The sequence below is a fragment of the Janthinobacterium foliorum genome (assembly GCF_978021625.1).
Genome location: NZ_CDXDQE010000006.1, coordinates 1 through 57671, shown reverse-complemented (window position 1 = coordinate 57671; position 57671 = coordinate 1). Strand labels below are relative to the sequence as shown.

Sequence of the window (57671 nt, the reverse complement as noted above, 5' to 3'; positions counted from 1 at the left end):
ATGGCGATACGCCGCGGCGAATACGACTACCTGCTGCCGACCAGGGCGGGCGAGGCGCTGACCCTGGCCACGTGGCTGTGCGCCAGCGATGGCCGCTCCAGCATGGAACGGCGCTTCCAGCTGGTCCGCGACAGCGACGGCGCCACCGTCGTGCGCGGCCGCTGGGAATTGATCTGCATCGAGTTGAGCAGCGGCCGCGCGCGCCGCTTGCCGCCGGAATTCCTCGCCGTGTACGAGCCGGCCATCGTCGCGGCCGCAAAGTAGCGGCTTCCTTTCAATGCGCCGGCAGCGCCAGCACGAAATCGGGCAAGGCCGGAGTCTGGCATGCGGGACGGCGTCGACGGCGCCGGAACCGGTGCTGCACGCGCTGCGGGAGCGGCGGGAAGCGACAGCGCCAGCCTAACTAGCCGTGGCACCACCGCGCTCGGGCTCCAGCGCGATCAGCACCAGCAGGATGGCCAGCGGCGCGGCCAGCGCCGCGAAGCCCGCGGCCAGGTAGGCAAAGGCGGCCAGCACGGCGCCCACGGCAAAGCCCAGCAGCGGCCAGAAAAACTTCACGCAGCGCTCGCGCGTGGCGCCATCGGCCGCGCCGCGCAGCACGTCGACCGTGTCGATCACCACTTGCGTGACATTGCCCGTCATCATGGAGGTAGGCGCCAGGTGCGCCAGCAGCAGACGGCTGATGGCGCTGTGCGCGCCCATGGCGGCCGCGCCAAACAGGCCGGCCGCCATGGCCAGTGCGCCCGGTTCGGCCGTGAGCGGTTCGGCCAGCATGCCGCACGCCATGAAGCCGAGCAGCAGCACCAGCTCCAGCAGCAGCGTCAGGCGCAGGGCCGGCCCGCCGCGCCGTTCCGCCGCCACGCTCAGCAGCCGGGCCGCCGCGACGCCCAGGATAAAGGCGGGAAACGCCAGCAATTTCAAGGCGATCGAGGCATGCGACGCCTTTGCCAGCGCCGCGCCTATCAGCACGAAGTTGCCCGTCACGTGGGCGGTAAACAGGCCAAACAGGGCGATGAAGCCCAGGGTATCGACATAGCCGGCCAAAAAGCCCAGGCTGATGCCTTGCATGCGGCTGCGTTGCGCCAGGTTCATACCATCTCCTCGAAGAATGCCGTCATCATACCGCGCCGCAGCAGCACGCCACAGCGCCTTTCTGCGCCGCCCGATGCTCTGGCGCGCCCGCCGCGACCAGGGAGAAAGCGCGCCGCAGGCTTGCGCCCCCGCAGTGCAACATGCATTTAGCTCCTGCTTTGCTCAGCCATGCATTAGAATCAGCGACTTTATCCCCGCACATCAGGATCACACACTATGACGGCAGTCGGCACTACCGAGCCACAAGAGCTCAAGCGCGGCCTGAAGAGCCGCCACATCCAGCTCATCGCCCTGGGCGGCGCCATCGGCACCGGCCTGTTTCTGGGCATCGCACAAACCATCAAGATGGCCGGCCCTTCCGTGCTGCTGGGCTACGGCATCGCCGGCGTCATCGCCTTCCTGATCATGCGCCAGCTGGGCGAGATGGTGGTCGACGAACCCGTCTCCGGCTCCTTCAGCTATTTTGCCGACAAATACTGCGGCCATTTGCCCGGGTTCCTGTCGGGCTGGAATTATTGGGTGCTGTACGTGCTCGTCAGCATGGTCGAACTGACGGCCGTCGGCCTCTACGTGCAGTACTGGTGGCCCGACGTGCCCACGTGGGTCTCGGCGCTTATCTTCTTTGGCGTCATCAATGCCATCAGCTTGTTGAACGTCAAGGTGTTTGGCGAAATGGAATTCTGGTTCGCCATCATCAAGGTGGTGGCCATCATCGGCATGATCGTCTTCGGCGCCTACCTGCTCGCCTCCGGCGACGCGGGCCCGCAGGCGTCCGTGGCCAACCTGTGGCAGCACGGCGGCTTCTTCCCGAATGGCTGGCAGGGACTGGTGATGGCCATGGCCGTCATCATGTTTTCCTTTGGCGGCCTGGAACTGGTGGGCATCACGGCAGCCGAGGCGGATGACCCGAGCACGACGATTCCGCGCGCCACCAACCAGGCCATCTACCGCATCCTGATCTTTTACATCGGCGCGCTGGGCATCCTGCTGTCGCTGTACCCGTGGCAGAACGTCGTCACGGGCGGCAGCCCCTTCGTGCTGATCTTCCATGCGCTCGACAGCAACCTGGTGGCCACGGCCCTGAACGTGGTGGTGCTGACGGCCGCCCTGTCCGTGTATAACAGCGGCGTGTACTGCAACACGCGCATGCTGTTCGGCCTGGCCAAGCAGGGCAATGCGCCGCGCGCGCTGCTGCACCTGAACCGCCGCGGCGTGCCGCTCGCGGCCCTGGGCGTGTCCGCGCTGGCCACGGGCGCCTGCGTGGTGGTGAATTACTTCATGCCGGGCGAAGCGTTCAAGGTGCTGATGGGCCTGGTGGTCTCGGCGCTGATCATCAACTGGGCCATGATCAGCTGGATCCACCTGCGCTTCCGCGCGCAAAAGAAACGGGAAGGCAAGACGACGCTGTTCCAGAGCCTGGGCTACCCATTCACCAACTACCTGTGCCTGGTCTTCCTGGCCGGCATCCTGGTAATCATGTACCTGACGCCGGGCCTGCGCATCTCCGTCTACCTGATTCCCGTGTGGCTCGCTGCCCTGGGCATCGGCTACGCGATCAAGCAGAGCAAGGCCAAGGCATAAGCGGCTTCGCGCCGCCGCAGCAAAAAAACCCGTCAAAAAAAGCCCGCCTTCGCAGGAAGACGGGCTTTTTTTATGCTCAGGCCGCCGTAGTCGCCTGGCTGGCGCCAGCTTCCGGCGGCACATCGGCCTGCCACAGGCTGATCGTCTGGCCTGGATAGGACTGCAGCAGCACGTCATCGCGCAAGGCCGACAGGGCCTGCTTACGCTGTTCGATGCGCGCCTCGGGCGTCGTGTCTTTCTCGCCCGTCCTGTACGGCCCCAGCGCGGGAAGCAGGTCGCGCAGCACGGCATAGTTGCCGGGCGTCGTCTTGTCCGATTCAAGCTTGCCCAGGAAATATTTTGTCACGTGCTCGGACTGGCTGGCCTCCTGCCGCAAGCTTGCCTTCACCAGCTTGCCATCCTTGTACGCCACCTGCGCGTCGCTGCTGGCCGTATCCTCGATCTGGTGGTAGGTATAGTTCTGCGACTGGGTGTTGGTCGTCAGGCGCAGCGGCACGCCGGCCACCAGCGACTCATGGTAGCTGGCGCTCAGCTTTGATTGCTGCTGTTGCCTGAGCGACCGCGCATCCTGGCTGACGCCGGCCTGCGTGGTCTTCTGCGACACTTCATAGTCAAAGCCGTCCTTTTCCGTACTGCGCATGGGATTGCTGAAGTTCACGGCCTGCGACACGCTGGCGCTGAAATCCGCCAGCCCCGTGAGGATGGCCGTATCCTCGGCCTTCAGGCGCCACTTGCCCGTCTCGGGCAGGGCCGTGGCGGCTTCCGGCGCGGCGGTATTGCTGTGCAAGGCGGTAAAGCTGTCCTTCAGCATGGCCACCAGGCCCGCGTCGCCATGGCCGCGCGAGGCGGCCTGGTCGAACTGCTTCATGTAGCTGTTCAGCGCCTTGGCTTGCCGCTCCTTGCTGCCCAGGGTATCGAGCTGACTGGCGTCGACCTTCAGGTCCACGCTGCCGGCCACGCCGCTGAAGCTGACGGAGCGCTGCGCGCCGTCGGCCTGGAAATCGAGGGTTTGCACGCTTTCCGGTTCGCCGCGCACCTTCACTTCCGCATGCAGCTTGACCGACGCCAGCACCTGCGGGTCAAACTGCATCAGGCCCGCCAGCGCGATTTTCGGCGTGCTCTGCCCCATGCCGTCGATGGCTTCCTGGAAGCCTTTCGCCAGGTCGCCCAATGCCCTGCTCTCCTCGTCGCTGAGGTCACCGCTGGTGCTCATCTTCACGGCCAGGCCATCGCCCTGGCTATCGAGCGACAACTTCACTTCCACTCCGCTGCGGGTGGTGATGGTAAGCGAGACATTATCTTCGCCATTGCCATGCAGGTCGCCCGGTGCGATGGCGGCTGCCGCATAGACGTTCGGCGTCGTGCTCGGCGGCGGCTGGCGCAGCGCCTGCGACATATTGTAGGTGCCCAGCTTGAGCTGGCCCAGCATGGCTTCGCCCAGGCCGCTGAAACGGCCGCCGAACGCATACGAGGAAAAACTTTTCGTCATCGCCTCGCTGACCTTGTCGCGCGTGCCGCTCTCCCACACCAGCGGCGATGGCTGCAGTGCCGCCGCGCCGCTTCCGCTCTCGGCACTGAGAGCAACGATGGACGATGGCGTGGGCGTGCGCGACGCCGCCGGCGCCTCGACCCGGCCAGGAGTGGCGGAGGTGCGCGCCGCAGGGCTATTCCAGGTGTTGATGGGAGAAATGGACGTCATGGCGCTGTCGCCTTGCAGGAGTAGGTAGGGTGCATGGATGACATATCGATACCGTTAAATATTTTACAATTAAATGATAGCAATCAGGCAAGCCCTCATCCCCTTGTACGGCATGGCGGCCTGCATTGCATGGCAATACTGCATTAACGGCAACAAACTGTAAAACCTGAGCGTCGGGGAAATGAAACATTTTCATGCCGGCGTCCGCAGCGGCCCCGAACAAGTTGCGCCACAGCTGGGAATGTCTCAAAATGAAAGTCTATGGAACACAAGATTCTGCGCGCGCCGCTGGCCAGCTTTACCGACTTGTTGCTCGACGCCGTGTGCATGGTCGACGTGGACGGCCGCTTTGTGTTCGTCAGCGCTGCCTGCGAGCGCATCTTCGGCTACACGCAACAGGAAATGGTGGGACTGCAGATGATCGACCTGGTCGCCCCCGCCGACCGCGCGCGCACCCTCGCAGCCGCCCGGGCCATCATGGATGGCCATGCTCAGACACACTTCGAAAACCGCTACCTGCGCAAGGATGGCCGGCTCGTGCATATCATGTGGTCAGCCCGCTGGTCCGCCGCCGACCAGCTGCGCGTGGCCGTGGCCCGCGATGTCAGCGCGCTGAAGCAGGCGCAGGCAAAGCAGGCTGCGCTGTATGCCATCTCGGAGGCGGTACATGCCGCGCAAGCGCTGCCCGAGCTGCTCTGCAGCGTCCAGCAGATCATCGGCGAGCATTTGCCTGCGGGGACGCTGACCCTGGTTTTGCAGGATACACACGGGGGGCCAGTCCGGCTGGCCAGCCACGCCGACGCCAGTGCGGCGCTGCCGCCCACACCACTGGCCGGCTTGCTGTGCGAGGAAGTCCTGCATAGCGGCAATATGCTGCAGTTGCCAGCGGAGCGGATGGCGCACCTGCCGCCGGCTTTGCAGGCCGCCGCCGGTCCCCTGGCGCCCAGCTGCCTTGCCGTGCCGCTGCAGGCATCGCACGGCTGCATAGGCGCGCTGGCCTTGCAATGCACGCAGGATGGCGCCGCATGCACGGCGCAAGACCAGGATCTGCTGCAGTTCGTGGCCAAGCAACTGGCCACCGCCATCGAACGCCAGCAATTGCAGCAGCAGATGCACTTCATGGCCATGCACGATGAACTGACGCGGCTGCCAAACCGCCGCCTGTTCCACGACCGCCTGCACACCGCGTTCGCGCGCGCGCACCGCCAGCAAAGCCGCTTGTCACTGCTGTTTCTCGACCTCGACAACTTCAAGCTCGTCAACGACCAGCATGGCCATGCCTGTGGCGATTTGCTGCTGCAAGCGGTGGCGGGCAAGATCAAGGATTGCTTGCGCGAAAGCGACACCCTGGCCCGCCTTGGCGGGGACGAGTTCGTCATTCTCGTCGAGTACCAGGCGCTGGGCGCCGACGTCGCCTACATCGAGCAGAAAATCCACCTCGCGCTGGCGGCGCCCGTCCACCTGGGCGACGGGCTGCGGCTGCCGATCACCGTCAGTGTCGGCGTCGCGCACTATCCCGAGCACGGCGAAACCATGCAGCAACTGCTGCGCCACGCCGACCGCGCCATGTATGACGCGAAGTCCCTGCACGCAGCCGGCTGAAACGCTCGCGGCCGGCAGGCAAAACGCACTGATGCCCATGGTATACTGCGCGCCGATGCTCAGACTCTTCAAAACCTGGTTGATCCTGCTCCTGATGACGGCGGTCCCGCTGCATGCGGCCACGGCCGGCCTCGGGTTCGCTTGCGCATCCGCCCTGGTTCCGGCCAGCCCCGCGCCTGAGGCCATGTCGATGGCCCCGTGCCACCGCCATGCCGCCATGCCGGCCGCGACAGTAGAAGCCGCAAAGCAGACTGGCGACAGTGACGCGCAAGGCGGGCATGCCACCTGCAGCGCCTGCTCTACGCTGTGCATGGGCGCCTTCATGCCGCCGCCCAGGCCTGGCACGCTGCCCGTCCTGCCTGGCGCGGAAAGCGTCAGCAGCGCCGCCATGCCCCTGCTCGACGGCATCATCCCCGACGGCTTGCGCCGCCCTCCCCGGCACGTGCACGCATAAGGCCTGCGCCAGCGCAGCCTGCACGCCACGCCCGCTGCCGACAGCGTCTGCCGTGGCACGCTTAATCTCCTTGCATCGACAAACAGCACCTGACAAAACCGTAGCGAGCGGAAAGGAAAGGCGGCCAAGCAGCGCAACCGCATGAAGGTACGGGGCGCCGGGCCGGCAAGCACGGCTGGCCGCCCATGCCGACGCACAGCAGGTTTTGACAGGCATTCTCAGCTTTTCTTCTTACTGGACCTAATAACACCATGATCAAACCTCTGTTACTGCGCGCCGCCTTCGCCGGCCTGCTGGGCTTGCCCCTCATTGCCATGGCGGCCGCGCCCGTCATCGACGTCTTCAAGAGCGCCTCCTGCGGCTGCTGTTCCGAATGGATCAAGCACCTGGAAGCGAACGGCTTCACGGTGCGGGCGAAAAACGTGGAGATGCCGGCGCAATACCGCAAGCTGGCCGGCATTCCCGATGCGCTCGGCTCCTGCCATACGGGCATGGTCAACGGCTATGCCATCGAAGGCCACGTGCCGGCCAGCGACATCAAGCAGCTGCTGCGTGAAAAGCCCAAGGCGAAAGGCCTGGCCGTGCCCGCCATGCCCATGGGTTCGCCCGGCATGGAAGGGCCCCGCAAGGATGCCTACGATGTGCTGCTGGTGAAAAACAACGGCAGCACCAGCGTCTACAAGCAGTACAAATAAACACGCTGCAAACACGCTGCGAGAATGAAAAACGCCGCCGGAATCGCTTCCGGCGGCGTTTTTTTTATCAGGCAGCGGTATAAAACTTACTGCCGATCAAGGTTGCATCAGATGCTGTCCAGCACGGCGTTCAGGCTGGCGCTAGGACGCATGACGGCTTCCGTCTTCGCTGGATCCGGCAGGTAGTAGCCGCCGATATCCGTTTCCTTGCCTTGCACTGCTTTCAGCTCGGCAACGATCTTTTCTTCGTTGTCCGCCAGGGCCTTGGCCACTGGCGCGAAGTGCGCCGCCAGTTCCGCGTCGTCCTTCTGTGCTGCCAGGGCTTGTGCCCAGTACATGGCCAGGTAGAAATGGCTGCCGCGGTTGTCCAGCTCGCCGGTGCGTGGCGATGGCGACTTGTTGTTATCCAACAGTTTACCGGTGGCTTCGTCCAGGGTTTTCGCCAGGATTTTTGCCTTGGCGTTGCCCGTCTTGATGCCCATGTCTTCCAGCGACACGGCCAGTGCCAGGAACTCGCCCAGCGAATCCCAGCGCAGATGGTTTTCTTCCACCAGCTGCTTGACGTGTTTCGGCGCCGAACCGCCCGCACCCGTTTCGTACATGCCGCCACCGGCCATCAGCGGCACGATCGACAGCATCTTGGCGGAAGTGCCCAGTTCCAGGATCGGGAACAGGTCGGTCAGGTAATCGCGCAGGATGTTGCCGGTCACGGAGATGGTGTCCAGGCCGCGGAAGGCGCGTTCCAGCGTGTAGCGCATGGCGCGCGTCTGCGACATGATCTGGATGTCCAGGCCGCTGGTGTCGTGATCCTTCAGGTAAACCTGGACCTTCTTGATGACTTCATTTTCATGCGGACGATAGGTGTCGAGCCAGAACACGGCAGGCATGCCCGAGTTGCGCGCGCGCGTGACGGCCAGCTTGACCCAGTCGCGGATCGGCGCGTCCTTGACCTGGCACATGCGCCAGATGTCTCCCTCTTCCACCGTTTGCGTCAGCAGCACTTCGCCCGTTTCCAGGTCGGTGATGTTGGCGATGCCGCCTTCCGGCACTTCAAACGTCTTGTCGTGCGAACCGTATTCTTCCGCTTGCTGCGCCATCAGGCCCACGTTCGGCACGGTGCCCATGGTTTTCGGATCGAAGTTGCCATGCCATTTGCAAAAGCCGATCATTTCCTGGTAGATGCGTGCGAAGGTCGATTCCGGCATGACAGCCTTGACGTCCTTCGGACGGCCATCGGCGCCCCACATCTTGCCGCCGATACGGATCATGGCAGGCATCGACGCGTCGACGATGATGTCGTTGGGCGAATGGAAATTGGTGATGCCCTTGGCCGAATCGACCATGGCCAGTTCCGGACGGTTGGCGTGGCAGGCGTGCAGGTCTTTCAGGATTTCATCCTTTTGCGACGCTGGCAGGGTTTCGATCTTGTCGTACAGGTTGCTCATGCCATTGTTGACATTCACGCCCAGCTTGTCGAACAGCGCGGCGTGCTTGGCGAACGCGTCCTTGTAGAAAATGCGCACGCAGTGGCCGAAGACGATCGGGTGCGACACCTTCATCATGGTGGCCTTGACGTGCAGCGAGAACATCACGCCCGTCTTGAAGGCGTCGTCGATTTCTTTCTCGTAGAACTCCAGCAGCGCTTTCTTGCTCATGAACATGCTGTCGATGATTTCGCCAGCCTGCAGGGAAACCTTCGGTTTCAGCACGATGGTCTTGCCCGAGGCCGTGACCAGTTCCATCTTGACGTCGCGCGCTTTTTCCAGGGTCAGCGATTTTTCGCCGTGGTAGAAGTCGCCATGGTGCATGTGCGAGACGTGGGTTTGCGACGCCTGGCTCCATTCGCCCATCGAATGCGGGTGCTTGCGCGCGTATTCCTTGACCGCCTTCGGTGCGCGGCGGTCCGAGTTGCCTTCACGCAGGACCGGGTTGACGGAGCTGCCGATGCACTTGCCGTAGCGGGCTTTCAGGGCTTTTTCTTCGTCCGTTTTCGCCTCTTCAGGATAGTCCGGCAGCTTGTAGCCACGGCCTTGCAATTCGCGCACGCAGGCGATCAGCTGGCCTTGCGAGGCGCTGATGTTCGGCAGTTTGATGATGTTGGTGTCGGCCAGCTGGGTCAGTTTGCCCAGTTCAGCGAGGGTGTTCGGGACTTTTTGCGCGTCCGTCAGGAATTCCGGGAATTCAGCCAGTACACGTGCCGCCACCGAAATATCGCTGGAAACGACGTCCACGCCGGCCGGCGCGGTGAATTTTTTGATAATTGGCAGCAGGGAATACGTCGCGAGCAGCGGCGCCTCGTCAGTCAGCGTGTAGATGATTTTGGATTTTTGTGTTGCCATGTTCATTCCCTTGTATGCGGTGATGCCTGGTGGTTAACTTTCTTCATTCCAAACACAGGACGGTTAGCCTTGCTTTGGACGGCTAGTGTGCCGGCGGTGACGCCGTGCTTGCCCACCACGTATTTTAGACTGTCCTGCCGCTGTTTGTGTATCCAATGGCGAGGAATCTTATATAAGACAGCAAATATCCCGGGCTGGCGGGCTTCAGGCACGGTTTTCCGCCGGGAAATGGCCACCAGCGGGCCCGCGCGGCATGTATAAGACAATGGAAACAAATGTCAAATAAAAAATAAACCACCGTCTTCGGTGTCGCGGGCACCCGTTTCTGGCCTTGCCGCGCGCAGGCAGCCAGTCGCTTGGCGAGATCTTCCCAGGACTCAGGTGAGGACCGGCCTGACGCGCCTTGCCCGCGTTGCCAGCCAGCACAAGACGGCGCCGCCGCACACCATCGCCGCCCCTTGCCAGAAGGCCAGGGACAACGGCGCGCGCAGCAGCAGCGACGAAAGCGCGGCGGACAGCACGGGAATGAAATACGAGGCACCGGCCAGGATGGTGACGTTGCCATGCAGAATACCCACGTTCCACGCACCGTAGCCGAATCCCATGGCGCAGGCGGCCAGCAGCAGATAAATAACGGCTTCGGCACTGAAGGCCATGTGGCCACCGCCTTGCAGCAGGTACTTGATCCACAGGCTGACGGAAACGAGGATGAAAAACAGGGTCACGCCGTTCTTGCCCTGCGCGATGCGCGCCGTCACGGTGCAATACGCGGCCCAGATCAGCGCGCCGGCAAAAGCCAGGCCATAGCTGAGCGGGTTGCCGCGCACGTTGGCCAGGCTGCCCGCCAGGTCGAAGCCCTGTTCGCCGCCCAGCACGCGGCAGATGCCGGCGACGGACAGCAGGAAGCCCGGCACGATCAAGAAATTGCTCCTCTGGCCGTTGAACAGGATGGCCGCGACGATGGTGAAGGTCGGCCACAGATAATTCACCATGCCGACCTCGATGGCCTGGCGCGCCGTGCTCGCGTAGCCGATCGACAAGGCCAGGCACAGCTCGTAGGCGACGAACAGCAAGCTGCCCCAGGCCAGATAGCGGCGCGGGAAGTCGCCCAGCCTCGTCCAGCCCACGGAGAACAGCAGGAACACCGAGGCCACGCTGTACATCATCGCCGCCCCGCCGGTTGGGCCCAGGAGGTCGCTGACACTGCGGATCTGGCCGACAATGGCGCTCCACAGCACGATGGCGGCCAGCCCGATCAGGGTGGCCTTGCTGGTGTTTTTCATGATGATATCAATTCAGGTAATGCAATCAGGCTCCGCTGATGCCCGCGCGGCGTGCAGGCGCGAGGCCGTGAGGACGCGGCGCGTCCCTGCCCGGCCCGCGCTCGCCGGGCTGGCAAGACCTTACACTGAGTCGCTGGCCAGGGCAATGGCCTCGGCTTTGCCGGCATGCCCTATTTGCGGCAGCACGCATCTTCCCGCATGCGCCTGGCCAAGACCGCGGTGACAATTGCGGAGATTCCCGTACCTATTTCCGGATACCATGTCTTACAACAACTAAACTTAACCAGGAGCATATATGTCCGTTCCCAAGTTAGCCTGCGCCAGCCTCGCGCTCCTGCTCTGCGCCACCGCAGCAGCCGCCGCGCCCGCCTACCAGCCATTTCCCAAGGGCTACGGCTACCTGGAACCGGCCGAAACCCGCGCCTTGCAGGCGGCCGTCACGCAAGGCGACCATGCCGTGGTCCGCGCCCACGGCTGGCGCCTGTGGGCCGGCATCATGCAGCCGGCTGCCGGCCTTGACTGGCCAGTCTGGCACACCTGGCCCAACGGCACGGACGCGTTCGCGGACACGGCGCCCTTGACCGACAGCGCTGCGGCAGCCGCGCCGGGCGGCAAGCCGCCAAAGCGGCGCCTGGGCCGCCTGGGGGCGAGCACATTGACACCCGTCAACCTCAAACATACGCCTGTCTACCCGGTTCCGGCGCAGGTCATCAAGACGTATCCCGGTGCCATCGCGTACACGCCGGAAGGCAAAGTCAGCGGCATCCATGACGGCATCCACTTTGCCTTCAATGGCGATATCATGATCGCGACCGAATCGCTGAGCAAAGAGGCGCTCGATTTCATCCGCGATCCCCGGCAACCCGTCTACAAGCAAAGCACCCTGAACGCCTTGTACAGCAAGGATGATCCCGGCAAGCGCGTGCATAACCTGAATGCGCCCGCCAGCTATGTCGTGACCAAGCACATGTATTGGCCGGTCAAAGCCACGGGCCTGACCGCCCTGCCCGTGTGGCACGACGACTTCAGCGCCACGTTTCCCGGCTATGCAGGCTACGAAAAATGGAAGTCCGCGGTCGCCATCGACCCCGACGGCAAGCAGGTCGGCCGGATGGCGCGGGTGCGCTACCTGCACGGGATATACCAGCATGATGGCAGCACGCCATGGCCAACCATCACCAAACTGGCCAAAGTGTACGGCTTGCAGGATTTTTACCATCACAAGGTGAGCGAGGCCGACTGGGCCAGTTTCGACGAAGCCGACAAGGCCATCATCAACGCCGCCAGCTACTGGCTGACCGGCCAGTCTTTCGGCGCCGGCGACTATCTGGTCACGGTCGCCATGCACATCAACACCAAGGAAATTCCCAGCTGGGGCCTGCAAAGCGTGTGGTGGTCCGATCGCCCCGACAGCACGCCGTATGCGGCCAACCGCCCGGCCGGCCTCCAGGCCACGGGCCCGTGGCAGCATTACCTGCTGACGGAAGCCTACGGCATCCCGGAGAAAGGCAAGCCGGAGCTGCTCCCCGTCGCCACCAATCCGTACATCGAACTGGTAACGCACCCCGTCGGCACCAGCTGCTACACCTGCCATGCGAACGCGGGCTGGCCCAGCAGCTTTAAAGCCATGACGCCGGGCGTGACCAGCTATCAAAATCCGCAATGCCCGAACCTGCGCGCCTCGCTCAATCCGAAGAGCCCCTGCCTGGCACCATTCACCCTGACGGATTTCCAGTGGATTATTCCGGATCGGGCGGTGGGCAACTAAGGGAGGCAGGAACATGGCCGGGGAATGACCGGGCGCAGCCCGTTGGTACGGCCAGCAATGCGCTGTCAGCCGGGTCCGGATGGGCGAAGTCTTCGCTAACGAGCCCGCCGCTCTGGAACGATGGCGGCGCGCCTGCCCGAGCGGCTCCGGCGCGCACAGGAAACGATGAGATACCGGCGCGGCTTGCTGGCCATGCTGGCGCTCTCGGCCCGGTGACTCGCCACCCTTTTGCGCCCTCGCTGTGACGACCACTCTCCCCATGCTTGGTGCGCTGGCATGCGGGCCGGCGGCATCGCGGACCATCTTTGTCGCCCGTCTTACTGCCGATTGCGCATCGTCGCACCATGGGCGGCCCGCGCACCTGCTCCTGGCACCCATGCCAGACTGCCAGCAACAGGCGCCCTTGGCAACGGAACTTGCGCGGCTGGCCGCCAGCGCGCGTTGCCTGGTCGAGCCGCGCCCCTAAAGTTGCGGGATGCGCAGAAGATCGAATCCACAGGGCCTGCGCGACACGTCAGCAATCCTTTCGACAAGGGACTGGATGGCGTTTTCAATGCCTGCCAGCCCATCGATCTGTGTGCTGAAACGCACAGACCAGCAATGCTTTTCACTTCAATATTGAATCAAACAACAAGGAAATAGATCGACCACACCATGGACAATACCTTACTTACCCGCCTCGCCCATCACGGAAAATTCACCATCGAAGCCACCGCCTTCAAGCTGGAATCGGCCTGGTATCCGCAATACACAATCCTCGATCAGCAACGCGATCTGGCGCCGATGGGTGGCGCCCGTTCCACGGACGGCTACCCTTGCGGGGAAGCAGCCGTTGATATCGCCGTGCAGCGCGCCATGTTCGATTTGGAATTCGGCCAGAGCCTGCCGGCATAAGGCGCGTGAAATCGCACGCCCTTGCTAACAGCACCATCGCTCGCACTGACGAAATAGATGGCTTGCTGCGCAGTCTATATCGTGACCTCGACGCTTCGCTGATCCCATTTGAACTGGCCATTGCCAGTGGGGAGCGCAGCAAGGCCATCGGCCTGCAGTCGCACATTGAGTTCGTTTGCGCTGCCATGCTGGTCATCTATGAAAAAAAGAATTTGCTGCTTCTCGGCCATTTGAAGCCCTAGTGCGCTTCGGGCATGCCATGGTTGGCGGCTGCAATGCCACCTTTAATGGTTTTTTCGCAAGATTTTTTCGATGCCTTGCAGTAGCCCTGGCCACATGAAAATTCGTCATTTTTCCTTCCCGCTTGCAGAGCGGCCCATCAGAAAACCTGCAGCATCGTCCATTTTCCGCATAAGATTTACAAATAATACACGCCCATCGGCAAATCCGGCTTTCCTGACTTCCTTGACTTTTTGGTGCTTTTAAAAAGATCAATTTTTTCCGGCGCGGCGATCCCCAGTGCCCTGCCCACCCTGTTCATTTCTCTTGCAAAACCCATAAAATCCTTCCAGCTCAGGCCAACCGTTACAAACAAGATAACTGGATTAATGAAAGTAGAACAAAGCAAAACAAACCATATTGGGAAGCCCGTAAAATATCCCAATAAAATTTCAAAAACATACAAGCCAATAAAAGCATACCCACAGCATTTCAAAAGATGGTATTTTTTGGCGAGTGTCCCGCGTTCGCAATGTGGCTGCATCCATATTTTCCCCTGCTTCACATCGACGACTGCGACAGCGATAAAGGCATGGCCTTTTGCGTATCCAACCACCTGAACCTCGTCTCCATCCCTGAAATCAACTTCCCAAAAACTTCCAGTAACCGGCCTGCCACCCACATGCATGGTAAAACCTGTCACCGGATCTCCTTCGCTTGCCGCCGCCTGTGCACTGTGGACAGCAGCAGGCTCCCCCGCCGCAGCCTGAGCCACAGCCGTCAAGCCGGCCATTTTTTTGAACGACTCAGCATTCTTCAAATAATTCACGTGCATGCTGGACGTCTTCAGATCGCTGATGACTCCACTGACCAGCTGGTAAGATAATTCAGGCATATTATTCCTCATGATATTTTTTGATAAGCATCACCAAGCTCCTCCAACAATATCTGCGGATTTTTCGTTCCTTTGTCCCTTTCCTTTCCAAACGGACATTTCTCGCACCATTCCTTCAATGCATCCGGCACTACTATCCATATAATCAGGGTAATGGCCAGCCCCACCATATTAAGACGGACCGCCCAGGTCATGCTAAACAGGCGATAATACAAAAGCCTTGATCCTGTCCACTGCATGATTTTCTGATTGCTGGCTTTCAGCAAGGGTGCCGCATAGGAAAAACTTGAAAGCAAACCGAGTGTTGCTGCAATAAACTGCACTACCGATTTGGAAAAATAAAGAGCCGCAAGATGATAATTTTCCTTATCCAGATATTTTCTTCCTGTTTCCGCCTCCTTGGCGGCCGAGTAATAACCCGCTGCCGCACTGAGAACACCGCCGTATACCTTTAAATATTGGAATGTCACCGATACCTTGTCGCCGACCAGATGCTTCGCCGCATTGGCGCCGATATCAAGAATTGCGGCAGTTGTCGAGCATATGGCAGCACATAACTCGCCCAGTGTCTTTTTATTATCCTTGAATTCCCAGGCAATCTTTACCAGATTGATAATTTCCAAGGTCGCGACCAGCAGCGACAGCCGATTTTCCTTCAGCGCTGTTGGCCCTTTTGTCGCATCGCCCTTGACTTCCATCCATTTTTTTTCCAATGCCGCATATTTTTCGCTTTTTAAATCATTCCCCGATCCAATGAAGCTTTTTGCTGTCGACAGGCGGCGTACGATATCTGCTCTGGCCAAACCTTCCTGCTTAGCCTGAATTTCGATTGCACTGATGATACGATCCGGTTCCACTCCGGCACGCGCCATCATCAGACCTCGAACGGCATATTCAGCGGTGGAATCCGCCCCTCTCTTCATAAAAGGCCTGAACAGCAAATCGCCAACGGTCATGAACAAGCGATCAAGCTCGACCACCTTGATGACCTTGATACCCTCCGCAGCGTCTGCAGCTTTCAGCAGGGTATTTTGCATGGTATTGACCTTCTTGTAGATATCGCAGGCCTTTCTGACATGCGCTGCCAAGAAATCCATACTGGCCCTGCCAACCTCGCTGAAACTCGTCCCAGCTTCTGCCAGCGCAGCATTAAATTGTTCAGCTAGCTCTTTTTGATTCAAGGACAGGGCGCGCCAAAGAAGATTTGTCTCATGCGCCTTCATTTCCTTTACCCACTCGGTAATTTTCTCCTGCCCCTGCACACTCGAATTCATGCCGTTTATCGCGCTGCCTATCTTATCCTCAAATGCAATCCCGTCGCCGATACTCTCTTCATTAAATTCACTCAAATAATTAATCAAGGCCCTTGATTCCAGCCACATGATGAGATCATGCGTTCTTTCATCGATCATATTCTTTGCTTCGTCCAGCAGCCCATCATATTTCTTCCTGAACTCCTGATAAGCGCCAGGCTCCAGCCTTTCCTCATATTTCGACCAAGAAAGCTCTTTGGCTTTCGCCACCATTGCAGGAGCGTTTTCCTTTCGTCTGGCGATAAAACTGTCTGCATCCGCCTTCACCTTGGCAACCTTGATGCTGCGCGCTGGTTCGGGGTAGCTATTGGCATCGTTCAGGCGCGCGCTGAAACCCATGGTAAGCGGTACCTGCTCCCGGGCCCACTGGTCCAGCAAATCACATATTTCGGTTTCACGACTTCTTTGCGGTTCCGCCAACGTTGCTGCCCGATCGCGGCGCCCCTTCGTTGAGCTTATTTGCGGCGCATTATTGCGCGTATCCTCCTGGCGTTGCTCTTCGTTCGCCACCGCCGCATTTTCCAAGGTTTTTCTGATGCCTTCGATGCCTTGCAATGCGGTCAGTTCCAGTTCTCGTTCTTCACTGTATTTTTTAATCCATCCCGCCGGCTCATTCCGGAAACCATTGAGTTCATGTGTAATGCCGAACGCATCCCACAGGGCGATAATGACAGGCGCATTGGCCTTGGCGTTTTTTGCCTCACCCACCGTCTGCATCAAGCCAGCAAGTTTTTCGCTTTCGCCTTTCCTCAGGTGCAATGCATGGCAAGTGCTTTCCATTTTCAGTCTTGCGGCATTGTAGATGCCCTCCACCGTGCTGATTTCCCCAAGCGGCAGCCCGGTGAGACTCGTTGAATTGAAATTTTCCTTATACTCGATGACCTTTTCGATATTTTCCTTGCTGGCGGGAAGCCCGTGCCGATAACCGCCGGCCTTTATCCATACCGAAGGTAGAAAAGTCTGCATGCGCCTGTCGCGCAATTTTTCGTCAGAGGCAAACAGCGTAAATGTTTCCTTGCTCCACGCATGGTCTGAAAATGCCAGCCAGACTTTGCCACATTTTTCGGGCTTTTCTATCGATATGATCGAGGCAGGAATATTATGCCCATTGCGCGAACAGACCGGCTCAACGGTTACTGGCTTGAGACCACCGGTAAAATATTGTTTCCACAATGTCCCCGCCTCGGAGACGCTGTACACTTCCCATTTTATTTGACTGCCACGCGCATGCTTTTCATAAAAGAGATAGACAAATCCCTGACGCAGGGTGCGCAAAGCATACTTGTGATGCTTGAGTTTGACATCCGTGACTTTATTGCCTAGCGGATCGGGCAGTGCCGCATCAATATTATTGGGCACAACGGCATATCGGACAGGCAGAATAGCCAGTCCGGACTTATTGCAGTTTTCGCATTCCGGGTTTTTTGGGTTAGTAAATGCCATGATTTTCCTGAATTCTTTATCTTATTGTCTGGACCAATAATCTTGTAATTGATCTGCAGGGCATCCAGTCACCTCTTCGAGCGCAGCGCCGTAAAATTCGCCGGCGCCCGTCATTCTCCACACGGCCTGCAGGCGCTGATCATCATGGAAATCACTGCCGATTTGCAAAACATGCAAAGCAAATAATTCACGGTCTTTTTTATCGACGATGCCATACCGCGTTGCATGGGCCAATGCTGAAAAAACCGCCTTTTCCCATAGCATTGGCAGCGCTTTCCCCCACCTCAACCACGCGGCATGGACGGTGGAATAATCATCCACCTGCACCCACTGTGCCGCGCTTAATATCAGCCGCTGGCCTGACGCCGCATGGGAAGCAGACGCGCCGTCCTTATCCAGCGCATGCCGCATCAGGTTTTGCCGACGATCCAATGCGATCACGCTGCTGGCAGGTCCCAGCATCTGACGTCGCTGGTCGACGGTCATCACTGTCCATAACCATTCACGCACGCCAGGGTCATGAAATCTGAGCAATTTTTCCAAACCTTGCACCGCATGAATGTAGCAATGGCTGGCCCAATGGCGGGCCAGGTCTTCCGGCGCTGCGTCACTGATGATCCATCCGGCGATCGTCTGACCGTTACCCGCCAACAGACTGTCCTTGCCCCAGGATTGCCAGGCAAGTTCGACACTCATTTTGAACAGCTCGGCGTCGGCATACTCATCCAGCGCCAGCTCGATCAGATAAGGCGCGAACCGCTGGTCGAAACGGGGGTGGGCAATGGGCACAACTATTTTTCTTTTCTGCACGATCGCGTGCGAAGAAAATGGATCTCCCTGGGCAGGATTGACCCACAACAGACATCGGTCATGTGCCGTGTCATAAAATTGTTTATGCAGCAGCTGAAGTGGTGCTTCCCATGCTAGGCTGGCAAGCGTCTCGGTCATCGCTTCCATGCAAATTCCCCGGGCTATAGTGTTTGTGATCCAGCCTGGGTGGCGCTGGCATTCCTGCTGGATTGCTCGCACCCCTTTATGTCACCTGCCGGCAATTGCATTGCCGCGCTACTGCTCGCCGGCCCCGCAAACTCCTTCATGCCAGCCTTGAATTCCATCTTGCCCGGGCCATGAATCTCGATATTGCCGCCTTCGAGCTTGATATAGGCGCCTTGCACTGTCATCAGCACATGCTGCTTGCCGCTGATGTGCACGCTTTTGCTGACGCTGGCCACGGTCACGGCCTTGTCTGCGGTTAATTTTGTTTCATCAGACTGGCTCTGGCTGCTGACCTTGCCGCTGGCGGCGTGCAGGCGGATGCCGGTTTCCTGGTTGGGTTTGTCGGCCTGGCTGGCTTTGCCAAAGGTAAACAGGCTGATGCCAGCACTGATCGCGTGAAAATGGTTGCCTTGCGCGCCGAAATTGATGTCCTGTCCTGCCGCGATGCTGCTGGTATTGCCGGCGGCGAAAAGAGCGCTGAGCGGCGTGGTGGCGGCTATGCCGGCCGGGCTGGACAATTGCAACTGGGGCGCGCCATAGGCCGTCACCGGGCTCTCGCCCGTGCCCGCCGTCCCCTTGAGCATGTCGAGGCTGTTCACCACTTGCTTCAGCGCCGGCAGCGTATCGGACGCCGCTGCCGTCTGGCCTTGGCCGGCGTTCAGCACCGCCTTGTGCTTGTGCGCCGTCTCGGCAAGCGACGTCAGCAGGGCCAGACTTTGCTCGATCTGGGCCGTCGCTTCCTTGGTATCCATCTGCGTGCCGCTGGCATTGCCACGCCCGTCGGTCGACAGCAGCAGCCCCTGTCCCGCACGCAGCGCGGCGCTGTGCTCGGTTTTCAGTTCGGCGCCGAAGCCGGCGGCGGCCAGCCGCTGGTTATCCGTCTGATGGCGCAGGTGTCCCAGGTTCAGTTCGGCAGTACCCTGGTGGGCGCCCGCATGGCGCTGCAAGGCCACGCGCGGCTGGCCCGGGCTGTCGTCGAATACCAGCTGGCTGTAGGCCGCACCGCCCTGCTGGCTGGCCTGCATGGCCTGGCTCTTGATGCCGGACAGCGCGGCCGGGTGGGCATGCGCGCCTGCTTCGCCGGGAAACCAGGCCGGTGCATTGCCTGTGGCCGGCCCGGCGCCATGGGCCACGCGGTTATTCTGGGCATCGACCGCGCCCTCGCCGTTGTAGACGGTGCCGATGACGAGCGGCCGGTCGATATTACCCTCGAGAAAATCGATCAATACCTCCTGACCGACGCGCGGCAAGGCATGGCCGCCCCAGTTGGCGCCCGCCACCGGCGCCATGGTGGAGGCCACGCGCACCCAGGTGCCGGCACTGTCGTCGCCGGGCGCGCCAGTATGCTTGCCGCCTGGCGGATGGTCGAGGCGGCTGTGGCTCATGACGCCGCGCTGCCAGTGGAATTGCACCTTGATGCGGTGGTCGCGGTCGGTGTGAATCGCGGCGCCGGCCGGGCCCACCACGACGGCCGTCTGCTGGCCTTGCACGGTCGGGCGCGGATGCAGCACATGGCCGTGCTGGTCCTTGCCGCTGGCGCGATAAGGAATATTGCTGCGGATGGCATCGATGCGGTTGCGGTACACGGGCCGTTCGGCAATGGCGCCCAGCAGCGCGGGCATGCGGTGCAGGCTGCCGGCTTGCTCCTTGCGGATCGCCGCATCGAGCAAGCCCGTCTTGAGCGTTTGCACAATGGACGACTGCAGATCCGCGCTCAGGTTGTTGTGCATCAGGTGCACCGCGCGCACGATCAGGAAGCTGCGTTCGTCGTCGCTGCCGGCCTGGTCGAACACCGGCTGTCCCTGCAGGACAAACGTGGTGCCGGGCGACAGGGTACGCACGGTACCGGCCGCCACGTGGACTTCCTTGCCCGCTTCGAGCGCCTGCAGCTGGTTGCGCGCGATGCGCAGGCCCTGTTCGCGCGTGGCGTAGGCATAGGCCCCTGGCGCGTCGCGGCTCTGCAGTTCCACGCCCTGCGCCTGGCCTGCCGCGCAGGCGACGCGCTGGTCGAGCGCGCGGTAATCCCAGCTGCCCATGGCAATGGCATTGGTCTGCTGGCGCAGTTCGGTGCGCCAGCGGTCAATGCTGTCAACCTTCATGACGGCGCCCGGCTGCGTGAAATGGATGCTGCTCTGGGCATTCGGCTGGAACGCGCCGTTATGGTCAGCGATCACCAGGCAGTGGCTGCCCAGGCTGGGGCTGCCCGGATCGCCGCTATGTTCATAGTAATAAAACAGGCCTTCCTCATGCATCAGGCGTTGCGCGTAGGCCCAGTCGCTTTCCTGGTACTGGGTGCTCAGGCTGCGCTTCGGGTATGCCGCGCGGTCGAGAATCTCGAAACGCCAGGCCGGCGCCAGCTTGCCCTGCCCCTGATAAGCGGCAAACAGGGCGTCGAGGATATCGATTACCGTCATGTCCTGAAACACGCGGCTGTCGCGGCCGTGGGCCAGAAATGCGCTCCACGGTTCCAGGGTCAGGTGATAGCGCGCCATGCCCCCGTTCGCGCCAACCAGTTCGACGGCGGTGAGGTGGCCGTGGAACGGACGCGGCGACTCGGCGCTGGCAGCCGTCATCAGTTGCAGCAGGGCCGGCTGGCCTATCAGGGCACGCAGCGAAATGGCGGCGTCCGTGGACAGGGCCGCGATCTGGAAGACGAAGCCCGAGCTCAAGCCTTCCTCGCCGCGCACGCACTCGGCCAGCAGGCGGTCGGCGCCCAGGGGCGTGGTCAGTTGCAGCAGTCTGCTGGCTTGCGTGAAACTGGCGGGCAAGGACATGGACATCCGGAACTCCAACACGGGGTTTCCCGTAAAAATTAGCAAATAAGCACTTTTACAAAAACCATTACACCCTAGAAATTTCGTTGAAGCAAGCGTGTTTCGATTGAAATCGGGACGGCGGCAATCATTGCGTGCCGTTAAGGCCGCGCAGCTCCGGCATGGCCGGCTCCGTGGGCCGCCCCCATGAGCAAGCGCGCTGCCATTGCGCGGGGCCCGGCGTTGCCGGTGCAGATCGCATGCGGCACACCGCGCGCATCAGGCCAGCGCATGGATTGCCTGATGGCCATGCACTGCCTCGCTTTCCTGGCCGCGTATTTCTTCCACGGCTACAAACACATAGACGCGGTGGCCGCGCGCCAGGTGGGTGCGGTAGCGGGAATAACGCGCCGAGCCGACCATTCCCGCCCCTTCGCTGCTGCGCTAGCCGTCATTGTCGGGCAGGCCGAAATCCGCCAGTTCTTGCCCCCGACGGACAATGATTTGCTCGCATCGGTCCACAGCATGTGCAGGTGACGAGCGCGACCGTTCCTGCAGCGCCGCGCTCATTGCGCGCCCTTCGCTACAGTCCTGGCTGCCTTGCATGGCGGCTTGCCCGTATGGCCGGCGCAGGTTCTCTGCCGGCAACTCTCCGCCGCCGCCGGCTTCAATTTGCTGCATTGTTGCAGCTGAACTTGCAGGCTGGGCGGCGTTTGTCTGGGCGGCGTGCCGGCCTGGGCATGCGATACCAAGGCCGCAAGCAGGGCCACGTCGCTTTCCTGCTCCGGCGTGGCGGCGGGCCTGGCCTCCCGACCAGCGGACTTGTGCGGTGCTGCCGGTGTTTTTTTCTGCGGTGCGCGCGCCGGCCTGGGCGCGCTCTTCTGCGGGCCTTCCAGTGCCTTGCTCAGCACATCCCTGGAACCGGGCACGGGTGCCGAAACCGGGACTGGGGCTGGCAAGTCGGCGTCCAGCATTTCGCTCAGGCTCTGCCGCGGCGGCGGCTGTTCTTCCTCGCGTATGCTGGCCGCGGCGACGACGGGAGCGGCGGCCACGGCCGGTGTTTCCGCTGCAGGCACCATGCCAGCCAAGACGGGTTCGGCCACGGCCGCCGACTCGCGTTGCCCCAGCCAGGCTCCGGCGGCCAGCAGCAGCACGGCGCCGGCCAGCATGCCCCCCCAGACAGGCCAGCGGCGCGCGCGCCTGCCGTCATGGGGCGCGGGCGCGGGCCGCCTGCCGCCTTCGAGATGGCTGAGTATGCGGCTGCGGTCCGCCTCGGCCTGCTGCGCGGGCGTCAATAAGCTGGGCCTTGTCGATGGCCGTGGGCTGTCGTCATTGCTTTGCAAAATCTTAACTCCTGTCAATATTTGCAACACCTTACGACAATAAAAAAAAGCGTGACGCATGTTAGGAAATCAATAGTGCATACCCGGCGCACAATTGAAATGTAGCCCCCATAATTAGCAAGTTAGTAAGATATACTCAGCGGCAATATTAGCGCAAACGCTGGCACAGCGGCATTCCGCTGCCGTGCATGGCACCTTTCTCGAACGGGGTGGGCGTGTTTTTATTCGCGGTGGCACTGTATTTTTTACTGGCATGCCTGATCAGCTGGCTCGTGCTGTTTCCATCCGGCCGCGAACTGCTGATGCGGGCGCTGGCGACGGCCGAACACAGCTTCGCGCTGCGGCTCGGTCGGATGGCACGGCGCAGGAACGCCGGCCTGGACACGCTGCGCCGTGGCGGCGCCAGCAGGCTGCTCGGCAGCGCGGCGTTCGTGCGCCGCCATTACCTGCTGTTCCTGGGCGGTGCGGCGGTGATGTGCTTGCCACCGTTGATCGCCTTGCTGGCAAGCAGCAAGAGCGTGTTGGGCGGGTACGAGGTCTCGACGCGCGAAATGAATACGCAAGTGTCGGCCCTGCTGCAAGGCGAACAGCTGGTGCCGCCGGTGGACTTGCCGCCGCTGGTGTTCGCCACCGAGGAAGTGCAGCAAGTGCGGCCGATGCTGGTATCGGCCAGCCGCAACTGGACGCTGCTCCATGCCGAATACGCACAAAGACTGTTGCTGGTGTTCAAGATCATGAAGGAAAGACATGGCTACGACATGGCCATCCTGGAAGGTTACCGCAGCCCGGAACGGCAAAACATGCTGGCCGACATGGGCAGCAATGTCACCAATGCGGCCGCGTTCCAGAGCTGGCATCAGTATGGCCTGGCGGCCGATTGCGCCTTTTTGCGCGATGGCAAGCTGGTGATCTCGGAAAAAGACCCCTGGGCCATGCGCGGCTATCAGCTGTACGGTGAAGTGGCCGAATCGGTCGGCATGACCTGGGGGGGCCGCTGGAAAATGATGGATTTCGGCCACACCGAACTGCGCGTGCCTGGGGTGATGAAACAGCAACGATGATTGGAAGGAGCACATATGGCTGGTCCCGTAATCAGGTTGGGCGATAAAACATCGCATGGCGGCAGCGTGCTGGAGGCATCGGCGGTGACGGACAGCGGCGGCATTGGCATCGCGCGCGTGGGCGACAAGGTGTCATGCCCGCGGCCGGGCCATGGCACCTGTCCCATCGTCAGCGGCGACGCCAGCTGGATCGTCGATGGCAGGCCGGTGGCCCGCCAGGGAGACAAGACCAGTTGTGGCGCGGTACTGATCGCCAGCCAGCAAGCGACCACGGATCAGCTATGAGATCCGGCCGCCACTGCAAGGAACCGCGCTGATGCGCCCGTGGCTGCGGCGCAGCCTGTTGATACTGGCCGTGTTCGCCTTGTGCTGGGGCGGCGCGATCTGGTACTGGCGCAGCAGCACGCGCATGCCATCGACGGGCGACCTGGCCGGCAGCATGCTGGCGTTGCCGCTGGCGCTGCTCGCCTGCTGGTGGCTGGGCAGGAAACTGCTGGCCAGGCTGGCCGCGCCGGCTGCACCGCCCGCGCTGGCCGAGGCCGCCGGCGCCGCCGCCGGGGCGCCCGGTATTGTCCCTGCGCCGCGCGCGCCGCTGCACCTGGCCGCCGCCGCGTTGCGCATGCCCGGTGGCGCCTCCGCACATGAACTGGCGGCCGCCTTGCTGGACAAGCAGCAGCGTCCAGAGCTCGACCCGGAACTGACCGACGCGCAAGGCTACCCGGTGATGAGCGCCCGCGTGGCGGACCTCGATGAACATGCCCAGAAGACCCTGCTTGACGCCTGGCTGCAGACTCGCCCGGCCGATACGGCACAGGCTGCGGCGCCGCATTTCGATGCCGAACACTTGCGCGCACTGGCGCTGGGCGCCGGCGTACTGACCGAACTGATGCAGGAAGCGGCGATGCACACGGGACTCGACCACGACAAGGCGGCACAAACGGCCGCGCGCGCCGCGCTGCCGCTGCCGACCCTGCAACTGCATCTGCTGTTGCCGCCCGACTGGGACCCGCAGCAACGCGACACGGGCGCCGCCTGGCTGCGCGCGCAAGCGGAACAGCAGGGCTGGCCATCCGACAGGCTCGGGGTGCACCTGGCCGGCGACGGCGGCCCGCTGGCGCTGATCGAACAACTGGCCGCGCAGGCCGCCTTGCAAGAGCAGCCTTGCCTGGCCATCGTGCTGGCCTGCGGCTCCCATATCGGCGAGCTGACCGTGCATGACTGGAGCACGCGGGGCCTGCTGTTCCATGCCGGCCAGCCGGGCGGGCAGATTCCCGGCGAAGGCGCGGCCGGGCTGTTGCTGGCCGATGCGGCCCAGGCGGCGGCGCTGCAGACGGACACGCCGGTACTGCTGCACCATGCCAGCCTGGCAGCGCGTGGCCAGTCGGCGGACAACCGTGGCCATGGCGATGCCACCCTGCTGGCGGAACTGGGCAGCAAGGCCATGGTGGCGGCGTCGGTCGCCCCGGCAGCCATCACGCGGCTATACGCCGATGCCGACCAGCGCTCCAGCCGCATGATCGAACTGATGAACAATGCCGGCACGCTGCTGCCCGATCTCGATCTCAGCAACGACGTATTCAGCGTGGCCGCGGCCTGCGGCCAGAGTGGCCAGGTGGCCACCTTGGCGGCGCTGGTGCTGGCGCGGCACGAGGCGGCCGGCAACGCCAGCCAGGTGCTATGCCTGAGCAATCTCGACGCCTTTCACCGGGCCGCCGTGGTGGTGGGTACGCCGGCCCTTGCCCCCGCATCCCTCGCAGCGACGTGACCCCGCCATCCACCATGCCTATCAACCTCTCGCCCCTCATATCATGATGCAACGATTCTGGCATTCCCTTACGACCCGTTTCAGCCTGTTCGCCATCGGCTTCGTGGCGCTGGCCGCGCTGCTGGCCAGTTGCGCCGTCATTTTTCAATGGCCGCTGGTCTGGATCGTGCCGCCGCTGGCGCTGGTCTTGCTGGTTGCCAGCGCGGGATGGTGGCTGCAGCGCAGGCGCCGCCAGCGCGATGCCGCGAGCTTCGGCGGCATGCTGGAGCAGCAGACGGCCGGCGCGGCGCCCAAGGCTGGCCCTACCCAGCGCGAGGAGACCGAGGCCATCCGCAAGCGCATGCTCGAAGCGATCGGCACCATCAAGACATCCAAGCTGGGCCAGCTGTCGGGCGACGCGGCCCTGTACGGCTTGCCCTGGTATATGGTCATCGGCAATCCAGCGGCCGGCAAGAGCACGGCGATCGCCAATTCCGGCCTGCAGTTTCCTTTCGCCGACAGCAAGATCGTGCAAGGCATCGGCGGTACCCGCAATTGCGACTGGTTCTTCACCACGGACGGCATCCTGCTCGACACGGCGGGCCGCTATTCCGTCAACGACGAAGACCGCGCCGAATGGTTCGGCTTCCTGGCGCTGCTGAAAAAACACCGCAAGCGCGCGCCGATCAACGGCATCATCATCGCCGTCAGCATTGCCGAACTGACCGGCAGCCGGCCCGAATTCGCCATCAACCTGGCCAAGAACCTGCGCCAGCGGGTGCAGGAACTGACGGAAAAACTGGAAGTGCACGCCCCCGTTTATGTGGTGTTCACCAAGGCCGACCTGATTACCGGTTTCAGCGAATTTTTCCAGGACACGGAACGGGGCGAACGCGACCGGGTGTGGGGCGCCACCCTGCCCTACAGCCAGACCAGTTCCAGGCAGGACGTGCTGGAGCAGTTCGACCAGCGTTTCGATGAGCTGTATGACGGCCTGAAGGAGCTGAGCCTGGCCAGAATGGCGCTGCAGCAGCAGGAACGCATGCCGCCGGGCGTGTTTACCTTTCCGCTCGAGTTCAGCGCGATCAAGGGTGCGCTGCGCGCCTTCATCGCCACCCTGTTCGAGGAAAACCCGTTCCAGTTCAAGCCCGTCATGCGCGGCTTCTATTTCACCAGCGCACTGCAGGAAGGCAAGTCGGTATCAGCCTCGTCGGAAAGGGTGGCGCAGCGCTTCGATCTGAAATTGCAGCCGCAGCAACAGAACGCCGTGCAGGACCAGCACGGCTACTTCCTGCTCAATCTGTTCCGCAAGGTGATCTTCGCCGACAAGGAACTGGTCGCCCAGTACGCCAGTCCGGCCAAGACCCGCTTGCGCTATGCCACCTTCTTCGCCGCCACCGCGCTGGTGGGCCTGGCCCTGGCCGGCTGGAGCTGGTCCTACATGGCCAACCGCCAGCTGGTGGCCAACGTGCAGGCCGACCTGGACCAGGCGATCAAGGTACAGGACAAGCGGCTCGACCTGCAATCGCGTTTCGAGGCGCTGGAAATCCTGCAGGACAGGATCGAGCAGCTCGATGCCTACCGCAACAGCCGGCCCGTCTCGCTGGGCCTGGGCCTGTACCAGGGAGAGCTGCTGGAGCGCAAACTGCGCGAAGAGTATTTCTCTGGCGTGCGTGAAGTGATGCTGGGCCCGGTCGCGCAATCGCTGGAAGCTTTCCTGGCCGAGGTCAATGCCGGTGCCAGCCGCCTGCAGCCGATGGCCAGCACGCCGCAGTCCGGCGCCGTGCCGGCCGGCGCGGCCGCCACCCTGCCCGCGCCGGCAGGCACCCTGGCCGCACCCGTGGCCGCCACGCCGACGCCGGCCCTGGCCAGCGCGCCGGCCGCCGTGCCGCCAGCGACGGCCGCCGCCGTCAACCTCGGCGCGCAGCAGTTCAAGGATGCCTCGCCGGCGAATGTGGAAGACGCCTACAACGCCCTGAAAACCTATCTGATGCTGAGCGACAAGTCGCGCGCCGAAGCGAGCCACCTGAATGACCAGCTGACCCGCTTCTGGCGAGTCTGGCTCGACAGCAACCGGGGCAGCATGCCGCGCGAACAGATGATACGCAGCGCCGAACGCATGATTTCGTTCTACCTCACGCAGGTCAACGACCCGTCCTGGCCGCAGATCGACAGCAAGCTGGCGCTGGTCGAGCAGTCGCGCGACAGCCTGCGCCGCGTGGTGCGCGGCATGCCGGCGCGCGAGCGCGTGTACGCCGACGTCAAGGCACGCGCCGCCACGCGCTTCGCCTCGATGACGGTGGCGCGCATCGTCGGCGAACAGGACAAGGAACTGGTGCTGGGCAGCTACGCCATTCCCGGCACCTTCACGCGCGACGCATGGGAACAATTCATCCAGCAAGCCTTCCAGGAGGCGGCCAACCGCGAACTGCAAAGCGCGGACTGGGTACTGAAAACGGCGTCGAAGGATGACCTGACACTGGAAGGCAGCCCGGAGCAGATCCAGAAAGCGCTGGTCGAACTGTATAAGACGGATTACGCCAGGGAATGGCAGAAATTCATCCAGGGCGTCAGCATCCGCGAATTGAACGGCTTCGACAACGCGGCGGCCGCCATGAACCGCCTCGGCGATCCGCAAACCTCGCCGATCAACAAGCTGATCGAGACGGTGTACAAGGAGACCTCGTGGGACAACCCGTCGCTGCTGGGCCAGGGCTTGCAGCGTGCCCAGCGCGGCATGATGGGCTGGTTCAAGGAAACCATCCTGCGCCAGAAACCGTCTGGCATCAACGTCAGCATCGGCAGCGGCGCGCCCGCCGCCGGCGCATTGCCGATGGGGCCGGTGGGCCGCGAATTCTCGGGCGTGGCCCGCCTGGTGGTGACGAAGGACAAGGACGCTTCGCTGATGCGCGGCTACATGGAAGCGCTCTCCAAGCTGCGCGCCCGCTTCAACCAGATCAAGAACCAGGGCGATACGGGCCCCGGCGCCAAGCAGTTCATGCAGCAGACGCTGGACGGCACCGGCTCGGAACTGGCCGATGCGCTCAAATACGTGGATGAACAGATGCTGACCGGCATGACCGATGCGCAAAAGCAGGCCATCCGGCCATTGCTGGTGCGCCCGCTGATGCAGACGTTCGCCGTCATCATCAAGCCGACCGAGACGGAGATCAACAAGGTCTGGCTGGCGCAGGTGCTGGAACCGTTCCAGAAAACCCTGGCGCCCAAGTATCCGTTTGCGCCCGCCTCCGGCAGCGAGGCCAGCAATGCCGATATCGGCCAGGTCTTCGGACCGGAAGGCAGCATCGCCAAGTTCTTCAATACCACCATCGGCCCGCTGGTGGTGCGCCGCGGCGATTCGCTCAGCGCCAAGACCTGGGCCAACATGGGCATCGGCCTGGCGCCGTCCGTGGTAGCCAGCTTCCCCGGCTGGATCGCGCCGCTCAGCGCCAACGGCGTGGCCACGGCGGCCGGCGCCGGCGAAGCGCAAACCCGTTTCGACCTGCAGGCCCTGGCCGCCGCCGGCGCCACCGAGTACACCATCGAGATCGATGGCCAGGCGCTGCGCTGGCGCGGTCAGCCGCAGCCATGGATCCATATGGTCTGGCCGAATCCGCAAGGCGTGCCAGGCGCGCGCATCAGCGCCATCACGCCGGAAGGCCGCGCGGTCGTGCTGCTCAACGAACCTGGCCATTTCGGCCTGAAGAAAATGATCGATTCGGCCAAGCGCAAGCGCAAGGATGGCGGCGTATTCGAACTGAGCTGGGAAAACAGCGGCGTGACCGTCGCGGCCAACCTGAAGATCGTCGCCACGCCGCCGCCGGCCGCCGCGCCCAGCACCGCCTCGGGCGCCGCGGGTTTCCGCGGCCTGAAGCTGCCGGAAATCGTGGCCCAGAGCGTGCCGGCCGTGAATGCGCCTGGCGCCGCCACCGGCAATGCGGCCATCGCCGCCGTCGCGCCATGAGCCGCACCACCGCCACCCCGATCGGCTACTTCGGCAAACTGCCCAGCCGCGGCGACTTCGTCAAGGCCAGCGACAACCCGGCCCTGCTGAAGATCCTCGACGACTGGCTGGCGCAGGCGATGGACCTGCTGAGCGCCGACGCGCGCTGGAGGCTGACCTACGATGCGCTGCCGCCCATGCATTTCGCCTTTATCGGCCCGCGCCGCGGGCGCGCCATCGCCGGCCACATCGCCGCCAGCAGCGACGCCTCGTCCCGCCGTTTTCCCTTCCTGATGATGAGCACCATGGAAGTGGACCAGCCTGCCGCGTTTGTCGCCAACAGTCCGCTGGTGCTGTCGCGCCTGTGGAACCGTTGCGAGGCGCTCAGCAACGACATGCGCGGCGCCGACGCGGGCAATGCGCTGCATGCGGCCAGCCATGCCAGCATCGACCTCGACCTGCGCGCCGCCGCCTATGAAGCCACCTTCAACGATTTCCTCGACATGCAGACGGTGGGCGAACTCGACGCGCTGCTGGCGCCCACCGGTTTCACGGGCACGGTGCGGCAAGTGCTGCTGGCGCTGGGCCTGCTGTTGCAGCCGGTGATGGCCAGCAGTTCCAGCCGGCTGGAGAAAAGTCTCGAACTGCCGCTGCCGGCCGACCCGCTGTACCGCAACATGGTGGCGGCATTCTGGATGCACCTGATCACGCCGTTCCTGGCGCGTGCCGATTTCGAGCTGGCACTGTTCATCACCCGGCTGCGCGGACGCCAGACGCTGGTGCTGGGATTTTCCGGCGCATCGGCCCAGACCCTGCATGTGCTGATGAACCCGCAAGCGGCACTGGATCACCATATCGCGTTCGACGAGCTGGACTGGGTCGAGGAACAGGTCGGCAACGACTATGCGATCAAGCAAGTGTCGACCTATCTGGCGCAAGCCAACCTCTCGCTCAAATCGGCGCACGATTCCTTGCGCGCCGCCTTTATCGGAACCTGACCATGCGCGTATCCCGGACCGTTCTCCTCCTCGGCATGGCACTGGCCGCCATGCCCGCTTCGGCGCAAGTGCCGACGCCGGCCGCTTCGGCGCCGGTCGCCGTATCGATCCCCACGGCCGCCACGCCGCAGCCAGGCCAGGTGCTGGCGGCAGGCACCGTGCCCGACGAAGCGAGCAAGGCGGCCGTCCTGGCGCGCCTGCGCGAGCTGTACGGCGCCGACAAGGTGGTCGACCAGATCGCGGTCGGCCAGGTCGTGTTGCCTGCCAACTGGAACGCCTATGTGCAAAAGCTGCTGTCGCCCAACCTCAAGCAGATCAGCCGCGGCCAGCTGAAAATCGACGGCAGCGTCGTCAGCGTGCGCGGTGAAGTGGTCAACGAGGCGCAGCGGCAAAAGATCGCCAGCGACATCGCCACCAGCCTCAATCCCACCTACACCGTCAACAATGGCCTGCGCGTGTCGGCCAGCGAACAAGGCGTACTCGACACCGCCCTGGCCAACCGCACCATCGAGTTTGAAAGCGGCAAGACCCTGCTGACGCCATCGGGACGCGCCATCCTCGATGAAATGGCGGCAGCGATGCAAAAGCTGGCCGGCCGCAAGGTGGAAATCATCGGCCATACCGACAACCAGGGCTTGCGCGCCAGTAACCAGAGCCTGAGCCAGGCGCGGGCGGAAGCCGTCAAATTCTACCTGGCATCGAAAGGCATCCACGGCGAACTGCTGACGGCGTCGGGCCAGGGCTCCGACCGGCCGATCGCCAGCAATGACACGGTGGACGGGCGTGCCCGCAACCGGCGCATTGAATTTCGCATGGCGCAATAACCATCCATCAGGGGACCACATGTTTTCAGCCGAACAATTATTACTTCCCATTAGCAATGAACAGCCGGCCGGCGTGGATCTGGCGTTCTCGCCCGAACTCGACGCCATTACCCAGGCGCGCAAGTTCGACGACCCCTCGCTCGACCAGGGCGAATGGGTCGCCGACCTCAAGGAAGCCGACTGGGACTTCGTCGTGCGCAGCTGCGCCGGCCTGCTCGCCGGCAGCAGCAAGGATCTGCGCCTGGCGGTCTGGCTGACGGAAGCGGGCACCAAGCGCTATCACTTGCGCGGCATGGGCGAAGGCCTGCTGGTGCTGGCCGGGCTGTGCGAAAAATTCTGGGAGCGTGGCCTGTTCCCGCAAGCCGAGGATGGCGACCAGGAGCAGCGCATCGGCAACCTGGGCTGGATACTCTCGCGCATCCCGGCGCTGCTGCGCGAGGTGCCCCTCACGGCCGGCCCGGGCGGCGCCTTTTCCAGCATCGATTTCGAATCGGCGCGGCGCCAGGCCAGCCTGGGCGATTCAGCCAGGCAGCATGAGGGCGTCAAGTTGTCCGACATGGAAGCGGCGCGGCGCAACAACTCGGCCGCCTTTTGCGCCAGCTTCGCCGTCGACGCGCAAGATTGCCTGGCAGCGCTGCACAAGCTGGAAAGAGTGGTCGACGCCCGGCTGGGCAACGACAGCCCTGCCTTCTCCACGGCGCGCGAAGCCGTCGAAGCGATGCTGCGCGTGATGCCGGCCAGTGCCGGCGTGGCGCCCGCCGCCGTCGCCACCGCCGCCAGTGGCGCGCCGGCTGCTGACAGCGCGATGGCGCCGGCCATGCCGGCGATCCCGCCCGGTCCGCCCGGCGCCATCACTACCCGCGCGCAAGCGATCGAGCAATTGCGCGCCGTGGCGCAATTCTTCCGCCGCAGCGAGCCGCACAGCCCCGTTTCGTATTTTGCCGACAAGGCCGCAAATGCCGCCGATCAGGATTTGCACAGCTGGCTGCGCTCGGTGGTCAAGGACGCCGGCTCGCTGGCGCATATCGAAGAGCTGCTGGGCGTGCAGCCACCCGGCAATGGCTGAAATCGATGTGCACGCCGTGGCGGCGCGCCTGCCGCCGCCACGGCGTGCAGGATTGCATTGGGCCTGGCTCGGTCCTATTTCGCTTTTCCCCGGTCTTCCTCGCGCCAGCGTTTTAACAGCTGCGCCTTCCACTCGGCCTCTGCATTGGCATATTTCAAGATGACCTTCTTTTCCGCCAGATAGTACAGCCGGGCTTCCTGGCTGGCTTGCTGCATTGCGTTTTTCGCGGTCTTGACCGCCCGATCCAATTTTTTTTCCGCCTCGACCCCGGCATCGTGCACATCGTGGCCGACGCGGGTGGCGCCATCGACGATCATGCGGCTTGTTTCCCGGTACGTTGCGACCGCTTGCCGTTCCAGCCGTTTTTCGGCCTCGGCCACCGCCCGCGCCGTCGCAGCGACCTTTCTGCGCGCCGCGCGGTAGGTACTGACCGTGAAACCATACAGCTGCTGAAAGTATGTGACGGCCGCATCGGCCGCTGCCTTGACGGCTTTCAGCGATTCATTGGCGACATTCGACATGTTCGAATAATCATCGCTCTGCACGAAAACGTTGCGGAAGCGGCCGTAGCCGCCCGTCAGCCATACCGGTTCGTGCTTGCCGAGGACGCGAAAGCCGGCCCGCGAATCGTGCACATAATCTTCAAACAGCGTGACGCAGGCAGCCGGCGGCTGCGCGCCTTCCGTCATGATGTTCAAAAACCGCTCTTCCCAGTCGCTCAAGGGGTCTTTACCTTCTTCGACAAACAGCATGCCCGCCGGGCTGGTGCGATGCAGAACCGTCTTGGCACGTTCACCGAGCCACCCCAGCACGCCTGCATTGGCGTTCTTTCGCTCGCGCCACGAACGCAGATAGATTCCCAGATCGGAATCGGCCTCCAGCAGATCTTTCTGGCCCGGCTGGTCCGACTCCCTGAAAAAGCGCTTGTTCTTCAACTGCGACTTTCCCTGCGCGTGCAGCATGCCGCGCCAGCGCAGATATTGTTTTGTATGCGCCTCGGTAAAGGTCTTCACGTCAGCACCCTTGATGCCGTTATGCGTCAGCCAGTTGTTGTAGGAGGCGATCAGTCTCGGGTCGGTGGAGAAGGATTTGAAAAGTGCTTCTCGGTTTGCTACTTTCATCTCTTTCAAGGTAAATAACGGCACACCTGCTTTCAGGGCGGCGAAATGCATGTCGATCAAGGGAATCTGCGACAAATGCGGCGACGGTCCCCAGCCCGGCATGGAACGGCCCTGCTCGCCAGGGTAGTATCCACCGCCCACGTCGGAATGCATGCCAGGGTAACCAACATTACCCCGTCCCGTCGCCGATTCCAGCGGAAAACTGGCGCGCTGTTCATGCAAAGCGATGAAATGCGTGCACTCCTCGACCACAGGATGGATGCTCTGGGTTCCATTTCCCCAGGCCATATGTCCGAAGGTGACCGGCGTCACATCGCCGACGCCAACGGCGGCAACGGTATCAAAAATTCCCAGGAAACCTATGCGTATGGATACGCCTGCCAGCTCAAACGCACCAGTTTCCCGTTCGAACACCTGATGCAGCCAGTGCGCGCTGGCGCGCGCTTCGGCCGCGCCACGGGAAAAGCCGAAGATGGACACATTGATTTGCTTGAGCTTGCGCTGATGAGTTTTAACGACACGCGCCAGTTTTTCTTCAAGCGACGTCAGCATTGTCCAACGCTGCGCGCCTTCCAAACCGAGCAACATTTGCGAACTCATCAAATTGACCAGCAGCCTTTGCTCAGCAAGTTCGATCAACGGTTTACCTGTCAAATACTCATGAACCGCATTGATCAAGGAAGTGATACCCCAGTTGATGCGATCGGCGCCCATGTAACCGAAACCGCCACCCGCATTATCCGTCAATGCCTCGACCGTATCGCCAATTTCCTTGAATGGCGTGCCGACACCGGGCATGTATGCACGAAAGAATCCATTTTCTGGCTCATCAAGATGTGCATCCCACAGCCTGGCAACATTGCTGTGCTTGTTTCGTTGCCGCTGCGTCAGGTGCTTGGGATTGACTATCGGATCTTTCTGTCTCCAATCGTGATTATTGCCACTCCCATCATAAAACAGTCCGATATAAATCTGCCCCTGACATTCTGTTTTATAGGGCGACCTGACGCAAGCCATTGCCTTGGCACGCTGTGCAGATTCTTTTGCAGTCAGCTTGCGTCGCCCATCGAGCGGGGCTTTTCTTCCTGTATAGATAATAGACATTTTGATAAAAATTCCCGAGTTATTTCACAAGGCCTACAGGTTTTATTCCCATATTATTTCTAGCGGAATTCCCGGCTTCAGTTCCACCTCCTTGCCAGCAAGTGGATACTTTCGATGCCCAAGCAAGTATTTTGTTACAAATACCTTATAACTTCCATCATAAAGAAAATGGACGACAAACATGCTGGCGTCGGCGCGAGAATACTGCGGCACCAACACTGTTTTTTCTACGCGGATAGCCTTTCCATTTTTTATCGTATCCATGACTATCGTTGCCTTCATGCCCGGCTTCCATACAGATGGTATTGAGAGACAGCAAGTTTGACCGCCCCCCCCTTCTCCAGGAGCGAGGTAGCCGGCTTCTGCGGACGAGCCATCTTGGAGAGTCACAATATAGCTGCCAACCCCGTGTTCGGTATGGTTATACGCAGTCAAACTCACGCTGATTTTCATTGCATCTTTGCTACAGGCCATATTTGAAAACAATAGAAAATTACACAAAAAAAACCAACCAAATCGCCTCCCCAATAAATTCACAACCATCTTCCAGAAAAATTAAAATAAATTATCATAAATAACATCCACCTCGAAAAATTTACTCCCATATTATTTTAATCGGCACGCCCGGGTGCAATTCAGCTTCTTTTCCAGAGAGTGGATATTTTCGATGTCCCAGAAGATAGCTGGTCACAAACACTTTATAGCTTCCATCGTGAAGAAAATGTACGACGAATTTACTGGCATCGGCCCGAGCATACTGCGGTACCTGCACCGTTTTTTCTACCCGAATATCCTTTCCATTTTTTACCGTATCCATGACTATCGTTGCTTTCATGCCTGGCCTCCATACAGACGGTATTGAAAGACAACAGGTTTTTCCGCCGCCCCCTTGCCCAGGGTCGAGGTAACCAGCCTCTGCTGAGGAGCCATCCTCAAGTGTCACGATATAGCTTCCAATACCATGTTCGGTATGGTTGTACGCTGTCAGATTGACGTCAATCCTCATTGGTTCCTTGCTACAAGCAGTATTGGAAAACGATAGAAAAATACATAAAAAAGCATAACCAAATTTCCTTCCAAATAAATTCATCATAGCCGCCCAAGAATTGAAAATAAATTATCGTAAAGAACATTCATATCAGGAAAATTATTTCCATATTATTTCAAGCGGCACCCCCGGTTGCAATTCAGCTTCCTTTCCAGAGAGTGGATATTTCTGATGCCCAAGTGAATATTTAGTTACGAATACTTTATATCGTCCATCATGCAAGAAATGAACGACAAATCTCCCAGCGTCAGAGGCCACATAGGGCGGTACCGGCACCACTTTCTCCACTCTCACATCTTTTCCGTCTTTTATGGTATCCATGATAACGGTGACTTCCATCCCTTTCTTCCATACAGCAGGGATCGAAAGACAACAAGTTTCACCTCCACCACCCTGACCTGGAGCAAGAAATCCAGCCTCAGTCCAGGAGCCGTCCGCGAGTTTTACAATATAGCTACCAACTCCATTTTCAGTATGGTTGTATGCAGTGAGATTCACGCTAATTTTCATATCTTCCTTGCCACATGCCGCATTTGAAAACGCCATCAAAATACACAAAAATACATTGAGTAAATTTTTTGGGAATAGTCTTTTTATCATTTGAGTTCCTGAAATCCCTTCACTAAATACATCCCGAGATTGAAATGAAAAGTAAATCAACTTGAGGAATAGCTTATCCCTTGGGCTCATACGCCTCCCACAGCGGCGGCCCCGCTTCCCAAACGCTCGTCGGCAAGGCTTGCAGCGCGTCGTAAAAAGCATCGAGCGATGCGGGTGGGTTTTTCATGAATGCGATAAACGAGGGCTGCTCCATGGCCTTGCCGGAGGTATACAGCGCCAGCAAGACGTACTGCGTTTGCCGGTCCAGGTCGTCGATCCCGGCATCAAGCGCGCGCTGCTGGTATGTCGCGACAAAGGCGTTCAGCACGCGCGGCGGCGTGTCATTGGTTTCATCGGTGATCACGCGCCGCAAATGGCTGACCAGGTTGGCCGTGTCCGCCGGTTTCAGCTTCACGTGCATCACCGCGCCAGATGCCTGCGGCGCGGCTTTTATCGTTGTCTGTGCCGCGACGTTGCCACTGGCCAACGCCAAGACCAAACTCAGGCACAGTGCCAGTGCCGGGAGCTGGTCAAGCTTCAAGCTGCACACCCCATAAGGGCGGACCGGCTTCCCATACATCGTCGGACAAGGCTTGCATGGCTTCATAAAAACTTTCGATAGAGGTGGGTGGGTCTTGCATGAGCGCAATGAAATCGGGGTGGTCGATGCCTGCGCCGGAGGTATACAGGGCCAGCAGCAGGTACTGCGTCTGGCGGTCCAGGTCGTCGATGCCGGCGGCCAGTGCGCGCTGCTGATAGCGGGCAACGAATTCGTACAGCAGCCGGGACGGGGTTTCGTTGGTTTCGTCCGTGATCACGCGCCGCAAATGGCTGATCAAGGTATCGACGTCGCCCGCATCGACCAGCATGCCGTATTGCGCATCATCCAGTTCAATCAGCAGCGAGTCCCCGGAGGCAGCGTCCGGCACCGCAGCGGCAGTGTCGACCTCCAGCAGGACGGCTACGTCGCCAAAACGGTTGAGGTACTGCAAGCTCAACAGTCCTGCCACGAACTGCCCGCGCTGTCGCGGCGCCAGGCAGGCCAGCCAGACCGGCAGGATGCGCGTGTCATACCAGCGCAGCATCATCTGCTGCCCATCGCTCAGGCCGACGGCGTGAAACTGGCGCAAATGCCGCGCCAGTTCGGGCAAGGGCCATGGGCTTTCCATCCAGCTCAGGCAAGGCGCGCCATAACCGAGCTTTTCAGCCCAGTCGCACACTTTCTCCAGCATGGCCGGCGACAGGCCGGACAGCCGTATCAGCAGGGGCGCGATCTCCGGCAGGCTCGCTTCATGGGTTTCCTCGAACAGCGAGCTATACGGCACTTTCCAGCGCTCCAGTGCCAGGTGGCTGTTTTCGGCTTGCGCGCTATCGAGCAGCAAATAAGGCAGGCGTTGCCGCTCAAGACTGGCCCGTACCCAATCGTGCAATGCCGAAACGCTGTCGGGCGTCAACGCAGCACTCCCGGGGCGCCCTGTTGCATGGCGCTCAAAATGCAGTTTTTACAGGTACTCAACGGCAACGGCGGCATCACATACGGCGCCCGCGTGGGGCCGATAAAACTCTTCTTGCCGGCATATACCGTGATCTTGCCCGGGCACTGGATGGTGATACTGCCGCCCTCGATGGTGATGTTGGCACCGCCCGCCGTCGACAGGCGCAGGCTTTTGGCCGCCGCCCAGTCCACATGCGCGTTGGCGCTGACGACGTTGATCTCTTCGCGCGCCTGGATCTGCAGCACGTCGCCTTGCGCCTGCGCATCGATGGCGCCCTGGGCCGCGATCAGCTGCGCCCCGGCATCCCCCTCCCCGGCCTTGACGGCGCCGCCCAGCATGCCGATGGCCTGGCCCGCGTGCAGGCGCCACTGGCCGCCGCCGATGAACTGGGTATCCTGCCCGCTCATCAGGACGACGCTCTCGCCATTGGCCAGTTGCAGGTCTTGCCCGGCGATCACGGCCAGATCAGCCTTGGCGGCTATCGCGATGATGGCGTCCCTGGTCTGTGGCAGCGCTTCATGCATGCCCGCCACGCTGGCCAGCATGGCTTTCAGGGGCGCAGCCTGCTCGTCGAGTTCACTGGCGTTCGGCGCGCTGGCGCCGATATGGCTGGCGTAGGCCACCGTCTGGTGCGTCCTGGCGGCCTGGCTGAAGGTGTCGCCCAGCAGTACGGCCTGTTTCAACAGGGCCATGCCGCCGGCATTGTCGCCGGCCGGCTCGCGCTGCGCGGCGTCATGCCTGAGCACATAGCTGCTTACCAGCAAGCCCGCCTTGGCGCGCAGGGCGCCATACGCATCGGTGCGCAGCTCGGCGCCGGCGCCGCGCAGGCTGCCCCGGTAATTATCGGCGCCGTGGATCAGATGACCCAGGTTCAGCTCGCTGGCCGCATGGCTGCTTTTCAGCTGCACCCGGCCCTGGCCGTCGGTGTCGTCGAACAGCAGCTGGTTGTAGCCCGCCATGCCGCCCGCCTTGCCGAATTCCTTGCTGCGGATGCCCCATTGCGCCGCGCCGCTGCGATGCTCCGCGCTGGCCCCTGCGGCGCCATGCCACAACGGACTGTTGCCGCCCGCCAGATTGCCCTGGCCCGCCACTGCGTGGTCGTGTGCCGGCTGGAACACGCCCGTGTCGCCAGGCGCGCGCGCCACGCCGCCCGGCGTCGGCTGGCTGCCGCCCTCGCCCTGGCCGTTGTACAGCGCGCCGATAATGACGGGCCGGTCGATATCGTTTTCCAGGAATTGCACCAGCACTTCCTGGCCGATGCGCGGCAGGAACTGGCTGCCCATGCCGCCGCCGGCCGCGCGCTGCGCCACGCGCACCCAGCAGCCAGCGTGCTGCTCCTGCTGCCAGTGAAAGCGGATGCGCACCCGGCCCAGCTGATCGCAATGGATGTCATCGGCGCCGCTGGCCACGTCATTGCCATCGGCGCCCACGACAATGGCGCTCTGGCTGCCCAGGGCGGTCGGCGTGGCGTGCTGGCGCGCATCACTGCCATTCTGCAGGGGACGCCACGGAGTGCTTGCGGTGATCATTTCGAGGCAGTTGGCGTAGCCGCTGGCCTGCGCCTGGGCGATCGCGGCGGCGAAATCGGGAAACCCCGCACTCCACTGCGCCACGGCTTCCTCCAGCAATTCCGGTATCGGGCCGAACAGTTCGGCCAACCCCTCCAGCGCCGGCACCGGCAGGTTGTTGACGCCGATGCTGGCCACGCGCAGCACGACATATCCGGGCGCGGCCCCATCGGCTGGCTGCAATGGTCCCTGCGTCAGGGTAAACCGGGTACCGGCGCGCAGGGTGCGCACGGTCGAGCGTGCCTGCCACAGCTGGGCACGCGCTTCGTGGGCCTGCATCTGCAATTGCGCGTAGCGCTGCGCCTGGGCGGCGCTGGCGTACCAGTACTGGCCCGGCGTATCGTAGCTTTCCAGTACCGGCGCGTTCTTGCCGCCAAGCGCGATGTTGGCCGGCACGCTGGCCGCCACCGCCTTTTTCGCCTTGTAGTCATAGCTGAGTACGCTACTCAGGCCCGGCCGCAGGCTGCGCCGCGCACTCACTGCCTGCACGCTGTCGCCCGGCTCGCCGACGCGCGCGCCATGAAAGCGCAGTCCGCCCGTCTGGGCGCTGCTGGCGTCTTCGGGCGTGGCGCAAGCCTGGCTGCTGTCGGCAAAGACCAGCATGGTCTGATCGTCAAAGCGCCACGCCAGCCCCTCTTCCGTCAGCAGGCGGCGCACGAAATCGAAATCCGATTCGCGGTACTGGCAGCAATAGCTGCGTTCTCCCGCTTCCTGCATGAAAGACGCGACCTCGTCGCTCCAGCGCCACAGCGCGTATGGCGCATACGCCTGGAATATCTCGTCGACGATGGCCATCACGCTGCGGTCTTGCCAGACGCGGCTGTTACGCACCTGCGTCAGCAGCCATAGCCAGGGCGTGATGCGCAGGCGGTAGCGCGCCAGGCCGCCGTTGCTGCCCAGCATGGCTGCCGCGCTGATGTAGCCGGAAAATGGGGTGCGCGTGCCGTCCGCCAGGCTGATGTGCAGGCTGGCAGGCTGGCCCAGCAAGGATGCCAGTGCCACATGGGCGCTGGTCGACAAGGCGATGATGTCGCGCGCCCCGATGGCTTGCAGCTGCTCGTCGGCGGCCCAGGCTTCGACCAGCAGGCTGGCGTCCGCGTCCTCGCCGATGGTCAGTTCGTACAGCCGCGTGGCGCTCGTGAAAGCGGCCAGCGCATCAGCAATCTTCTCGGTCGAGGTGGATGACATGCGATTCCCGTCTGTCGTTACCGCGCTTTATATATTTGATAACTATTGTAGCGAGGAATGTATATCGCAGGAGCGCGATTGAAATCAGATAAATAGCGTGCCTTGCCGCAGCGGGCAAACTGCGCCCGTCCCCTTTTCTCTCTATTCATCATGGCCGAAGCGCCTACTTGATGGTGTACTTGAACTGCCCCTGCTTGCTGGCGCTGACCTTGATTTTCGTGATGGCGGCGCCTTCGGCCATCTTGGCCAGCACCGACTCGGCGATCTCGGGCAGCACGGTGCCGTTGAGGATATTGTCGACATTGCGCGCGCCGGAATCGACTTCGGTGCAGCGCGCCAGCACGGCGTCGACGAGAGCCTCGTCGTGGCTGAATTCGGCCTTGTGGTTGGCCGCGATGCGCCGGGCGATCTTGCCCAGTTTCAGGCCGATGATATTGACCAGCACCTCGTCCGGGATGGGATAGAAGGGAATCACTTTCAAGCGCCCCAGGAAGGCCGGCTTGAAGGTTTTCACCAGCTGCGGGCGGATCTTTTCTTCCAGCTGCTCCGGCGCCGGCAAGTCCGCCGCCGCCACATTCAGGCAGGCCTGCATCAGGATGCCCGAGCCGACGTTCGAGGTCAGGATGATGATGGTGTTTTTAAAGTCGATCTCGCGCCCTTCGGCATCCTCCATCACGCCCTTGTCGAAGACCTGGAAGAATAGTTCGAGCACGTCCGGGTGGGCTTTTTCCACCTCGTCGAGCAGCACCACGCTGTACGGGTTGCGCCGCACCGCCTCGGTCAGCACGCCGCCTTCGCCATAGCCGACATAGCCGGGCGGCGAGCCTTTCAGGCCCGACACGCTGTGCGCTTCCTGGTATTCGCTCATGTTGATGGTGATCAGCTTGCGCTCGCCGCCATACAGCACGTCGGCCAGCGCCAGCGCCGTTTCCGTCTTGCCCACGCCGGACGGGCCGACGAACAGGAATACGCCCTTCGGCTTGTTCGGGTCGTCCAGGTTGGCGCGCGAGGTGCGCACGCGCTGCGCCACCGCCTCGATCGCATGCGACTGGCCCAGCACGCGCTCTTCGAGCATGTCCTTCAGTTTCAACACCGTGCGGATTTCATCCTTGACCATCTTGCCCAGCGGGATGCCGGTCCAGCCGGCGACGATTTCCGCCACCACGTGGCCGTCGACCTGCACCGGCACCATCGGCGTTTCGCCCTGCAGCGCGCGCAGGTCCTTGAGCAAGGCTTGCAGGTCGCCGACCTGGCTGGCGTCCGCCTTCGTGCCGGGCTGGCCGGCGCCGGCGCCGGCGCTTTCCAGGTCCTGGCGTGCCGCCCTGACCTTCCCGCTCAGTGTCTTTTCGTTTTCCCAGCGCGCGGCCAGCGCCGCCTGTTCGCCGGCGGCGGCGCTGCGCTGCGCGCGCAAGTCCTTCAGGCGCAGCGGGTGCTGCCCGCCACTCTTTTCCTCGCGTTCCAGCGCCGCGACTTCGGCGTCGATGCGGTCCAGACTCTTGGCCAGGTTTTCCAGCAGGGCCGGCGTCGCGTTCTGGCCCAGCGCCACCTTGGCGCAGGCCGTATCGAGCACGCTGATGGCCTTGTCGGGCAGCTGCCGGCCCGAGATGTAGCGATGCGACAGCCGTACCGCTTCGGTGATGGCTTCGTCGTAAATGCGCACATTGAAGTGCTGTTCCATCAGGGGCGCCATGCCGCGCAACATGGCGCAGGCCAGTTCCTCGCCCGGCTCCTCGATCTTGACGACCTGGAAACGGCGCGCCAGCGCGGCATCCTTTTCAAAATATTTCTTGTACTCGCCCCAGGTGGTGGCGGCTATCGTGCGCAGCTCGCCGCGCGCCAATGCCGGTTTCAGCAGGTTGGCCGCGTCATTCTGGCCTGCCGTGCCGCCCGCGCCGATCATGGTGTGCGCTTCGTCGATGAACAGGATGATGGCGTGCGGACTTTTCTTGACTTCGTCGATGACGTTTTTCAGGCGGTTCTCGAACTCGCCCTTGACGCTGGCGCCGGCCTGCAGCAGGCCCATGTCCAGCGTATGGATCTCGACGCCCCGCAATACGTCGGGTACGTCGTCCTGCGCGATGCGCAGCGCCAGTCCTTCCACCACGGCCGTCTTGCCCACGCCCGCCTCGCCCGTCAGGATGGGATTATTCTGGCGGCGGCGCATCAGGATGTCGATCGCCTGGCGGATCTCGGCATCGCGCCCGATCACCGGGTCGACCTTGCCGTCGCGCGCGCGCGCCGTCAGGTTGCTGGTGAACTGGTCCAGCGCCGGGGTTTTCGATGCCCCAGCGCGTCCAGCCAGTTCGCCGACGGGGTCTCCGCCTCCCTCGCCGCCCTCCCCCGCCCCGCCATCGGCAAGCGGAGCGCCCGCCGCCTCCTGCGAGCCTTGCGTGATCTTGTCGAGGTGATGTTTCAGGTCGTCGGGCTTGAATTGATTGAACAGCTTCGAGCCGCGGTAGGCCAACTGCGCCAGTTCCGGATCGGTCAGCAGCGCCTGCAGCAGATGGGCGCTGCGGATGCTGGCCTGGCGGCCCGCCTGCGCGTCGAGCGAGGCGATCAGCCAGGCGTTCTCGAACAGCTTCGGCAGCCTGGGCGAAAACACGGGGGTGCGCGCATTGCCGGTCTGCAGGCGCGCCACTTCAGCCTGCAGGTCCGCTTCCAGCATGCTGACGCTGATGCCGCTGTGGCGGGCGATCAGCGCAAAGTCGCTGGCCGGCTGTTCCAGCAGGGCCAGGAACAGATGCTCCAAGTCGACTTCGTATTGTCCGAGGCCGACGCAGATGCCGGCGGCGCGGGTGGCGGCGCTGCGGCTGGTGTCATTGAGCTTGCTGATCAGCGTCTTGAGGTTGATGCTCATGGGGCGATGGTCCTTGTGTGTAAACGGAGCAAGAAAGAAGCGGGTTCATGCCAGCGCATGGAGTTCGTAACGCACATCGCCACGGTCTTGCGCGGCGCCGGCGGTAATCAGGAAACTGTCCCAGCCCAGCCGCCCGCCGCTGCGTGGCTGCGCCAGCGTCACGCCATGCACATCCCCGGCGCGCAACACCAGCTGCACCTCATATTCGAGGCACAGGCCGGTAAACATGGTGAGCATTTTTTCCAGCGCGCGCGCCGCCGCGCCGCCCGGCAAAAAGGCATCGAAATGCACGCGCGCCAGCGGGCCGACTACCAGCCGCATGCGCAAATCGCGCTGCCAGACGCGCGCGCCCACCAGCGCGGTCGAACCCAGCATGGCGTTCATGCCGCCCAGGCTGCTTTGCTGGTCGCGCGGCACGTCGTACCAGCAGCCGACAAACTGGATCACCTTGATGGGCTGGCCAAAATAGGCGGACAATACCTGGCCGATCGCCACCGCCGATGGCGGCCGGTGCCGCATGGCGGCGACAAAAAATCCCACCGACTCGTCGAGGACGCCATCGCCATCGTCGTCCAGGCGCCGGCGCAGCGACGCATGGCCCAGGCCCGCGAGCGACAGCAGCAGCGGCAGGAACTTGTCCTTGCCATCGAGCTGGTACTTGAGTTCCAGGCGGTACTTGCGCCACGCTTCGTAGAACAGCGCCAGCGCGCGGCTGGAAAAAGTGTCGAGGAAGGCGCGCGGTCCTTCGTCCTTGTCGTACAGCTGGTGCGCGGCGATGCGTTCCGTGTAATGGACCGGCAACGCGCCGGCAACGCCGAGAAAACCCATGAAGGCAGGCGTGATGCGCACGTATTTCAGTTCGCCGCGCCGCACGGCCGCCCCCAGCGCCCGCATGTCTCCCGCCAGGGCGCCCAGCTCGCGCGGTTCCGCCTGCACCGCCTCAAGCTGGCTGGGCGCAAAATTGAGCGACAGCGAGTTTTGAAAGCGCAGGAAGTTCGCCACCGCGCCCTCGCTTGCCATGCCATTGCGGGCCAGCCAGAGTTCCAGCATGCGCACCGCCTGGAAGTACTGGAAGCGGTAAGGCTCGGCGAACAGGCGCTCGATTACACTAGGCTCAAATCGCCGCTGCGTGGTTTGCATCGCAACAACTCCTCTCCCGATTTTTTCGACAGCACCACCAGTTGCGTGAAACTGTTGGCATGCACGTACAAGCCGAGAAAACACTCGACGACGTGGGCAAACGCATGGATGCCGCTGCCCACAAAAGCTTCCTCATCGAGCGTCAGCCGCACTTCCAGGCCGCGCACCAGGCAGGCGAAGGGATTGCCGGGCAGCCAGGCGTTGGCCGCCTTGTGCTCGATCGCCGCAATGCCGCTGATCTGCCGCTGCGAGGTGGCCGAGCGGGGCAAGTCATACAGGGTCAGCATTTCCTGGAACGCTGCCAGGCCGCTGCCCGACAGCGACAGATGGTTCAGCGAGAGGTGCGAGATCAGGCGCCAGTGCGCGCCGCGGCCCCGCTCGAAGCGGTGCGACTCGGTCGGCTTGCGCAGGAAGTTGATGCTGCGCACGCTGGATCCGCCTTCCAGGAACAGGTCGCCGCCGCGCAGGCCATACGTGAGTTGTGCCGGCAGGTCACGGTTGGTGCAGCTCAGTTCCAGGCTCAGGGTATCGGTTTCAATCGCGGCCGGATCGAAATCGATGTCGACGATGGAAATCTCCGTCTCGTAGCCGGGGCTTTTTTGACTGATGGCGTCATCGCGCCGCATCACCCAGTAATGGCCATCCCTGGCCGGCGTCTGGCCGTGGCGCAGCGAATAAAACGGGCGAAACTCCGTGATCGACTCGCCTTGCGGCGTCTGGCGCACCAGCTTGACCGACTCGATGGCCTGCACCTCGAAGGCGTAGGCGCGGCGCGCATCGGCCAGTACCGGATAGCTGGCGGCCGTGTGCGTCAGCCGGATCGGCTCGCCGCGCTGGCGGAACAGGTTGACCACGGGGGTGCAGCCGAGCAGCAGGTTATTCGTCGACATGGTGCCCAGCATGCGCGCCGTATTCGAATCGGTGCGCAGGCCGGACAGGGCCAGGTGCAGCGTGAGGCGCCGGCAGCTGGACGGCAGCGGCGCGCACAGGGCGGCCAGGTCGATGTCGAAGAAATTGAATTTCTCGGGAAAGCAGAAGTATTCGGTCAGCAGCCGGTAGGCGGGGTGCGAACGGGCCGAAAACGGGATCAGCGCATCGTCCTCGGCATAGCCGGCCGTACTGACGGGGATCTGCGCCAGCGCGCTCCAGCGTCCGCTGTCGTCCGCTTCCGCATAGGCCTTGACCGTGCGCATGAACAGCGCATCGCGCAGCGCCGCGCAGAACGAAGGCTCGCCGTCGATGAACACGCGCAGCTTGCCGACTCCCAGTTGCGCCAGACTGATCTGGTCGGCGGTCGCTTCGAGGACGATGCTGACACTGGAGGTGGCGCTTGGCGGCAGCTGCACCTGCTCGGGCGCGTCGATGATGGCGGCAAACGCCGCATGCGTCAGCGCCAGCGGCGCCACGGTGACGGGATAAGCGGTGCGGAAGGTGCACGCGACGCCCTTGACGGGGCGTGTCGCCAGTTCGGTCCCACGCGCAATCTCGGTGGCGGCCGTCAGCTGCGCCGCCGCGCCGCCGTAGTCGAGGCGGGCGATCGAACACGAGGGGAACGGCCGCAGGTAATGCGGATACAGCACTTCGAACAGCGCCTCGGTAAATTCCGGATAATCGTCATCGAGGCGTTTCGAGATGCGCGAATTGAGCAGCGCGAATGACTGGATCATGCGCTCGATATGCGGGTCTTCGCACACTTCGCCGCCGATCAGCAGCCGCCCCGCGATCTTGGGGTAGCGCTCGGAAAATTCACGCGAATAGCGGCGCAGGAAACCCAGTTCGCGTTCGTAATACGGCAGTAAGTCTTCCAAGTTCAGGCTCCCTGCGCCGCGCGGCGCGCCTTGCTGATCGTGTAATGCAGGCTGGACGGCTGCAGGATCGCGTCGAAGTTGACAGGTTCCTGGGCCGAATGCACCACCAATAGCGCGGTGATGGCGAAATTGAGACGGTTGATCGAGCCCTCCTGGATTTCCAGCGAAGCGCGCACGCTGCGCAGGCGTGGCTCATGGCGCGCGATGGCTTTTTCCAGGCACTGGCAGATATGCGCGCGGTCGTCGGAACTCGACAAGCTCAGGCCGGCGAAATCATTGAGGCCGTAGGTCACGATCGAGCGTCCGCATTCGGGAAATTTTTTCAGCAGCGCTTCCGGTATCACGGTGCGCGTGTTGAGCAGCGCCTCCAGGTCGCGCGCCACGGTGTCTTTCAAATCTTCCAGCGACAGGCGCGAGACGGTGCTGCTGGAAGCGCCCTGCACAGGCGTGTCCATCAGGCGGTCGAACAATCCCGGCGTAAAACCCTTCATCGGTATCCTGTCGTTGGCAGTAGGAGGAAACATAAGGACGGCCTGCGGCGCCCCTTCGACTCAGCCGCAGCGCTCGCGCAGGCTCGCGCCGGTGCAACCGTCGGCACCCAGCCGGAGCGCTTGCATCCGGCCAGGGCCGCAGCCGGTCAAATCGTCTTGTTGGCCGACAGATCCCAGCCGCCCGAAGTATTGCCGCCGGAGCCGCCACCGACCTTTTGCTGCGTGTATTTCCACTTGACCTTGGAATACTTGATCGACACGTTTTCGCCAAGGATGTCGCCAGCGGCAACGGAGGGCGCCACGCTGCTGATCAGCACGTTTTCCAGCTCGACCTCGAAGTACTTGATGCGCTCGCCCTGCCCGTCGGCGCGCAGGAATTCGAACTTGGCTTTCGGGATCGTTTTACCGGACGAGCAATTTTGCAGCAGCAGCGGCGTGGCCAGGTCGGACAGCTTGGCGACCACAATATCCTTGTGCTCGGTACGTTCGGCGGTATGGCCGCCGCCGGTGGAAGCGGTGGCGGACTTCGGCTGCAGCACTTCCCACTGGACCGACTTACATTCGATCCAGTCTTTATGGGAGGTGTCCGTGGATTCGCCCTTGATGCCATCAATTTGCAAGTAAACGTCGATTGCCATGTCATTCCTTTCGGTTGTTTAGGAAAAATCAGGATTTGGTCGATTGCGGCAGCTCCGCGACCAAACGGAGTGAGACGGACAGCTCGTCGAGCTGGAAATGGGGACGCAGGAAGGAAATGGCGCGGTAGACGCCCGGACGACCCGGCACTTCCGACACCTGCACGGATGCTTCGCGCAGTGGAAACTGGGCCTTCTGCTCCTGGCTGGCGTTATCGTCGAGCAGCACGTATTGCATCAGCCAGCGGTTGAGGAAATCCTCGACGTTGGAGGCGGCGGCAAAGCTGCCGATCTTGTCGCGCATCATTGCCTTCATGTAATGGGCGATGCGCGAGACGGCGAAGATGTATTGCAGCTGCGCCGACAGCACCGCATTCGCATTGGCCGCATCCGTGTTGTACTTCCTGGCCTTCTGCGCCGACTGGGCGCCGAAGAACGCCGCGTAATCCGTATTTTTACAATGCACCAGCGAAATGAAACCCAGGTCGCTCAGCTCTTTTTCACGCCGGTCGGTAATCGCAATCTCGGTCGGGCATTTCAGCGCCACTTCGCCTTCGTCCGTCTTGAAGGTGTGGGTCGGCAAGTCTTCGACCAGGCCGCCGCCTTCCACGCCGCGGATCGCCGCGCACCAGCCGTAATCGTCGAAGGCTGCCGTCAGCTTGGCGCCGAAGGCATAGGCGGCATTGCACCACAGGTATTTCTGGTGGTTGGTGCCATCGACATCCTCGACGAAATTGAAGCCGTCGACGGTGGCGCCATCGGCCGGATTGAACGGCAGCCGCCCCAGGTAGCGGGGCAGCGTGAGGCCGACGTAGCGCGCATCTTCCGATTCGCGGAACGACTTCCACTTCGCGTATTCGACCGTGTCGAACACCTTGGCCAGGTCGCGCGGCTTGCCGAGGTCGGCATAGCTTTCCAGACCGAACAGCTCCGGCGATGCGGCCGAAATGAAGGGAGCGTGGGCGGCGGCGGCCACATGCGACATCTGTTCGAGGAAATACATGTCTTCCGGCTGGCGCGTGAATTCGAAGTCGCCCAGCAGCGCACCGAACGGCGCGCCGCCGAAAGTGCCGAACTCCTCCTCATACACTTTCTTGAACATGGTCGACTGGTCGAATTCCAGCGCGCTCTGGAAATCGCGCACCAGTTCGCGCTTGGTGGCGTTGAGCAGCTTGATCTTCAGGTTGGTGCCGGTGGGCGTGTTGTCGACCAGGTGGTGCAAGCCGGTCCAGCTGCTTTCCAGTTTCTGGAATTCGGGCGCATGCATGATGACGCTGAGCTGGCGCGAAATAAGTCTGTCCAGCTCGGCAACGCGCGCATCGATGGTGGCCGCCAGGTTATCCGACACCACCACGGTGCCCTCCATCACCTGGCTGACCAGTTCGGAAATCAGGTCCTTGGCGCGTGCATGTTCGACGCTGGATTTGGCAACCTTGCTTTGTTCGACGATCTGGTCGAGCAAGCCGATGTCGGTGGTCGCGGCGGCGCCGGACGCGGGGGTCAGTTGAGCGGACATGGGATCAGTCTTTCTTGGCGGTGGATTGTTGTTCCAGCTGGGCCAGCTTTTCCGTACTGTTGAGCACATCGTTGAGGATGTCTTCCAGTTTGTCGTTGCCGGCCAGCTTGTTGCGCAGGTCAGCCAGCTTGGTGCGCGCCTCGAGCAGGCGGCGCAACGGTGCCACCTGCTCCACCACCGCTTCGGGACGGAAGTCGTTGAGCGACTTGAAGCGCAGGTCGACGCGCAACTGGCCGCCTTCAACGCTCAGCTCGTTGGCGACGCCAAACGCGGCGCGCGGCTCGACACCCTTGAGTACCTCGTCGAAATTGTCGCGGTCGATGCCGATGAACTTGCGATCCTTCAGCCGTTTTTGCTCGACTTCGGAATTGCCGCCGAAGTCGCCCACGACGCCCATCACGAAGGGCAATTCCTTGTTTTCAATCGCATCGCCGATTTCAACGTCATACGTCATCTGCACGCGTGGCGGCCGGACCTTTTGCAGGCGTTTTTGAACACTTTCTTTTTTTGACATGACACATCCCTTCACGAGTAATGGGCGGCATCCGCGCTGCCCTTGGTGGATCGCCTTGCTGCCTCAGTTTCACTTCAAGCCATCGAAGGGATTGGCACTGCTGTCCGCAGTCTTGCTCTGTCCCTTGCGCGGCACACGCGCAGGCGGCTTGTCACGCGCCTGCACCGCCGGCGCTGCCGGCACCAGCACGGTTTCGCCCAGGCTTTCGCGCAACAGCTTGGCCAGATCCTGCGATTCGGTGCGCAGCGGGCCGGACAGGTTGTTCTGGCGGCTCAGGTCGGCCAATGCACGGGTCGACAGGCGCAGTCCGCTGATTGCGATGACGCTGTTGGCCAGCTTGTCGGCCGGGTCGCGCACCAGCACCTCCTGCGCATTGATGATGGCGTCGCCGTACTGGCCCGCCTCATAGCGGGTCTGGGCCATGCGCACCCACGGATTCTTATCAGCTGGAAATTCGACCGCGGCTTGTTTCCACAAAACCATGGCAGCTTCGCTGTTGCCCGAAGTGGAAGCCTGCGTCGCCTTCGCCATCAGCTCGTCGAGCGAGGGCGGCGGTGCCACGGCTGTCTTGACCGCAGGCGCGGTGCTACAGGCACTGAGCGTCAATGCGCAGGCGACTGCGGCAAAAACATGGAATGTGAATTGGCGAGACATGGTCTGTTTCCCCTCAAAAAAAATGACGCGGTCATTAAAAAACTTGCAATTTATAGTTGCTAAATTCTTATTTTTTCCGAGACTAACATGGATTTAATATTGACTCCGTTCAATAGAAAATACGCAAAAACTCACTTTCCCATCGGCCGCAGAGGCAGGCGCCATGCGGGAAACGTACTGTACGCACCTTTCTTTCAGATAATGTTAGTGTTGTTGCAGTTGCGAAAAAAGCACATAATTTTCAGGCCAAAAAAAAAGCATGCGCGGCTGCGCCGGCACGATGGCAATCGCACGGCAAAAGAGTCCGGGAGCGGATGCGTTCTCCGCGCTTTTACTTCCTAGGAAAAAGGCGATCGATGAGCATTACAAGCAAATTGTTATGGGGGGAAGGCCTGTTTCTGCGTCCCCAGCACTTCCAGCAGCAAGACCGATACCATGAACATCGCCTGCACGAAAGCATCAAGGCGCTGCATCCCTATGCCTGGGGCGTCAACCACGTGCAGATCGACCGCGATGCGCTGAGCAATAACACGCTGCGGCTGCTGGAACTGTCGCTGGTGTTCCAGGACGGCGAAATCTACCATGCGCCCGGCGCCGATGCGCTGCCCGAGGCCCTGGACCTGAGCAAGCTGCTGCAATCACAGCAAACCGTCACGTTTTATGCCGCCCTGCCCGCCTTCAAGCATTTCGGCGGCAACTTTGCCGCGCCCGACCAGCCCAACAGCGCAGCGCGCTACGGTCAGGCCAACCTGGAAACGCCCGACCTGTACACCCATGCGGCGCAGGCGGAACTGGCCTACCTGCAAAAATCGCTGCGCCTGGTGGCCGAATCGGAAGCGCGCGATTCGTATGTGAATTTTCCCTTGTTGCGCCTGCGGCGCCTGTCGACCGGCGGCTTCGAGCCGGACCCGTCGTTCGTGCCGCCGAGCCTGTCGATCCGCAGCGCCCCGCTGCTGTTCCTGCAACTGCGCCGCCTGATCGATGCGCTGCAGGCAAAGGTCAACGCCCTGTACGGCCATCACCGCGAGCCGAGCAAGAACGTGATCGAATTCCGTTCTGGCGACATGTCCTCGTTCTGGCTGCTGCACACGGCCAGTTCGGCCTTCGCCTCGCTCAGCCATTATTTCCATCATCCGGCGCTGCACCCGGAACGCCTGTACGAGGCGCTGCTGGCGCTGGCCGGCGCGCTGATGACATTCTCGAAAACCCATGCACTGGCCGACCTGCCGGCCTACCAGCACACCGATCCCGGGCCGTCGTTCGCGCGCTTGCACGCGATCATCCGCGAACTGCTCGACACGGTGATCTCGTCAAAATATTTCGCCATCGCGCTCACCGAAGTCAAGCCCTCCTACCATCACGGCAAGCTCGACTCGGGCAAGATCGACGACAAGACCGCGTTTTACCTGGGCGTCTCGGCCGATTTGCCAGGCGTGGAACTGGTGGACGTGGTGCCGCTGCGCTTCAAGATCGGCGCCCCCGACGACGTGGAAAAATTCGTGCTGTCCGCCCTGCCCGGCGTGCGCCTGCAGCATACGCCGCAGGTGCCCGCTGCCGTGCCGGTACGCCCCGATATGTATTACTTCACCATCGAAGCGAAAGGCCAGATGTATGAGCGCATGCTGCAGGCCCAGTCGATTTCGATCTACGTTCCGTCCGGCATGCGCGATCTGAAACTTGAACTTGTCGCCATTACTTCCTGAAGATAAACGATGAATGCACATGCCCCCTCCCTGATGTCCGGCGGCTCCGCCGCTTACGCATCGAGCGTACCGGCCGGCCCAGGCACCGAACACACGCTGACGGACCTGATGTACGACGGTTTCTATGCGCTGTTCATGCTGAAAAACGGCAGCGGCCCGCATGACAATGCCGACTTCATTAAAAAGATGACGCAGTTTCTCGACGAGTTCGGGCATGCGGCGAAAAAACATGCTGCCTCGGCCGATGATATCGATGCCGCGAAGTATGCTTTTTGCGCGGCGGTCGATGAAATCATCCTGCGCTCGCCGTATGCCATCCGCGACGACTGGGCGCGCCGTCCGCTGCAGCTGGTGCTGTTCGGCGATCAACTGGCCGGCGAGAATTTTTTCATCCGTCTCGAAGCGCTGCGCGCGCGCGGCAGCGCGCACCTGCAGGCGCTGGAAGTGTTCCACATGTGCCTGCTGCTCGGCTTCCAGGGGCGGTACATCCTCGAAGGCTCGGAAAAACTGGCCTACCTGACGGCACGCCTGGGTGACGAGATCGCCCAGATGAAGGGCAAGCAAGCCGGCTTTGCGCCCCATGCGGAACGCCCCGACCAGATCGCGCACAAATTACGCAACGACGTGCCGCTGTGGGTGCTGTGCTCGGTATTCGCGCTGATCTGTGCACTGGGCTACCTGGGACTGCGCACCATGCTGGCCAAAAACACCGAAAAGCAGATGAACGCCTATAGCGATATCGTCAAGCTGGCGCCGCGCACGGCCAACCTGACCATCACGTTGCCGTAATGGGCGGCCTGGCGATGACGGACGCTGCCCTGGGAGGGAGCGGCGCCGGCCTGTCCCAGCATGCGCGGCTGATCACGCTGGCCACGGCGCAGGCATCGAACCTGACCGAATCGCTGATGGCCGAGCGGATGACGGGCCGCGAAGCCGTCAACGAACTGTTCCGCTTCGAGGTCGATGCCTTGAGCACGGCGGCGGGCCTGGACCTGGCCAGTTTTCTCGGCGAGGAAATCACGCTCAAGCTGCTGCAGCCCGACGGCAGCTGGCGCGCCTGGCACGGACTGTGCACGGACTGCGGCTTTGCAGGCGCCGACGGCGGCGTGGCGCGCTACCGCTTGCGCCTCGAGCCTGCCCTGGCCTTGCTGGGCTTGCGCCGCGACAGCTATATCTTCCAGGACAAGAACGCGCGCGACCTCATCACGGAACTGCTCGCCGACTATCCGCAGGTGCGTTTCGCCTTCGATGTCAGCCAGGAGCTGGCGCCACGCCCCGTCTGGACCCAATACCGTGAAAGCGACCTGGCCTTCCTGACCCGCGTGCTGGCCTTCGAAGGCCTGAGCTGGCGCTTCGAGCACGAGCAGGAGGATGGCGCGGCGCAAGAAGGCGAACAACAGCACGCACGGCAGGCAAAGCACAAGCTGGTGATTTTCGACAGCAAGGCGGTGCCGCCGCCGACGCCGGGCGTGGCGGGACTGCGCTTTCACGGTGTGCGCGCCAGCGATGGCGATGACGCCATCGACAGCTTCAGCGCGCGGCGCCAAGTGCGCCCCAATGCGGTCGGCATCAGCAGCTGGGACCCCGGGCAACTGGCGGCGCCGGCCGCCGAACACAGCTCGAGCCTGCAGGCGGGCGAGCTGCCGCCCCTGCCCCTGTACGACGGCTCCGGCGAACGGCGCTTTGCCGGCAGCGCGGCGGCCGAGCCGCACGGCCTGCGCATGCTGCAGGCGCTGGAACTGGAGAACAAGCAATTCACGGGCGGTGGCGCGGTGCGGCGCATGGCGGCCGGTCACGCCTTTACCTTGCTGCAGCACGAACACTACGCCGATGGCGCCAACCAGTTCACCGTGCTGTGGGTCGAGCACCAGGCGCGCAACAACCTGGGACCGGCGGGCGGCATGCTGACGACGCTACTGTCGAAACTGTCGGCAGTGGCCAGCCTGGGCGATGTCGGCAGCCTGCCCGATGGCCAGCTCGAGGCCGGCACCTACCGCAATACCTTTGCTTGCGCGCGCGCCAGCGTGGCCATCGTGCCGCGCGCCGCCGCCGCGCGCCAGGCCAGCAGCGCCCTGGGGCCGCAAACGGCGCTGGTGGTGGGCCTGCCCGACAGCGTGGCGACCACCGGCCGCGATCATCAGGTACGCATCCAGTTCGCCTGGCAACGGGGCGCCGCGGCCAATCCCGGCGGCATGGCGCACAACACGGATCAGCAGGGCAACGCGCCCGGCAACGAAGCATCAGGCACCTGGGTGCGCGTGGCCGAAGCCCTGGCCGGCCCCAACTGGGGCTCGCAATTCACGCCGCGCATCGGCACCGAAGTGCTGGTCGACTTCATCGAAGGCGACATGGACCGTCCGCTGGTAGTGGCCCAGCTCTATACCGGCAGCGACGCGCCCCCCTATGCGGCCGGCGTCGGTTCGGACGTGAATCACGCGGGCGTCATTTCCGGCATCCACAGCCACAATTTCGATGGCGGCGGCTATAACCAGTGGGTGATCGACGACACGCCGGGCCAGTTGCGCACCCGCCTGGCGACGAGCAGCGCGGCCACGCAGCTCAATCTCGGCTACCTGATACAGCAGGGCGCCAGCGCGGCCCAGCGCGGCAGTTACCGCGGCAGCGGCTTCGAACTGCGCACCGATGCCTGGGCCGTGCTGCGCGGCGGCGAAGGCGTGCTCCTCTCGACCACCGCCCGCGCACAGACGGGCGCGGGAGTGGCCTCCACGCAACTCGACACCGCGGAGGCGCTGGCCCAGCTGAAAGGCGCGGCCGAACTGAGCAAATCGTTGTCCGAGGCCGCGCAGCAACAAACCGCGCTGTTCAGCCAGGACGCGAAACAGGCCCAGCTGGACCTGATCAAGCAGATCGATCCCCAGCAGGAGGGCAAATACAGCGCCAACGTGGGCGGGCAAGAGGCGCTGAAGGCCTCCACAGGCGAGCGCAAGCTGGCCGCCGACCAGCCGGTGGAAAAATTCGGCCAGCCGCTCGTGCTGATGGAAGCGCCGGCCAGCATCAACTGGGCCACGCCAGGCTCGACCGTCATGTTCGCCGCCCAGCAGCTGCAATGGACCACGCAATCTGACCTGCACATGACGGCCGGCCACACCTATTCATCCGTATCGGCCTATGCGCATGGGTTGTTTACCCACGCCGGCGGCATCCAGGCGATCGCCGCCAACGGTCCCGTATCGCTGCAGGCGCATACGGGACAACTGGAAATCCTGGCCGACAAGGCCATTACCGTGATCTCCGTCAACGACAGCATCGACATCAAGGCCAACCAGAAGATCACGCTGCAGGCCGGGCAATCGTCGATCACGCTCGAAGGCGGCAATATCACGTTCACGTGCCCCGGCCACTTCACGGTCAAGGGCGGCCAGCATGTGTTCAACGGCGGCGCCAGCGCGGCCGGCGCGTTGCCGCCGCTGCCGGACACGCGCATCAAGCTGTTCGACGAGGGCTTCGTGCTGAAGGACCGCGATACGGGCGAGCTGATGCCGCGCCAGCCTTACCGCATCAAGCGCGAAGACGGCAGCTATGAGAGCGGCATGACCGATGAAAAAGGCTTGACGCATGTGATTGCGGCAGCGGCCACCGAGGCGCTGGTGATCGAACTGCTGAAAGCGGCGGGCGGCCAGGGTGCGGCATCGGCGCCGGCATCCGCTCCCGCTCCCGCACCCGCACCGGCCCCGGTGCCAGGGTCGCCAGGGCAGCCGGCAGCCAGGACCAGCACCCCGCCGGAACCGAAATACAAGCCGGCAGGCGATTCCAGCACCACGCCGGTGGACAACAAGCGCCGCAAGGAAGTGCTGGTCAAGCTGCCGGCCTGCTGGATCGAGGACTACGAAAAGGAAATCGCCGTTCCCTCTTATGGCCGCTATGCCCAGCCTTTCCAACACGACGGCACGCCGCACAAATACAAGGACAAGATCTGGTTCAAGCTGTACGTGCCGGCGAAATCGGACCGTCCGGTGGTGGTGGAAGTGCGTTTCAAGGCCATCACGGTACTGGATGCCGCAGGACAGGCGCTGGAAGAGAGCGACAAGGGCACGGAATCGGCGGCGCTGCGCGTCAAGCAGCGCGCCAACGTGGTGGCGCTGGCGCAGAAAAACGCGACGGCCGGTATCGAAGGCAACTGGAACAACAAGTTCCGGCTCGAAATCAATGATCCGCAATGCGGACAAAAAGTGTTGCCTGTGGTGTTCCGCGTCCTCTGGGTCGACAGCAAGCAGCACTACACGCTGCAGATCCACAAGCGCTATGACCGCGAAAACGTTACCGGCGACGTCATGAACGTGTCGCTGGCAACGGCACTGACCACGTATGCGCATGAATTCGGGCATTGTGTCGGCATGCCCGACGAATACTCGTACACGGAGTTCGAAGAAACGGTACGCTATTTCAAGCCGGATGGCACGCTCGACGAACCGATCGTCTGCCACGTCAACGGCACCTCGCCGCAAGACCTGACGCAATCGATCATGTCGTATGCAGAAGGCGCGCGGATCCTGAAACGCCACGGCTGGAATATCGCGATTGAAGCGCAGGAATTGCTGAGCAAAAAAATTGGCAGGAAAATACGATGCGATATTGTCTGACCCTGCTTATCTATGCCATGCTGATGGCTCTACCCGTGAAAGCAAACAACATGACGAGCACCTACGCGCCCCTCTCCATCTCCCTGCAATGCCTGGGCAACGCTGGCTGCGCCTATCAGCGCAAGCCGATCGACGTGCTGGTCACCATCCGCAACGATGGCAGCCGCGATATCGGCTTTCCGCTCGACTACCTGCGCAAGTCGGGCCCGATCGTCAAAGTCATCGATACCGATACCGGCGCCGTCACCTACGCCCGCCGCGGCCTGGCCAATCCGGCGCTGAAAACCCAATTCACCACGATTGCGCCAGGCGACTCGATTTCCATGGAAATCGATGTGCATCCAGCCGACATTGAAACGTTTCGCATCAAAAAAGTCGATATCAGCGTGGAGATAATATTGAAGGGCGACATACGCATCGATGGCGAAACGCAGTTGCAGGACTACCAGGGCGGCGCGAAGATCCGCATCATTGAAAAAGACGAGTAAGCCTGCGCCGGCGCGGATGGCGCCGCACTGCATCCGCGCCTGCCGGCAAGAACAAGCACAAGCGCCGACGCCACTGAAAGAATATCGCCGTGCGGCCACATGCTGCCCGGCCGCGGCAGATGTCCCGCGGCGCACGTCAGGATTGGCTGTTCCCCGGCTCACTCAGGAGGCGTACAGGCATGTCGCGTGTGAGCAAAGGCGCGATGAACGGCATTATGGAGTGCCACAAACCGCTATCAATCCAGCAAGAACGCCGCTCAACCTCGCGCAAGTCGGATAAATACCACTTGAAAATTACACCCATAAAAAAAGGCTATGTCACCGTCAGATGTGGGAATGCGCCCAATGTTGCTTTCAATAACGTTTCTGGTGAGCGGATGCGTCTGGCGTCGAGTATCCAGCGCCATCCCAGGTAGTTTGGCAGATAGCGCGTCGCCACGCCGTGAAACGGCCTTAACCATTCGCGCAGGCGGCTGTGATACGCATTGACGTTCTGCACGTGGGCGGCCCCGCCCACGCGGATGCCGGCGCGCAAGTTGACGGCCTGATGACTGAGGCCCGCTTCCATGGCAAACGCCCGGTAGGCGGCATGGCCGTCCGTGACCAGCAGAACATCCTTGTCGATGACGGGCAACAAATAACGGTGCAGCTGCGCCTTCGTCAGTTGCCCTTTGCCCGTGACGAAATCGAGGGTCTGGCCCGTGCGGTCGCGCGCCACCAGGATGCAGACTTGCTCGTTCGATATGCCGCGCCGCTGCGCATGGCCCCCCCGGCGGCGGGCTGGACGCGTCATTTGTCGCGCCCCTTTTTCCGATTCCAGCACATATAGCTCGTCGGCCTCGGCGATGCCATGCAGGCCATGCGGCCGGTCCGTTTTTGCCAGGGCTAAAAAACGGTGGCGCCAGCGGAAACTGGTGTTGCGGTGCACGCCCAATTGGCTGGCTGCCTGGCGTACCGAGCGGGAATCGAGCAGACAGTCGGCATAACCGAGCCACAGCGATTTATGGCGCAGGCGAGCCAGTGGCGTGCCGGTGAGCGCATTGAAGGTGCGCCCGCAGGGCACGCAGCGGTAGCGCTGCAGGCCGTGCGCATGGCCATGCCGATGCAGATGGGGCGAGTGGCAGGCGGGACAGG

At 62.3% G+C, this 57671-nt stretch carries 46 protein-coding genes (1 of these 46 running past the window's edge); 21 read left to right on the top strand and 25 right to left on the bottom strand.

All coding sequences use genetic code 11. From position 1 onward, the window contains the following. On the top strand, positions 1-264 hold the 3' portion of the coding sequence (locus tag ACZ92H_RS14265) for an acyl-CoA thioesterase (RefSeq protein ID WP_465049865.1). Its footprint begins 177 nt before the window's first position; 264 of the gene's 441 nt are visible here — the last part of the coding sequence; its start codon lies off the left edge, out of view; the stop codon is at positions 262-264. Positions 265-399: 135 nt separating this feature from the next. Here ACZ92H_RS14265 and ACZ92H_RS14260 read toward each other — a convergent pair whose 3' ends face one another. After that, on the bottom strand, positions 400-1092 hold the full coding sequence (locus tag ACZ92H_RS14260; RefSeq protein ID WP_465049864.1) for a YoaK family protein: 693 nt from the start codon (positions 1090-1092) through the stop codon (positions 400-402). A gap of 216 nt (positions 1093-1308) precedes the next feature. Between ACZ92H_RS14260 and ACZ92H_RS14255 the strand changes: the two genes are divergently transcribed. After that, positions 1309-2673, top strand: coding sequence for an amino acid permease (locus ACZ92H_RS14255; protein WP_465049863.1), 1365 nt, complete (start codon positions 1309-1311; stop codon positions 2671-2673). Between the two features lie 76 nt (positions 2674-2749). Here ACZ92H_RS14255 and ACZ92H_RS14250 read toward each other — a convergent pair whose 3' ends face one another. Further along, on the bottom strand, positions 2750-4372 hold the full coding sequence (locus tag ACZ92H_RS14250; protein ID WP_465049862.1) for a hypothetical protein: 1623 nt from the start codon (positions 4370-4372) through the stop codon (positions 2750-2752). 261 nt (positions 4373-4633) lie between these two features. Between ACZ92H_RS14250 and ACZ92H_RS14245 the strand changes: the two genes are divergently transcribed. From ACZ92H_RS14245 to ACZ92H_RS14235, 3 genes are all read left to right on the top strand, one after another. Further along, on the top strand, positions 4634-5974 hold the full coding sequence (locus ACZ92H_RS14245) for a sensor domain-containing protein (protein ID WP_465049861.1): 1341 nt from the start codon (positions 4634-4636) through the stop codon (positions 5972-5974). A 55-nt stretch (positions 5975-6029) separates the two neighbouring features. Continuing rightward, complete coding sequence (locus ACZ92H_RS14240; RefSeq protein WP_465049860.1) at positions 6030-6428, top strand: hypothetical protein; 399 nt, start codon at positions 6030-6032, stop codon at positions 6426-6428. A gap of 251 nt (positions 6429-6679) precedes the next feature. Next, positions 6680-7123: a DUF411 domain-containing protein gene (locus ACZ92H_RS14235; protein WP_465049859.1), complete on the top strand. Its 444-nt coding sequence runs from the start codon at positions 6680-6682 to the stop codon at positions 7121-7123. A gap of 107 nt (positions 7124-7230) precedes the next feature. Here ACZ92H_RS14235 and ACZ92H_RS14230 read toward each other — a convergent pair whose 3' ends face one another. Together ACZ92H_RS14230 and yddG are read right to left on the bottom strand one after the other, a co-directional pair. Continuing rightward, on the bottom strand, positions 7231-9462 hold the full coding sequence (locus ACZ92H_RS14230; RefSeq protein ID WP_131368895.1) for an NADP-dependent isocitrate dehydrogenase: 2232 nt from the start codon (positions 9460-9462) through the stop codon (positions 7231-7233). A 377-nt stretch (positions 9463-9839) separates the two neighbouring features. Next, positions 9840-10745 carry an aromatic amino acid DMT transporter YddG gene (gene yddG, locus ACZ92H_RS14225; RefSeq protein WP_465049858.1) on the bottom strand — a complete coding sequence of 302 codons (906 nt, stop codon included), beginning with the start codon at positions 10743-10745 and terminating at the stop codon, positions 9840-9842. Between the two features lie 295 nt (positions 10746-11040). Between yddG and ACZ92H_RS14220 the strand changes: the two genes are divergently transcribed. From ACZ92H_RS14220 to ACZ92H_RS14210, 3 genes are all read left to right on the top strand, one after another. Next, positions 11041-12513 carry a hypothetical protein gene (locus ACZ92H_RS14220; RefSeq protein WP_465049857.1) on the top strand — a complete coding sequence of 491 codons (1473 nt, stop codon included), beginning with the start codon at positions 11041-11043 and terminating at the stop codon, positions 12511-12513. Positions 12514-13167: 654 nt separating this feature from the next. Next, positions 13168-13407, top strand: a complete 240-nt coding sequence (locus ACZ92H_RS14215; protein ID WP_131368892.1) for a hypothetical protein — start codon at positions 13168-13170, stop codon at positions 13405-13407. Between the two features lie 5 nt (positions 13408-13412). After that, entirely contained in the window at positions 13413-13649 is a 237-nt protein-coding gene (locus ACZ92H_RS14210; RefSeq protein WP_465049856.1) for a hypothetical protein, read from the top strand. 176 nt (positions 13650-13825) lie between these two features. Here the strand turns inward: ACZ92H_RS14210 and ACZ92H_RS14205 are convergent, their stop codons facing one another. From ACZ92H_RS14205 to ACZ92H_RS14190, 4 genes are read right to left on the bottom strand one after another with little or no spacing between them, the layout of a single operon-like run. Beyond that, positions 13826-14521 (bottom strand): putative type VI secretion system effector, encoded by a 696-nt coding sequence (locus tag ACZ92H_RS14205; RefSeq protein WP_465049855.1) that lies wholly within the window; start codon positions 14519-14521, stop codon positions 13826-13828. Positions 14522-14529: 8 nt separating this feature from the next. Then, complete coding sequence (locus tag ACZ92H_RS14200) at positions 14530-17277, bottom strand: T6SS effector BTH_I2691 family protein (protein ID WP_465049854.1); 2748 nt, start codon at positions 17275-17277, stop codon at positions 14530-14532. A 21-nt stretch (positions 17278-17298) separates the two neighbouring features. Beyond that, positions 17299-18234 (bottom strand): DUF4123 domain-containing protein, encoded by a 936-nt coding sequence (locus ACZ92H_RS14195; RefSeq protein WP_465049853.1) that lies wholly within the window; start codon positions 18232-18234, stop codon positions 17299-17301. 14 nt (positions 18235-18248) lie between these two features. Next, entirely contained in the window at positions 18249-21053 is a 2805-nt protein-coding gene (locus tag ACZ92H_RS14190) for a type VI secretion system Vgr family protein (RefSeq protein ID WP_465049852.1), read from the bottom strand. A 180-nt stretch (positions 21054-21233) separates the two neighbouring features. On the opposite strand from ACZ92H_RS14190, the gene ACZ92H_RS14185 reads away from it, so the two are divergent. Continuing rightward, the gene (locus ACZ92H_RS14185) at positions 21234-21563 is read left to right on the top strand and encodes a hypothetical protein (RefSeq protein ID WP_465049851.1); all 330 of its coding nucleotides are present in this window, start codon (positions 21234-21236) and stop codon (positions 21561-21563) included. Positions 21564-21592: 29 nt separating this feature from the next. On the opposite strand, the gene ACZ92H_RS14180 is transcribed toward ACZ92H_RS14185, so the two are convergent. Next, positions 21593-22369: a hypothetical protein gene (locus ACZ92H_RS14180; RefSeq protein ID WP_465049850.1), complete on the bottom strand. Its 777-nt coding sequence runs from the start codon at positions 22367-22369 to the stop codon at positions 21593-21595. A 188-nt stretch (positions 22370-22557) separates the two neighbouring features. Here ACZ92H_RS14180 and ACZ92H_RS14175 point away from each other — a divergent pair, with 188 nt between their 5' ends. The 7 genes from ACZ92H_RS14175 to tssA are packed head-to-tail and all read left to right on the top strand — an operon-like array spanning position 22558 to position 32005. Beyond that, positions 22558-23430 (top strand): M15 family metallopeptidase, encoded by an 873-nt coding sequence (locus ACZ92H_RS14175; protein WP_465049849.1) that lies wholly within the window; start codon positions 22558-22560, stop codon positions 23428-23430. A 15-nt stretch (positions 23431-23445) separates the two neighbouring features. Next, positions 23446-23715: a PAAR domain-containing protein gene (locus ACZ92H_RS14170; RefSeq protein ID WP_131368884.1), complete on the top strand. Its 270-nt coding sequence runs from the start codon at positions 23446-23448 to the stop codon at positions 23713-23715. A gap of 31 nt (positions 23716-23746) precedes the next feature. Beyond that, on the top strand, positions 23747-25195 hold the full coding sequence (locus ACZ92H_RS14165; RefSeq protein ID WP_465049848.1) for a hypothetical protein: 1449 nt from the start codon (positions 23747-23749) through the stop codon (positions 25193-25195). Between the two features lie 46 nt (positions 25196-25241). Further along, positions 25242-29138, top strand: coding sequence for a type VI secretion system membrane subunit TssM (tssM, locus tag ACZ92H_RS14160; protein ID WP_465050054.1), 3897 nt, complete (start codon positions 25242-25244; stop codon positions 29136-29138). Continuing rightward, a complete protein-coding gene (gene tagF, locus ACZ92H_RS14155) occupies positions 29135-30115 on the top strand; it encodes a type VI secretion system-associated protein TagF (protein ID WP_465049847.1) in 981 nt (326 codons plus the stop codon). Before tssM ends, tagF begins: the two co-directional genes overlap by 4 nt. A 2-nt stretch (positions 30116-30117) precedes the next feature. Beyond that, the gene (locus ACZ92H_RS14150) at positions 30118-30939 is read left to right on the top strand and encodes an OmpA family protein (protein WP_465049846.1); all 822 of its coding nucleotides are present in this window, start codon (positions 30118-30120) and stop codon (positions 30937-30939) included. A gap of 19 nt (positions 30940-30958) precedes the next feature. Continuing rightward, on the top strand, positions 30959-32005 hold the full coding sequence (gene tssA / locus ACZ92H_RS14145; RefSeq protein ID WP_465049845.1) for a type VI secretion system protein TssA: 1047 nt from the start codon (positions 30959-30961) through the stop codon (positions 32003-32005). A gap of 74 nt (positions 32006-32079) precedes the next feature. Here tssA and ACZ92H_RS14140 read toward each other — a convergent pair whose 3' ends face one another. The 15 genes from ACZ92H_RS14140 to ACZ92H_RS14070 form a co-directional block, all read right to left on the bottom strand. After that, complete coding sequence (locus ACZ92H_RS14140; RefSeq protein WP_465049844.1) at positions 32080-34230, bottom strand: T6SS phospholipase effector Tle1-like catalytic domain-containing protein; 2151 nt, start codon at positions 34228-34230, stop codon at positions 32080-32082. A gap of 42 nt (positions 34231-34272) precedes the next feature. Next, positions 34273-34683 carry a DUF3304 domain-containing protein gene (locus ACZ92H_RS14135; RefSeq protein ID WP_465049843.1) on the bottom strand — a complete coding sequence of 137 codons (411 nt, stop codon included), beginning with the start codon at positions 34681-34683 and terminating at the stop codon, positions 34273-34275. A gap of 142 nt (positions 34684-34825) precedes the next feature. Beyond that, the gene (locus ACZ92H_RS14130) at positions 34826-35323 is read right to left on the bottom strand and encodes a DUF3304 domain-containing protein (RefSeq protein ID WP_465049842.1); all 498 of its coding nucleotides are present in this window, start codon (positions 35321-35323) and stop codon (positions 34826-34828) included. A 54-nt stretch (positions 35324-35377) separates the two neighbouring features. Further along, positions 35378-35968: a DUF3304 domain-containing protein gene (locus ACZ92H_RS14125; protein WP_465049841.1), complete on the bottom strand. Its 591-nt coding sequence runs from the start codon at positions 35966-35968 to the stop codon at positions 35378-35380. Then, the gene (locus tag ACZ92H_RS14120; RefSeq protein ID WP_465049840.1) at positions 35952-36419 is read right to left on the bottom strand and encodes a hypothetical protein; all 468 of its coding nucleotides are present in this window, start codon (positions 36417-36419) and stop codon (positions 35952-35954) included. The genes ACZ92H_RS14125 and ACZ92H_RS14120 overlap by 17 nt, the downstream gene beginning before the upstream one ends. Continuing rightward, positions 36409-37332, bottom strand: a complete 924-nt coding sequence (locus ACZ92H_RS14115) for a DUF4123 domain-containing protein (RefSeq protein WP_465049839.1) — start codon at positions 37330-37332, stop codon at positions 36409-36411. Before ACZ92H_RS14115 ends, ACZ92H_RS14120 begins: the two co-directional genes overlap by 11 nt. Then, positions 37329-40130, bottom strand: coding sequence for a type VI secretion system Vgr family protein (locus ACZ92H_RS14110; RefSeq protein WP_465049838.1), 2802 nt, complete (start codon positions 40128-40130; stop codon positions 37329-37331). The genes ACZ92H_RS14115 and ACZ92H_RS14110 overlap by 4 nt, the downstream gene beginning before the upstream one ends. Before the next feature lie 163 nt (positions 40131-40293). Continuing rightward, positions 40294-42987, bottom strand: a complete 2694-nt coding sequence (gene tssH, locus ACZ92H_RS14105; RefSeq protein WP_465049837.1) for a type VI secretion system ATPase TssH — start codon at positions 42985-42987, stop codon at positions 40294-40296. 45 nt (positions 42988-43032) lie between these two features. Beyond that, positions 43033-44127, bottom strand: coding sequence for a type VI secretion system baseplate subunit TssG (tssG, locus tag ACZ92H_RS14100; RefSeq protein ID WP_465049836.1), 1095 nt, complete (start codon positions 44125-44127; stop codon positions 43033-43035). Beyond that, positions 44091-45935: a type VI secretion system baseplate subunit TssF gene (gene tssF, locus ACZ92H_RS14095; RefSeq protein ID WP_465049835.1), complete on the bottom strand. Its 1845-nt coding sequence runs from the start codon at positions 45933-45935 to the stop codon at positions 44091-44093. Before tssF ends, tssG begins: the two co-directional genes overlap by 37 nt. A gap of 2 nt (positions 45936-45937) precedes the next feature. Next, on the bottom strand, positions 45938-46426 hold the full coding sequence (gene tssE / locus ACZ92H_RS14090; protein WP_465050053.1) for a type VI secretion system baseplate subunit TssE: 489 nt from the start codon (positions 46424-46426) through the stop codon (positions 45938-45940). Between the two features lie 146 nt (positions 46427-46572). Beyond that, positions 46573-47064 carry an Hcp family type VI secretion system effector gene (locus ACZ92H_RS14085; RefSeq protein WP_131368869.1) on the bottom strand — a complete coding sequence of 164 codons (492 nt, stop codon included), beginning with the start codon at positions 47062-47064 and terminating at the stop codon, positions 46573-46575. Between the two features lie 28 nt (positions 47065-47092). After that, entirely contained in the window at positions 47093-48577 is a 1485-nt protein-coding gene (gene tssC / locus ACZ92H_RS14080; RefSeq protein WP_465049834.1) for a type VI secretion system contractile sheath large subunit, read from the bottom strand. A 4-nt stretch (positions 48578-48581) separates the two neighbouring features. Beyond that, positions 48582-49091 (bottom strand): type VI secretion system contractile sheath small subunit, encoded by a 510-nt coding sequence (gene tssB / locus ACZ92H_RS14075; RefSeq protein ID WP_465049833.1) that lies wholly within the window; start codon positions 49089-49091, stop codon positions 48582-48584. Positions 49092-49160: 69 nt separating this feature from the next. Then, positions 49161-49514 carry a hypothetical protein gene (locus ACZ92H_RS14070; protein WP_465049832.1) on the bottom strand — a complete coding sequence of 118 codons (354 nt, stop codon included), beginning with the start codon at positions 49512-49514 and terminating at the stop codon, positions 49161-49163. 58 nt (positions 49515-49572) lie between these two features. On the opposite strand from ACZ92H_RS14070, the gene ACZ92H_RS14065 reads away from it, so the two are divergent. From ACZ92H_RS14065 to ACZ92H_RS14045, 5 genes are all read left to right on the top strand, one after another. Further along, positions 49573-49842: a hypothetical protein gene (locus ACZ92H_RS14065; RefSeq protein ID WP_465049831.1), complete on the top strand. Its 270-nt coding sequence runs from the start codon at positions 49573-49575 to the stop codon at positions 49840-49842. Positions 49843-50101: 259 nt separating this feature from the next. After that, entirely contained in the window at positions 50102-51448 is a 1347-nt protein-coding gene (gene tssK, locus ACZ92H_RS14060; protein ID WP_131368866.1) for a type VI secretion system baseplate subunit TssK, read from the top strand. A gap of 9 nt (positions 51449-51457) precedes the next feature. Beyond that, entirely contained in the window at positions 51458-52237 is a 780-nt protein-coding gene (gene icmH, locus ACZ92H_RS14055; protein WP_131368865.1) for a type IVB secretion system protein IcmH/DotU, read from the top strand. A gap of 14 nt (positions 52238-52251) precedes the next feature. Then, positions 52252-56049, top strand: coding sequence for a type VI secretion system Vgr family protein (locus ACZ92H_RS14050; RefSeq protein ID WP_465049830.1), 3798 nt, complete (start codon positions 52252-52254; stop codon positions 56047-56049). A gap of 50 nt (positions 56050-56099) precedes the next feature. Further along, positions 56100-56537, top strand: coding sequence for a hypothetical protein (locus tag ACZ92H_RS14045; RefSeq protein ID WP_465049829.1), 438 nt, complete (start codon positions 56100-56102; stop codon positions 56535-56537). 313 nt (positions 56538-56850) lie between these two features. On the opposite strand, the gene ACZ92H_RS14040 is transcribed toward ACZ92H_RS14045, so the two are convergent. Next, a partial coding sequence (locus ACZ92H_RS14040) for an IS1595 family transposase (RefSeq protein ID WP_465052359.1) occupies positions 56851-57671 on the bottom strand: 821 nt, incomplete at its 5' end.

Excerpts from the sequence above, each read along its gene's own strand:
- ACZ92H_RS14260 (WP_465049864.1), bottom strand. The coding sequence starts at position 1,092 with ATGAACCTGGCGCAACGCAGCCGCATGCAAGGCATCAGCCTGGGCTTT.
- ACZ92H_RS14255 (WP_465049863.1), top strand. The coding sequence starts at position 1,309 with ATGACGGCAGTCGGCACTACCGAGCCACAAGAGCTCAAGCGCGGCCTG.
- ACZ92H_RS14250 (WP_465049862.1), bottom strand. The coding sequence starts at position 4,372 with ATGACGTCCATTTCTCCCATCAACACCTGGAATAGCCCTGCGGCGCGC.
- ACZ92H_RS14245 (WP_465049861.1), top strand. The coding sequence starts at position 4,634 with ATGGAACACAAGATTCTGCGCGCGCCGCTGGCCAGCTTTACCGACTTG.
- ACZ92H_RS14240 (WP_465049860.1), top strand. The coding sequence starts at position 6,030 with ATGCTCAGACTCTTCAAAACCTGGTTGATCCTGCTCCTGATGACGGCG.
- ACZ92H_RS14235 (WP_465049859.1), top strand. The coding sequence starts at position 6,680 with ATGATCAAACCTCTGTTACTGCGCGCCGCCTTCGCCGGCCTGCTGGGC.
- ACZ92H_RS14230 (WP_131368895.1), bottom strand. The coding sequence starts at position 9,462 with ATGGCAACACAAAAATCCAAAATCATCTACACGCTGACTGACGAGGCG.
- yddG (WP_465049858.1), bottom strand. The coding sequence starts at position 10,745 with ATGAAAAACACCAGCAAGGCCACCCTGATCGGGCTGGCCGCCATCGTG.
- ACZ92H_RS14220 (WP_465049857.1), top strand. The coding sequence starts at position 11,041 with ATGTCCGTTCCCAAGTTAGCCTGCGCCAGCCTCGCGCTCCTGCTCTGC.
- ACZ92H_RS14215 (WP_131368892.1), top strand. The coding sequence starts at position 13,168 with ATGGACAATACCTTACTTACCCGCCTCGCCCATCACGGAAAATTCACC.
- ACZ92H_RS14205 (WP_465049855.1), bottom strand. The coding sequence starts at position 14,521 with ATGCCTGAATTATCTTACCAGCTGGTCAGTGGAGTCATCAGCGATCTG.
- ACZ92H_RS14200 (WP_465049854.1), bottom strand. The coding sequence starts at position 17,277 with ATGGCATTTACTAACCCAAAAAACCCGGAATGCGAAAACTGCAATAAG.
- ACZ92H_RS14195 (WP_465049853.1), bottom strand. The coding sequence starts at position 18,234 with ATGGAAGCGATGACCGAGACGCTTGCCAGCCTAGCATGGGAAGCACCA.
- ACZ92H_RS14190 (WP_465049852.1), bottom strand. The coding sequence starts at position 21,053 with ATGTCCATGTCCTTGCCCGCCAGTTTCACGCAAGCCAGCAGACTGCTG.
- ACZ92H_RS14185 (WP_465049851.1), top strand. The coding sequence starts at position 21,234 with ATGAGCAAGCGCGCTGCCATTGCGCGGGGCCCGGCGTTGCCGGTGCAG.
- ACZ92H_RS14175 (WP_465049849.1), top strand. The coding sequence starts at position 22,558 with ATGGCACCTTTCTCGAACGGGGTGGGCGTGTTTTTATTCGCGGTGGCA.
- ACZ92H_RS14170 (WP_131368884.1), top strand. The coding sequence starts at position 23,446 with ATGGCTGGTCCCGTAATCAGGTTGGGCGATAAAACATCGCATGGCGGC.
- ACZ92H_RS14165 (WP_465049848.1), top strand. The coding sequence starts at position 23,747 with ATGCGCCCGTGGCTGCGGCGCAGCCTGTTGATACTGGCCGTGTTCGCC.
- tssM (WP_465050054.1), top strand. The coding sequence starts at position 25,242 with ATGCAACGATTCTGGCATTCCCTTACGACCCGTTTCAGCCTGTTCGCC.
- tagF (WP_465049847.1), top strand. The coding sequence starts at position 29,135 with ATGAGCCGCACCACCGCCACCCCGATCGGCTACTTCGGCAAACTGCCC.
- ACZ92H_RS14150 (WP_465049846.1), top strand. The coding sequence starts at position 30,118 with ATGCGCGTATCCCGGACCGTTCTCCTCCTCGGCATGGCACTGGCCGCC.
- tssA (WP_465049845.1), top strand. The coding sequence starts at position 30,959 with ATGTTTTCAGCCGAACAATTATTACTTCCCATTAGCAATGAACAGCCG.
- ACZ92H_RS14140 (WP_465049844.1), bottom strand. The coding sequence starts at position 34,230 with ATGTCTATTATCTATACAGGAAGAAAAGCCCCGCTCGATGGGCGACGC.
- ACZ92H_RS14135 (WP_465049843.1), bottom strand. The coding sequence starts at position 34,683 with ATGAAAATCAGCGTGAGTTTGACTGCGTATAACCATACCGAACACGGG.
- ACZ92H_RS14130 (WP_465049842.1), bottom strand. The coding sequence starts at position 35,323 with ATGATGAATTTATTTGGAAGGAAATTTGGTTATGCTTTTTTATGTATT.
- ACZ92H_RS14125 (WP_465049841.1), bottom strand. The coding sequence starts at position 35,968 with ATGAGCCCAAGGGATAAGCTATTCCTCAAGTTGATTTACTTTTCATTT.
- ACZ92H_RS14110 (WP_465049838.1), bottom strand. The coding sequence starts at position 40,130 with ATGTCATCCACCTCGACCGAGAAGATTGCTGATGCGCTGGCCGCTTTC.
- tssH (WP_465049837.1), bottom strand. The coding sequence starts at position 42,987 with ATGAGCATCAACCTCAAGACGCTGATCAGCAAGCTCAATGACACCAGC.
- tssG (WP_465049836.1), bottom strand. The coding sequence starts at position 44,127 with ATGCAAACCACGCAGCGGCGATTTGAGCCTAGTGTAATCGAGCGCCTG.
- tssE (WP_465050053.1), bottom strand. The coding sequence starts at position 46,426 with ATGAAGGGTTTTACGCCGGGATTGTTCGACCGCCTGATGGACACGCCT.
- ACZ92H_RS14085 (WP_131368869.1), bottom strand. The coding sequence starts at position 47,064 with ATGGCAATCGACGTTTACTTGCAAATTGATGGCATCAAGGGCGAATCC.
- tssC (WP_465049834.1), bottom strand. The coding sequence starts at position 48,577 with ATGTCCGCTCAACTGACCCCCGCGTCCGGCGCCGCCGCGACCACCGAC.
- tssB (WP_465049833.1), bottom strand. The coding sequence starts at position 49,091 with ATGTCAAAAAAAGAAAGTGTTCAAAAACGCCTGCAAAAGGTCCGGCCG.
- ACZ92H_RS14070 (WP_465049832.1), bottom strand. The coding sequence starts at position 49,514 with ATGGCCCAGACCCGCTATGAGGCGGGCCAGTACGGCGACGCCATCATC.
- ACZ92H_RS14065 (WP_465049831.1), top strand. The coding sequence starts at position 49,573 with ATGGCAGCTTCGCTGTTGCCCGAAGTGGAAGCCTGCGTCGCCTTCGCC.
- tssK (WP_131368866.1), top strand. The coding sequence starts at position 50,102 with ATGAGCATTACAAGCAAATTGTTATGGGGGGAAGGCCTGTTTCTGCGT.
- icmH (WP_131368865.1), top strand. The coding sequence starts at position 51,458 with ATGAATGCACATGCCCCCTCCCTGATGTCCGGCGGCTCCGCCGCTTAC.
- ACZ92H_RS14050 (WP_465049830.1), top strand. The coding sequence starts at position 52,252 with ATGACGGACGCTGCCCTGGGAGGGAGCGGCGCCGGCCTGTCCCAGCAT.
- ACZ92H_RS14045 (WP_465049829.1), top strand. The coding sequence starts at position 56,100 with ATGACGAGCACCTACGCGCCCCTCTCCATCTCCCTGCAATGCCTGGGC.